General features: G+C 70.2%; 51 protein-coding genes, 1 tRNA gene and 1 riboswitch (2 of these 53 running past the window's edge). Of the genes, 25 read left to right on the plus strand and 27 right to left on the minus strand.

Going from position 1 to position 56,979, the window contains the following annotated elements:
* Nucleotides 1-490, plus strand: partial view of an ABC transporter permease gene (locus KCH48_RS22135; RefSeq protein WP_210576411.1) — the 3' portion only. 2,045 nt of this gene lie to the left of the window's left edge; 490 of the gene's 2,535 nt are visible here — the last part of the coding sequence; its start codon lies beyond the left edge, outside the window; the stop codon is at nt 488-490.
* A 73-nt stretch (nt 491-563) separates the two neighbouring features.
* Here KCH48_RS22135 and KCH48_RS22140 read toward each other — a convergent pair whose 3' ends face one another.
* On the minus strand, nt 564-1,853 hold the full coding sequence (locus tag KCH48_RS22140) for a cyclopropane-fatty-acyl-phospholipid synthase family protein (protein WP_210576412.1): 1,290 nt from the start codon (nt 1,851-1,853) through the stop codon (nt 564-566).
* A gap of 209 nt (nt 1,854-2,062) precedes the next feature.
* Nucleotides 2,063-3,436, minus strand: a complete 1,374-nt coding sequence (locus KCH48_RS22145) for an NAD(P)/FAD-dependent oxidoreductase (protein WP_210576413.1) — start codon at nt 3,434-3,436, stop codon at nt 2,063-2,065.
* Between the two features lie 522 nt (nt 3,437-3,958).
* Here KCH48_RS22145 and KCH48_RS22150 point away from each other — a divergent pair.
* The gene (locus tag KCH48_RS22150; RefSeq protein ID WP_210576414.1) at nt 3,959-4,171 is read left to right on the plus strand and encodes a hypothetical protein; all 213 of its coding nucleotides are present in this window, start codon (nt 3,959-3,961) and stop codon (nt 4,169-4,171) included.
* Nucleotides 4,172-4,245: 74 nt separating this feature from the next.
* Here KCH48_RS22150 and KCH48_RS22155 read toward each other — a convergent pair whose 3' ends face one another.
* The 9 genes from KCH48_RS22155 to KCH48_RS22195 all read right to left on the minus strand — a co-directional run bounded on the left by KCH48_RS22155 (nt 4,246) and on the right by KCH48_RS22195 (nt 13,207).
* Nucleotides 4,246-5,205, minus strand: a complete 960-nt coding sequence (locus tag KCH48_RS22155) for a Ppx/GppA phosphatase family protein (protein ID WP_210576415.1) — start codon at nt 5,203-5,205, stop codon at nt 4,246-4,248.
* Nucleotides 5,202-5,732 (minus strand): DUF501 domain-containing protein, encoded by a 531-nt coding sequence (locus tag KCH48_RS22160; protein WP_210576416.1) that lies wholly within the window; start codon nt 5,730-5,732, stop codon nt 5,202-5,204. Before KCH48_RS22160 ends, KCH48_RS22155 begins: the two co-directional genes overlap by 4 nt.
* 26 nt (nt 5,733-5,758) lie before the next feature.
* A complete protein-coding gene (locus tag KCH48_RS22165; protein ID WP_210576417.1) occupies nt 5,759-6,235 on the minus strand; it encodes a septum formation initiator family protein in 477 nt (158 codons plus the stop codon).
* A 92-nt stretch (nt 6,236-6,327) separates the two neighbouring features.
* Nucleotides 6,328-7,614, minus strand: a complete 1,287-nt coding sequence (gene eno, locus KCH48_RS22170; protein ID WP_210576418.1) for a phosphopyruvate hydratase — start codon at nt 7,612-7,614, stop codon at nt 6,328-6,330.
* Between the two features lie 211 nt (nt 7,615-7,825).
* Complete coding sequence (locus KCH48_RS22175) at nt 7,826-8,521, minus strand: transglycosylase family protein (protein ID WP_210576419.1); 696 nt, start codon at nt 8,519-8,521, stop codon at nt 7,826-7,828.
* A gap of 3 nt (nt 8,522-8,524) precedes the next feature.
* Nucleotides 8,525-8,707, minus strand: a riboswitch (cyclic di-AMP (ydaO/yuaA leader).
* A gap of 177 nt (nt 8,708-8,884) precedes the next feature.
* Entirely contained in the window at nt 8,885-9,850 is a 966-nt protein-coding gene (locus KCH48_RS22180; RefSeq protein WP_210576420.1) for a transglycosylase family protein, read from the minus strand.
* Nucleotides 9,851-10,253: 403 nt separating this feature from the next.
* Complete coding sequence (locus KCH48_RS22185; protein ID WP_210576421.1) at nt 10,254-11,516, minus strand: cytochrome P450; 1,263 nt, start codon at nt 11,514-11,516, stop codon at nt 10,254-10,256.
* Nucleotides 11,513-12,490, minus strand: a complete 978-nt coding sequence (locus tag KCH48_RS22190) for a nucleoside triphosphate pyrophosphohydrolase (protein WP_210576422.1) — start codon at nt 12,488-12,490, stop codon at nt 11,513-11,515. Before KCH48_RS22190 ends, KCH48_RS22185 begins: the two co-directional genes overlap by 4 nt.
* Before the next feature lie 69 nt (nt 12,491-12,559).
* Nucleotides 12,560-13,207, minus strand: coding sequence for a SurA N-terminal domain-containing protein (locus KCH48_RS22195; RefSeq protein WP_210576423.1), 648 nt, complete (start codon nt 13,205-13,207; stop codon nt 12,560-12,562).
* A gap of 236 nt (nt 13,208-13,443) precedes the next feature.
* Between KCH48_RS22195 and KCH48_RS22200 the strand changes: the two genes are divergently transcribed.
* The gene (locus KCH48_RS22200; protein WP_210576424.1) at nt 13,444-13,749 is read left to right on the plus strand and encodes a hypothetical protein; all 306 of its coding nucleotides are present in this window, start codon (nt 13,444-13,446) and stop codon (nt 13,747-13,749) included.
* A 13-nt stretch (nt 13,750-13,762) separates the two neighbouring features.
* Here KCH48_RS22200 and KCH48_RS22205 read toward each other — a convergent pair whose 3' ends face one another.
* From KCH48_RS22205 to KCH48_RS22220, 4 genes are all read right to left on the minus strand, one after another.
* Nucleotides 13,763-15,250: a serine/threonine-protein kinase gene (locus tag KCH48_RS22205; RefSeq protein WP_282615167.1), complete on the minus strand. Its 1,488-nt coding sequence runs from the start codon at nt 15,248-15,250 to the stop codon at nt 13,763-13,765.
* 38 nt (nt 15,251-15,288) lie between these two features.
* Nucleotides 15,289-15,939, minus strand: a complete 651-nt coding sequence (locus tag KCH48_RS22210) for a hypothetical protein (RefSeq protein ID WP_210576426.1) — start codon at nt 15,937-15,939, stop codon at nt 15,289-15,291.
* 207 nt (nt 15,940-16,146) lie between these two features.
* The gene (locus tag KCH48_RS22215) at nt 16,147-16,890 is read right to left on the minus strand and encodes an N-acetyltransferase (RefSeq protein ID WP_210576427.1); all 744 of its coding nucleotides are present in this window, start codon (nt 16,888-16,890) and stop codon (nt 16,147-16,149) included.
* A gap of 15 nt (nt 16,891-16,905) precedes the next feature.
* Nucleotides 16,906-17,631 (minus strand): HNH endonuclease family protein, encoded by a 726-nt coding sequence (locus tag KCH48_RS22220; RefSeq protein WP_210576569.1) that lies wholly within the window; start codon nt 17,629-17,631, stop codon nt 16,906-16,908.
* Between the two features lie 149 nt (nt 17,632-17,780).
* Here KCH48_RS22220 and KCH48_RS22225 point away from each other — a divergent pair, with 149 nt between their 5' ends.
* Entirely contained in the window at nt 17,781-17,966 is a 186-nt protein-coding gene (locus KCH48_RS22225; RefSeq protein ID WP_210576428.1) for an antitoxin, read from the plus strand.
* A gap of 121 nt (nt 17,967-18,087) precedes the next feature.
* Here KCH48_RS22225 and mfd read toward each other — a convergent pair whose 3' ends face one another.
* From mfd to KCH48_RS22240, 3 genes are all read right to left on the minus strand, one after another.
* Nucleotides 18,088-21,618: a transcription-repair coupling factor gene (mfd, locus tag KCH48_RS22230; RefSeq protein WP_210576429.1), complete on the minus strand. Its 3,531-nt coding sequence runs from the start codon at nt 21,616-21,618 to the stop codon at nt 18,088-18,090.
* Between the two features lie 428 nt (nt 21,619-22,046).
* Complete coding sequence (locus KCH48_RS22235) at nt 22,047-24,611, minus strand: ABC transporter permease (protein ID WP_210576430.1); 2,565 nt, start codon at nt 24,609-24,611, stop codon at nt 22,047-22,049.
* Complete coding sequence (locus KCH48_RS22240; protein ID WP_210576431.1) at nt 24,608-25,396, minus strand: ABC transporter ATP-binding protein; 789 nt, start codon at nt 25,394-25,396, stop codon at nt 24,608-24,610. Before KCH48_RS22240 ends, KCH48_RS22235 begins: the two co-directional genes overlap by 4 nt.
* A gap of 444 nt (nt 25,397-25,840) precedes the next feature.
* Here KCH48_RS22240 and KCH48_RS22245 point away from each other — a divergent pair, with 444 nt between their 5' ends.
* The 7 genes from KCH48_RS22245 (at nt 25,841) to KCH48_RS22275 (ending at nt 33,942) form a co-directional block, all read left to right on the plus strand.
* On the plus strand, nt 25,841-27,340 hold the full coding sequence (locus tag KCH48_RS22245) for an MFS transporter (protein ID WP_210576432.1): 1,500 nt from the start codon (nt 25,841-25,843) through the stop codon (nt 27,338-27,340).
* A complete protein-coding gene (locus KCH48_RS22250) occupies nt 27,337-27,834 on the plus strand; it encodes a GNAT family N-acetyltransferase (protein WP_210576433.1) in 498 nt (165 codons plus the stop codon). The genes KCH48_RS22245 and KCH48_RS22250 overlap by 4 nt, the downstream gene beginning before the upstream one ends.
* Nucleotides 27,835-28,105: 271 nt before the next feature.
* Nucleotides 28,106-28,945, plus strand: a complete 840-nt coding sequence (locus KCH48_RS22255; RefSeq protein WP_210576434.1) for a helix-turn-helix transcriptional regulator — start codon at nt 28,106-28,108, stop codon at nt 28,943-28,945.
* Nucleotides 28,917-29,132: a DUF397 domain-containing protein gene (locus tag KCH48_RS22260; protein ID WP_210576435.1), complete on the plus strand. Its 216-nt coding sequence runs from the start codon at nt 28,917-28,919 to the stop codon at nt 29,130-29,132. The genes KCH48_RS22255 and KCH48_RS22260 overlap by 29 nt, the downstream gene beginning before the upstream one ends.
* A 220-nt stretch (nt 29,133-29,352) precedes the next feature.
* Nucleotides 29,353-31,749: a hypothetical protein gene (locus KCH48_RS22265; protein ID WP_210576436.1), complete on the plus strand. Its 2,397-nt coding sequence runs from the start codon at nt 29,353-29,355 to the stop codon at nt 31,747-31,749.
* A 187-nt stretch (nt 31,750-31,936) separates the two neighbouring features.
* Nucleotides 31,937-32,338: a DUF485 domain-containing protein gene (locus KCH48_RS22270; RefSeq protein WP_210576437.1), complete on the plus strand. Its 402-nt coding sequence runs from the start codon at nt 31,937-31,939 to the stop codon at nt 32,336-32,338.
* Nucleotides 32,335-33,942: a cation acetate symporter gene (locus tag KCH48_RS22275; protein WP_210576438.1), complete on the plus strand. Its 1,608-nt coding sequence runs from the start codon at nt 32,335-32,337 to the stop codon at nt 33,940-33,942. The genes KCH48_RS22270 and KCH48_RS22275 overlap by 4 nt, the downstream gene beginning before the upstream one ends.
* A 22-nt stretch (nt 33,943-33,964) precedes the next feature.
* Here KCH48_RS22275 and KCH48_RS22280 read toward each other — a convergent pair whose 3' ends face one another.
* From KCH48_RS22280 to KCH48_RS22290, 3 genes are all read right to left on the minus strand, one after another.
* On the minus strand, nt 33,965-34,852 hold the full coding sequence (locus tag KCH48_RS22280; protein WP_210576439.1) for a cellulose-binding protein: 888 nt from the start codon (nt 34,850-34,852) through the stop codon (nt 33,965-33,967).
* A 209-nt stretch (nt 34,853-35,061) separates the two neighbouring features.
* Complete coding sequence (locus tag KCH48_RS22285) at nt 35,062-37,956, minus strand: SUKH-4 family immunity protein (protein ID WP_210576440.1); 2,895 nt, start codon at nt 37,954-37,956, stop codon at nt 35,062-35,064.
* Nucleotides 37,957-37,964: 8 nt separating this feature from the next.
* Nucleotides 37,965-38,948, minus strand: a complete 984-nt coding sequence (locus KCH48_RS22290) for an SMI1/KNR4 family protein (RefSeq protein ID WP_210576441.1) — start codon at nt 38,946-38,948, stop codon at nt 37,965-37,967.
* A 292-nt stretch (nt 38,949-39,240) separates the two neighbouring features.
* On the opposite strand from KCH48_RS22290, the gene KCH48_RS22295 reads away from it, so the two are divergent.
* Nucleotides 39,241-39,777 carry a YwqJ-related putative deaminase gene (locus KCH48_RS22295; RefSeq protein ID WP_210576442.1) on the plus strand — a complete coding sequence of 179 codons (537 nt, stop codon included), beginning with the start codon at nt 39,241-39,243 and terminating at the stop codon, nt 39,775-39,777.
* 34 nt (nt 39,778-39,811) lie between these two features.
* Complete coding sequence (locus KCH48_RS22300) at nt 39,812-40,306, plus strand: SUKH-3 domain-containing protein (protein ID WP_210576443.1); 495 nt, start codon at nt 39,812-39,814, stop codon at nt 40,304-40,306.
* Nucleotides 40,307-40,330: 24 nt separating this feature from the next.
* Here KCH48_RS22300 and KCH48_RS22305 read toward each other — a convergent pair whose 3' ends face one another.
* Complete coding sequence (locus tag KCH48_RS22305) at nt 40,331-41,632, minus strand: sensor histidine kinase (RefSeq protein ID WP_210576444.1); 1,302 nt, start codon at nt 41,630-41,632, stop codon at nt 40,331-40,333.
* A 241-nt stretch (nt 41,633-41,873) separates the two neighbouring features.
* Between KCH48_RS22305 and KCH48_RS22310 the strand changes: the two genes are divergently transcribed.
* The 7 genes from KCH48_RS22310 to KCH48_RS22340 all read left to right on the plus strand — a co-directional run bounded on the left by KCH48_RS22310 (nt 41,874) and on the right by KCH48_RS22340 (nt 47,515).
* Nucleotides 41,874-41,945, plus strand: a tRNA-Gln gene (locus KCH48_RS22310).
* Between the two features lie 116 nt (nt 41,946-42,061).
* On the plus strand, nt 42,062-43,510 hold the full coding sequence (gene glmU / locus KCH48_RS22315) for a bifunctional UDP-N-acetylglucosamine diphosphorylase/glucosamine-1-phosphate N-acetyltransferase GlmU (protein ID WP_210576445.1): 1,449 nt from the start codon (nt 42,062-42,064) through the stop codon (nt 43,508-43,510).
* A gap of 86 nt (nt 43,511-43,596) precedes the next feature.
* Nucleotides 43,597-44,577, plus strand: a complete 981-nt coding sequence (locus tag KCH48_RS22320; RefSeq protein WP_210576446.1) for a ribose-phosphate diphosphokinase — start codon at nt 43,597-43,599, stop codon at nt 44,575-44,577.
* A gap of 193 nt (nt 44,578-44,770) precedes the next feature.
* Nucleotides 44,771-45,364, plus strand: coding sequence for a 50S ribosomal protein L25/general stress protein Ctc (locus KCH48_RS22325; protein WP_210576447.1), 594 nt, complete (start codon nt 44,771-44,773; stop codon nt 45,362-45,364).
* 203 nt (nt 45,365-45,567) lie between these two features.
* Nucleotides 45,568-46,164, plus strand: coding sequence for an aminoacyl-tRNA hydrolase (gene pth, locus KCH48_RS22330; protein ID WP_210576448.1), 597 nt, complete (start codon nt 45,568-45,570; stop codon nt 46,162-46,164).
* A gap of 42 nt (nt 46,165-46,206) precedes the next feature.
* A complete protein-coding gene (locus tag KCH48_RS22335) occupies nt 46,207-46,707 on the plus strand; it encodes a hypothetical protein (protein ID WP_210576449.1) in 501 nt (166 codons plus the stop codon).
* Nucleotides 46,708-46,840: 133 nt separating this feature from the next.
* On the plus strand, nt 46,841-47,515 hold the full coding sequence (locus tag KCH48_RS22340; protein WP_210576450.1) for an LPXTG cell wall anchor domain-containing protein: 675 nt from the start codon (nt 46,841-46,843) through the stop codon (nt 47,513-47,515).
* Nucleotides 47,516-47,581: 66 nt separating this feature from the next.
* Here KCH48_RS22340 and ppc read toward each other — a convergent pair whose 3' ends face one another.
* Complete coding sequence (gene ppc, locus KCH48_RS22345; protein WP_210576451.1) at nt 47,582-50,311, minus strand: phosphoenolpyruvate carboxylase; 2,730 nt, start codon at nt 50,309-50,311, stop codon at nt 47,582-47,584.
* Between the two features lie 309 nt (nt 50,312-50,620).
* Here ppc and KCH48_RS22350 point away from each other — a divergent pair, with 309 nt between their 5' ends.
* Genes KCH48_RS22350 through KCH48_RS22360 form a run of 3 tightly spaced genes read left to right on the plus strand, consistent with a single transcriptional unit; the run spans nt 50,621 to nt 52,607 of the window.
* Entirely contained in the window at nt 50,621-51,631 is a 1,011-nt protein-coding gene (locus KCH48_RS22350) for an acyl-CoA desaturase (RefSeq protein WP_210576452.1), read from the plus strand.
* Nucleotides 51,628-52,302: a TetR/AcrR family transcriptional regulator gene (locus tag KCH48_RS22355; protein WP_210576453.1), complete on the plus strand. Its 675-nt coding sequence runs from the start codon at nt 51,628-51,630 to the stop codon at nt 52,300-52,302. The genes KCH48_RS22350 and KCH48_RS22355 overlap by 4 nt, the downstream gene beginning before the upstream one ends.
* Before the next feature lie 41 nt (nt 52,303-52,343).
* The gene (locus tag KCH48_RS22360) at nt 52,344-52,607 is read left to right on the plus strand and encodes a type II toxin-antitoxin system Phd/YefM family antitoxin (RefSeq protein WP_210576454.1); all 264 of its coding nucleotides are present in this window, start codon (nt 52,344-52,346) and stop codon (nt 52,605-52,607) included.
* On the opposite strand, the gene KCH48_RS22365 is transcribed toward KCH48_RS22360, so the two are convergent.
* Nucleotides 52,604-52,966 carry a glyoxalase gene (locus KCH48_RS22365; protein WP_210576455.1) on the minus strand — a complete coding sequence of 121 codons (363 nt, stop codon included), beginning with the start codon at nt 52,964-52,966 and terminating at the stop codon, nt 52,604-52,606. The genes KCH48_RS22360 and KCH48_RS22365 overlap by 4 nt on opposite strands.
* Complete coding sequence (locus tag KCH48_RS22370; RefSeq protein WP_210576456.1) at nt 52,966-53,775, minus strand: trans-aconitate 2-methyltransferase; 810 nt, start codon at nt 53,773-53,775, stop codon at nt 52,966-52,968. Before KCH48_RS22370 ends, KCH48_RS22365 begins: the two co-directional genes overlap by 1 nt.
* 125 nt (nt 53,776-53,900) lie before the next feature.
* On the opposite strand from KCH48_RS22370, the gene tamR reads away from it, so the two are divergent.
* On the plus strand, nt 53,901-54,398 hold the full coding sequence (tamR, locus tag KCH48_RS22375; protein ID WP_059196100.1) for a MarR family transcriptional regulator TamR: 498 nt from the start codon (nt 53,901-53,903) through the stop codon (nt 54,396-54,398).
* 94 nt (nt 54,399-54,492) lie between these two features.
* On the opposite strand, the gene KCH48_RS22380 is transcribed toward tamR, so the two are convergent.
* Nucleotides 54,493-55,263, minus strand: a complete 771-nt coding sequence (locus KCH48_RS22380) for a response regulator transcription factor (RefSeq protein WP_210576457.1) — start codon at nt 55,261-55,263, stop codon at nt 54,493-54,495.
* A gap of 231 nt (nt 55,264-55,494) precedes the next feature.
* On the opposite strand from KCH48_RS22380, the gene KCH48_RS22385 reads away from it, so the two are divergent.
* Nucleotides 55,495-55,950 carry an N-acetyltransferase gene (locus KCH48_RS22385; protein ID WP_210576570.1) on the plus strand — a complete coding sequence of 152 codons (456 nt, stop codon included), beginning with the start codon at nt 55,495-55,497 and terminating at the stop codon, nt 55,948-55,950.
* On the opposite strand, the gene galK is transcribed toward KCH48_RS22385, so the two are convergent.
* Nucleotides 55,943-56,979: the 3' portion of a galactokinase gene (galK, locus tag KCH48_RS22390; RefSeq protein WP_210576458.1), read on the minus strand. 127 nt of this gene lie beyond the right edge of the window; 1,037 of the gene's 1,164 nt are visible here — the last part of the coding sequence; its start codon lies beyond the right edge, outside the window; the stop codon is at nt 55,943-55,945. The genes KCH48_RS22385 and galK overlap by 8 nt on opposite strands.

The following is a 56,979-nucleotide window of genomic DNA, read 5'->3' on the forward strand; positions in this document are numbered from 1 at the left end:
GGTCCTCATCGACGCGCTGGGCGACAACCCCGCGATCACGGTCATGGACAAGCAGGACATCCGCAACGAGTTCGGCGGCGCCATCAACACGATGCTGAACATCATGTACGGCCTGCTCGCGATGGCCCTGATCATCGCCGTGCTGGGCGTCGTCAACACCCTCGCGATGTCGGTCTTCGAACGGCAGCAGGAGATCGGCATGCTGCGGGCGATCGGTCTCGACCGGCGCCGGGTGAAGCGGATGGTCCGCCTTGAGGCCGTGGTCATCTCGGTGTTCGGCGCGGTGGTCGGCATCGGTCTCGGCTCGTTCCTCGGCTGGGCGATCGGCGAGACCATCAAGAGCGAGATCCCGGGCTACGCGCTGGTCCTGCCCTGGGACCGGATCGGGATCTTCCTGGTGCTGGCCGCACTGGTGGGCGTCCTGGCCGCGCTGTGGCCGGCCCGCAACGCCGCGAGGCTCAACATGCTCAACGCGATCAAGACGGAATAGCCGTACTCGGACTGTCAGAACACCCCCAGGCACATGGGCCCCGTTCCCGGGAGGGAGCGGGGCCCTTGGTGTTTCAGGCCCAGTTGCGGGAGCGCAACGGCATCCCCGAGTCACCCGACGTGGGTGTGCGGACGGCCAGCACCTGGTTGACGCCGATGCGGTTGTGCTCGAAGGCGAGCGCGCAGGCCGCCATGTAGAGAAGCCAGACGCGGGCGCGGCCGGGACTGGTGAGCCGTACGGCATGGGCCCAGTCGGCCTGCAGATTGGCGACCCAGCGGCGCAAGGTGAGCGCGTAGTGCTCGCGGATCGCCTCGACGTCCCGCACCTCGAACCGCGCACGCTCCAACTGGGTCACCGTGGCGCCGACGGGGGCGAGTTCGCCGTCGGGGAAGACGTAGGAGTCGATGAAATCGTCCACGCTGTACGTCGACTCGTCGCGCTGCGGGCGGCGGGCGATCTGGTGGTTGAGCAGCCGTCCGCCGGGCTTGAGCAAGGCGTACAGGGTACGGGCGTACTCCAGATAGCGGGCGGAGCCGACGTGTTCGGCCATGCCGATGGAGGAGATCGCGTCGTACGGCCCGTCGGCGACGTCCCGGTAGTCCTGCACCCGGATCTCCACCTTGTCCGTCAGCCCCTCACCCGCGACGCGCTTACGGGCGTACGCGGCCTGCTCGTGGGACAGGGTGATGCCGACGACGCTCACGCCGTGCTCGCGGGCGGCGTGGATGGCCATGGAGCCCCAGCCGCAGCCGACGTCGAGCAGCCGCTGACCGGGCGTCAGGGCGAGCTTGCGGCAGACGAGTTCGAGCTTGTCGCGCTGGGCGTCCTCCAGCGTCCCGGCGTCCTCCCAGTAGGCGCACGAGTAGACCATGGACGGGCCGAGGACGATCTCGTAGAAGTCGTTGCCGACGTCGTAGTGGTGGCTGATGGCGCGTCTGTCGCTGCGCTTGGTGTGGAGGTGGGCGCGCCCGCGGCGGACCTCCTCGCGGGGCGGGGCGGGCGGCAGCGCGGGCCCGCCGAGCTTCACCAGTCCGCGTACGGCGGCCCGCACCTCGGGGTCGCGCAGCGCCTGGACGAGGGTCCGGTCGTCCTCCCCGCGCTCCCAGATGAACCCGGACATCAGATCGAGGGCGGTGTAGAGGTCGCCGTCGATGTCCAGGTCACCGGCGACCCAGGCGCGGGCGAGGCCCAGTTCGCCCGGCTTCCACAGCAGCCGGCGCACGGCACGGCGATTGCGTACGACGAGGGTCGGCGCACCCGGCGGCCCCGCCTGCGAACCGTCCCAGGCGCGGATGCGCACCGGGAGCGGTACCCCCAGCAACTGTTCGACGAGGCTCTTCAGCCGCTGTGCGGCGTCTGGCATGGCGCACACCTCCGTGACGGGGATCCCGGAATGTCCCCACACCACGTAAACAAAAACAGGGGGACTGCGCAGTCCCCCAAGAGCGTTACAGCTCGGCAAAATACATGCAGCGACCACATACTCAGCCCGTCCGGCGTGTGAACGCCGAAGGGCCTCCCGCACCACGGATGGCGGGAGGCCCTTCGGTTTCGTTCAGCGACCGGAGCCGGTCAGGATGCCTTGGCCTTCTCCTGCTTGGGCGCCGCAGGCACCGGCTTCGCCGCCTCGTAGAACTCCTCGCGCGGGTGCTCCATCGCGCCGAGCGAGACGACCTCGCGCTTGAGGAACATGCCGAGGGTCCAGTCGGCGAAGACACGGACCTTGCGGTTCCAGGTCGGCATGGCCAGACCGTGGTAGCCGCGGTGCATGTACCAGGCGAGCCGGCCCTTGAGCTTGATCTTCATCTTGCCCATGACGATCATCGCGACGCCCTTGTGGAGGCCGAGGCCTGCCACCGCGCCCTTGTTGGCGTGGGCGTAATCCTTCTGCGGGAAGCCCCGCATACCGGAGATCACGTTGTCGCCGAGCACCCTGGCCTGGCGCAGCGCGTGCTGGGCGTTCGGCGGGCACCAGGCGTTGGGGTTGCCGGCCTTGCGGCCGACGAGGTCCGGGACCTGGGCGTTGTCGCCGGCGGCCCAGATGTAGTCGGTGCCCGCGACCTGGAGGGTCGGCTCGCAGTCGACGTGACCGCGGGGGCCGAGCGGCAGGCCGTAGCGGGACAGGACCGGGTTGGGCTTGACGCCGGCGGTCCACACGATGGTGCTGGAGTCGACCTCGAGGCCGTTCTTCAGCACCACATGGCCGTCGATGCAGGAGTCCATGGAGGTGGAGAGGTAGACCTCGACCCCGCGGGCCTCCAGGTGCTCCTTGCCGTACTGGCCGAGCTTGGGGCCGACCTCGGGAAGGATCTTGTCGGCGGCGTCGACGAGGATGAACCGCATGTCCTCGCGCGAGACGTTGGCGTAGTACTTGGCCGCGTCGCGGGCCATGTCCTCGACCTCGCCGATGGTCTCCGCGCCCGCGAAGCCACCGCCGATGAAGACGAAGGTGAGCGCCTTGCGGCGGATCTCCTCGTCGGTGGTGGAGGCGGCCTTGTCGAGCTGCTCCAGCACGTGGTTGCGCAGGCCGATGGCCTCCTCGATGCCCTTCATACCGATGCCCTGCTCGGCGAGGCCGGGGATCGGGAAGGTGCGGGAGACCGCGCCGAGCGCGACGACCAGGTAGTCGAAGGGCAGCTCGTACGCCTCGCCGACCAGCGGGGCGACGGTGGCGACCTTGCGGTCCTGGTCGATGGTGGTGACCCGGCCGGTGAGGACCTCCGCCTTGGGCAGCACGCGTCGCAGCGGGACGACGACGTGGCGAGGGGAGATGTTGCCGGCGGCGGTTTCGGGGAGGAAGGGCTGGTAGGTCATGTACGACCGGGGGTCGACGACCGTGACGGTCGCCTCGCCGTAGCGCATCTTCTTCTGAATGCGCCGAGCTGCGTACAGGCCTACGTACCCACCGCCTACTACGAGGATCCTGGGACGCTCCGTGGTGCTCATGCCATCGAGTATCCACCTGCCCCAGGGGGGTGGCTCGTGCGCCCCTTCACAAGCTCCTTCAGGGGGTGTGTTATTCTGCGCGGCCCGCGTGACACAGGTCATGCCGGCCAGGGGGAACCACCGTACCGGTCGACCCGTTGTCAATGCCGCGTGAGCTGCCTCTCTGTTCCGCCGGGCCCTGCGTGAGCCCCTCGAAACACCCTCCGCGACACCCTCGCGCAACGTCTCCGTCACGCACTCCTGAACACGTCCGCAGGCCCTTCCACCCCCCGGAAGGACCAACCGGAGTCGGTTCGTCGCTCAACAGGGCAGAATTCCTTGTGAAGAACTTCACGAACTTTTTCGGCGGGGTGTCGCGGAGTGGCGCGTCATGCCCCCTCGGATGCGCTCATACGTTATCCGGCCTGCTCAGCCGTTGGCTACCGATGAGTAATGAACGAGAGCTAGGCCACCGGTGCGTGTCGTTCACCCGTCAGCCACGCTCCGCGCGATATTGGACAGAAGTGTGCATAGCGTGCCCGCATGAGCACTTCACTGCTGGCCACGAAGGCCATCTCGCGAATAGGCGCTGTCAGCGCGGTCCTGGGTATCGCTCTCGCGATGGGCGCGGTGACGACCGCGTCCGCCGCCGCGACACCCGCCACTCACGCCGCCGTAAAGGCCACTCCGGCCAAGGGTGGCGGCCATGGCGACGATGGGGGGTGCAGCGGCCTCATCGTCCTGCTCTGCAACTGACGGAAACTGACGGACTGCCCGCACGGGCTGCGGCGAAGGCCCCGGTTCCTCTCTATGAGGAGCCGGGGTCTTCTCTATGAGGAGCCAGGGCCTTCTGCCACCTTGAACGCGATGCCGTCAAGGATGTCGTGCTCGCTCACGACGACCTCCTCGGCGCCGATCCGCTCCATGATCGAGAGCAGTACGAGAGCGCCCGCACCGATCACGTCCACGCGCCCCGGATGCATCGAGGGGATGGCCGCGCGCTCGGCGTGGGTGGAGTGCAGCAGCCGTTCGGTGATCTCCCGGACCCTGTCGTGCGAGACCCGGGAGTGGTGGATGGCAAAGGGGTCGTACTCGGGCAGGTCCTGCGCGATGGCGGAGACCGTGGTGACCGATCCAGCCAGTCCGACCAGCGTGCGCGCCTCGCGCAGCGGAACCGTCTCCTCGGCGAGGTCGAGGGCGGCGTCGATGTCGGCGCGCATGGCGGCGATCTGCTGCTCGCTGGGCGGGTCGGACACGACACCGTCGCGTACGAGGTGCCGCTCCGTCATCCGCACACAGCCGACGTCCACGGAGCGCGCGGCACGCACATGCTCCTCCCCCACCACGAACTCGGTGGAGCCGCCCCCGATGTCCACCACGAGGTACGGCTTGTCGAGGTGATCGCTCCCCGCCAGCTCCTTCGTCGCCCCCGTGAACGAGAACTCCGCCTCCAGGTCACCGGAGATCACCTCGGGCTCCACACCGAGAATGTCCAGCACCCCCCGCACGAACTCGTCCCGGTTCTCGGCGTCCCGGGAAGCCGAGGTGGCCACGAACCGCAGCCGCTCCGCCCCGTGCTCCTTGATGATCGCCGCGTACTCCCGGCACGCCGCGAACGTCCGCTCCAACGCCTCGGGCGCAAGCCGCCCGGTCCGGTCCACCCCCTGCCCGAGCCGCACGATCGTCATACGCCGGTCCAGATCGACGAGTTGACCGCTCTGAGGGTCCACGTCGGCCACGAGAAGCCGGATGGAGTTGGTGCCGCAGTCGATGGCGGCGACGCGGGTCACTGCTCGTCCTCCTTCGGCGCCGTCACACACGCTCCCTTGCGCCACCACTCCGGCAGCATCGCGAGCGCCTCGTCGCCGAGCGGATTGACACCGGGTCCCGCGGCCAGCGAGTGCGCGACCAGCACATGCAGACACTTCACCCGGTCCGGCATCCCGCCCGCGCTCGGAAAGCCCGTCAGCTCATCGATCTCGTCCCGGCGCCGGATGTAGTCCTCGTGCGCGGAGCGGTACGCGGCGGCCAGCTCCGGCTCGGTCTCCAGACGCGCCGTCATCTCCTTCATGACGCCGTTCGCCTCGAGCGTGCCGATCGCCGACGCGGCTTTGGGACACGTCAGGTAGTACAACGTCGGGAAGGGCGTCCCGTCGGGCAGTCGCGGCGCCGTCTCCACGACGTCCGGCTGCCCGCACGGGCACCGGTGCGCGATGGCACGCAGCCCGCGCGGCGGACGCCCGAGCTGCTGCTTGAAGGCCTCGACATCCGCGTCGGTGGGCTCGGTGCGCTCAGTGGAGGGCGGGGGCGTTTCCATGCTCGTACGACATTCTCTCTGTCAGTTCACTGGGCGGAGGCGTCGGACTTGTCGACCCCGTCCCAGACGTTCAGGTACCAGGGGCGGTCCGCCGCCCCGGTGTCGGCGCGCGACTGCTTCGCCGCGTGCGGGTCGACCACGATGAACCCGGTCTCCCCCGGCATCACATAGTGCAGCCGCTGCCGGATCTGCTGCTGGGCGTACGCGTCGTCCTGCCAGCGCGCCTTGAGGTCCCGCAGCTGCTCGACCCGCTGCTGGGCCTGCTGCTTCTGCCGCTGCAGGTCGGCGATCTCGGCGCGCTGGGAGACGTACTGCCTTATCGGATAGGCGAGGGCCACGACCAGCGAGCACAGGACGAGTGCCAGCAGCGCCGCGCGGCCGGTCAGCCGGGAGCGGCGGGCCTGGCGTTTGGTCTGGGACCGGTAGACACGGGCCGCCGTCTGCTCGCCGAGCAGCCGGATCCTGGTCGCGGTGGAGAATCGGTCCCGGTCCTTGACCGCCATGACCCGCCTCCCCTTCATACGTGCGTACGTCCCCGCACACGGTACGGGACCGAGTACGGGGACGTACGTACGACGCTGCTCTAAGGCCTGTGTCAGTCCTTGAAGCGCGGGAAGGCGCTACGACCGGCGTACACCGCCGCGTCGTCGAGGATCTCCTCGATGCGCAGCAGCTGGTTGTACTTGGCGACGCGGTCCGAGCGGGCCGGGGCGCCGGTCTTGATCTGACCGCAGTTCACGGCGACGGCGAGGTCGGCGATGGTGACGTCCTCGGTCTCGCCGGAGCGGTGGGACATCATGCACTTGAAGCCGTTGCGCTGGGCCATCTCGACGGCGTCCAGGGTCTCGGTCAGCGAGCCGATCTGGTTGACCTTGACCAGCAGGGCGTTGGCGGAGCCCTCCTCGATGCCGCGGGCCAGGCGCTCCGGGTTGGTGACGAAGAGATCGTCGCCGACGATCTGGACCTTGTCGCCCAGCTTCTCGGTGATGACGTTCCAGCCGGCCCAGTCGTCCTCGTACAGCGGGTCCTCGATGGACACGAGCGGGTACGCGGAGACGAGCTCCTCGTAGTACTCGGTCATCTCGGCGGCCGAGCGGGACTTGCCCTCGAACTCGTAGACGCCGTCCTTGTAGAACTCGGACGCGGCGACGTCGAGCGCGAGCGCGATCTGCTCGCCGGGGACGTAACCGGCCTGCTTGACGGCCTCGATGATGAGGTCGAGCGCGGCGCGGTTGGACTCCAGGTTCGGGGCGAAGCCGCCCTCGTCGCCGAGGCCGGTGGACAGGCCCTTGGTCTTCAGCACCTTCTTGAGCGTGTGGTAGACCTCGGCGCCCCAGCGCAGGGCCTCGGAGAAGGTCTCCGCGCCGATCGGGGCGATCATGAACTCCTGGATGTCCACGTTGGAGTCGGCGTGCGAGCCGCCGTTCAGGATGTTCATCATCGGCACCGGCAGCAGGTGCGCGTTCGGGCCGCCCAGGTAGCGGAAGAGCGGGAGGTCGCTGGCCTCGGAGGCGGCGTGGGCGACGGCGAGCGAGACACCGAGGATGGCGTTGGCGCCGAGCGAGCCCTTGTTGTCGGTGGCGTCCAGGTCGAACATCGCCTGGTCGATCAGGCGCTGCTCGGTGGCGTCGTACCCGACCAGCTCCGGGCCGATCTGCTCGATGACGGCGAGGACGGCCTTCTCGACACCCTTGCCCATGTAGCGGTTGGGGTCGCCGTCACGCAGCTCGATGGCCTCGAAGGCGCCGGTGGACGCACCGGACGGAACGGCGGCACGACCCGTGCTGCCGTCGTCGAGGCCGACCTCGACCTCGACCGTGGGGTTGCCTCGGGAGTCCAGGATTTCCCGGGCTACGACGACGTCGATGGACGGCACGAGCATCTCCTTCGTGGATGTGACGCGGATTGGCAGGACCGCAGCGGCTCTGCGGGATGAGCCTAACCGGCTCCGGGCGATCGGCCACCGGGTCACCCACCCGATGGGCAGAACCGAGAGCAAATTGTTTCTGAACGGAACAAAGAGTGGGGCAGAAAAAAGCCCCGCCCCGGTGCGTACGGGGGATGACGCACCGGGGCGGGGAGCTAAGGCCGGATCACTTGAGGTGCAGCTGCTGACCCGGGTAGATGAGGTCGGCGTCCGAGACGATGTCCTTGTTCAGCTGGAACACCTTCGCCCAGCCGCCCTTGACGTCGTGCTCCTCGGCGATGGTACTGAGGGTGTCGCCCTTGACGACCTTGTACTCGCCGTCACCCTTCTTGACCTTCTTGCCGGTCGGGGTCGTGACGGTCTTCTTGGTGCTCTGCTCGGGCGCGGGGCGCTCGGCGGAGCGGGAGGCCGACTGCTCCTCGCTGGAGCGCGTGGTGCTCTCGCTGCTCTGGTTCGACGAGGAACCGCTCGACGAGGAGCCGTTGTACGAGGCGCTCGACAGGCCGGTGCCGCAGTTCGGCCAGGCACCCTTGCCCTGGCCCGCGAGGACCTTCTCGGCTATCTCGATCTGCTGGCCCTTGGAGGCCTGGTTCGCGGTGGAGGCGTACTGCGTGCCGCCGTACGCGGCCCAGGTGGAGGCGGAGAACTGCAGACCGCCGTAGTAGCCGTTGCCGGTGTTGATGGACCAGTTGCCGCCGGACTCGCACTGGGCGACGGCGTCCCACTCGGAGGCGGTGGCGGCGGAGGCGTTGCCGGCCGCCATCAGCGGGGCGGCGACGGCGGCACCGGTGACACCGGCGATGGCGATGGCGCGAGTGGCCTTGGACGGACGGCGGTGCTTGCCCTTGCCGGAAAACAGCATGGTTGATCCCCTCACCGACGCCTGCGAGGTGAGCTGTCGGGTTCGGGCCGGTTGAGTTGCCCGGCCATGTCTCGTACGAGGCTCTCGTCCCGTACGGGGCACGGCTTCACCCCAAGCCGCTCGGTCAACTGACCGGCGCGGCGCTTACCTTGGGTCCCCCGCTCCTGCCTACGGCGCTGTTAAGCGACGACTGTTCCCGTGCGGCCACTGGCAGGATTCGGCGTTGTGGCAGCCGGGGCTCGTGTTGGCGAGCGGTGATGACCGTAGACACGCGATCCGCGGAATTTCAAAGACGATCAGGGCTTCTGAGACTCATCCCACACTTTCACCGAACCGGACATTCAGCGTGAAACCATGCCTCAACTACCGTTGGTTTTCGACCGTTTCGACACCGACTTCGAGGGTCTGACCGGGGATGATGAGGTCCGGGTCGGTACCGACGGTTCCCTTGTTCTCGGCGTAGAGCGCACGCCATCCGCCGCTCACCTCAAGGGAGTCGGCGATGGTCGCGAGAGTGTCCCCGGCGCGGACGCTGTAACCCTCACCCTCGTCCGCACTGGCACCCCGATGCTTACCGGTTCCGGCGCCGGTGCCGGGGCCGGTGTCCGTAAGGTACGAAGAACCGCCGCTTGGGACTGAATTGTCCGCATCGCCACCGTCGCTGGAACCCGCGGAGGGACTCGCGGAGTCCTGTGAGGCACTCGGGCTGGATTCGACGAACGTGTCCGACTTGGCCGAGTTGTCCGCCGCATCCGACGGCTCGTCGGAGGGAGACGGGGAGGACGAGGAAGGGGAAGCCGAGGGGGACGACTCTGAAGACTCTGAAGACGAGGACGACTCAGGCGAGTCGAACAAACCGGGTGAGTCGGAGGAGTCGGAGGAAGTGTCGGGCGACGCGGACGGTTCGGCCGATGCCTCGCCCGGCAGGCCCGTGTCGACGTTCGCCGAGCGGGAGTCCTCGCCGAGACCGTGGAGCAGTCCGCATGTGGGCCACGCGCCGGCGCCCTGGTCCGCGAGGATCTTCTCGGCGACGGCTATCTGCTGGGAACGGCTGGCCTGGTCGGGGCTCGGGGCGTAGTCCAGGCCGCCGTACCGCTCCCAGTCCTCCTGGGTCAACTGCAGCCCGCCCAAGAACCCGTTGCCGCTGTCGGCGCTCCAGGCGCCGCCGCTCTCGCACTCCGCGACCTTGTCCCAGGTGCTGCCGTCGGCCGCGCTCGCGCCGCTCGCACCGAGGAGGGGGATGGCGATGGCGGAGCCGGTCACTCCGGCCGCGACGAGCAGGGCCGGGGCCTGACGGGGGCGACGGTGACGACCGTTCCCGGAGAGCATGCGGGTGCCTTTCGCGAGACAGCAGGGACCGGCGCGGCGGGTGAGGCTGGGGGGCCGCGCTGATCCGTGAACGTATAGGCAGGCCCTCACTTGTCACAAGTTAATGCCGCGTAGATCACGTGAAGATCACAGACATGAGTGCGTGTCAGCTTTGCGCAGGTGAGGCGAGTTGGCCAGGTGGCGCGAACTCGACGGCGAGTCATCAGTTGGGCGGCGTGTACGCGACCGGCAGGCCACCAGCCCGGCGGCGCGACCGCGACCGCCCCGGCATCAGCCCGGCGGCGAGCGCGACCAGTTGGCCATCAGCGCGGCGGCGCGAACGCGACCAGTTGGCCATCAGCCCGGCGCCGCGAACCCAACCCGCAGACCACCAGCCCGGCGGCGTGAACTCGACCGGCAGATATCAGCCCGGCGGCGTGAACTCCACCGGCAGGGTGCGTAGGCCGCGCATGATGAGGCCGCCGCGCCATCTCAGGTCGGTGGGGTCCGCCGCGAGTCGTAGGTCGGGGAGGCGGGTGAGGAGGGTGGCGAGGGCTGTCTGGCCCTCCAGGCGGGCGAGGGGGGCGCCGAGGCAGTAGTGGATGCCGTGGCCGTATCCGAGGTGCTGGTTGTCACGGCGGCCGAGGTCGAGGACGTCGGGGTCGGTGAACCGCTCCGGGTCCCGGTCGGCCGCGGCGAGGACGACGAGGACGGGGTCGCCGGGCGCGATCGCCTGCCCGCCGAGAGTGAGCGGCTCGGTGGCGAACCGCCAGGTGGCGAGCTCCACGGGGCCGTCGTAGCGCAGGAGTTCCTCGACGCCGGTTTCCAGGAGGGCGGTGTCGTGGGCGGCGAGGGACCTCTCGAGGCGGGCTCGCTGCTCGGGGTGAGTGAGGAGCGCGTACGTGCCGTTGCCGATGAGATTGACGGTCGTCTCGAAGCCGGCGAACAGAAGGATGAAGGCCATCGCCGCGGCCTCGTTCTCGGAGAGGTGCTCGCCGTGGTCGGAGGCGCGGATGAGACCGGAGATGAGGTCCTCGCCGGGCGTGGGTTCGGCGGGGAGGGCCTCGCGCTTGCGGTGGATGAGGTCGGCCAGATAGCCCCGCATCTTCTTCACCGACCGCGCGACCCCGCCCCGGGGCCCGCCCTGATGACGGATCATCATGCCCGCCCAGTCCCGGAAGTCGTCCTGGTCCTCACGGGGGACGCCGAGCAGATCGCAGATCGCATAGATGGGGAGCGGGAACGCGAACTCGTGGATGAGGTCGGCGGATCCCTTCTCGGCGAACCCGTCGATGAGGTCGTCGGCGAGTTCCTGGACGCGGGGCGCGAACTCGGCGACGCGGCGCGGGGTGAACGCCTTGGAGACCAGCCTGCGCAGCCTGGTGTGGTCCGGCGGATCGATGTTCAGCAGATGCGTCATCAACTCGGCCTTGCGCTCACCGGGGATGCCGGTCTTGCCCTTGGCGTGCGAAGGCTCGTCATGGTGCGCCGGGTTCTTGGAGAGCCGCCCGTCGGCGAGTGCCTGCTTGGCGTCGGCGTACCGGGTGACCAGCCACGCCTCCACACCGCTGGGCAGCCGCGTCCGGTGGACCGGGGCGTGCTCGCGGAGCCAGGCGTAGGCGGGGTAGGGGTCGCTCGCGAACTCCCAGGTGAACAGCTCGGGGGCGGGAGCGGGGTGCGCGCTCATACCCCCTCCGTCTCCCGGATCGCGTCCCGGTAAGCCCGGGCCGCCGCTCGCAGCGCGGCCTCCGGGTCGACCCCGTCGGCCTCGGCGCGGGACGCGAGCGCCAGCAGGTCGTAGCCGACGCCCTCGGCCTTCGGCAGCGGCACGTCCAGTCCCGCCGTGCGCACGCGCGACGCCAGCTTCGCCGCGAGGGCGAGGCCGGGCTGGCCGAGGGGGACGCCGTCGGTCACCGACGTCCGCTGCTTCTCGGCCGCCTTGGTGCGCAGCCAGTGCTCCTTGACCTCTTCGGGGGTCGTCGCCGTCTCGTCGCCGAACACGTGCGGGTGGCGGTGGATGAGCTTGGTGACGATGCCGCCCGCCACGTCGTCGATGGAGTAGGGGGAGCCGGTGTCCTCCTCGGCGATGCGGGCGTGGAAGACGACCTGGAGCAGGACGTCCCCCAGCTCCTCGCGGAGTTCATCGGCGTCGCCGTCCTCGATCGCCTCGACGAGTTCGTACGCCTCCTCGATCGCGTATTTCGCCAGGCCCTTGTGGGTCTGCTGCGACGACCAGGGGCACTCGTTGCGGATCCGGTCCATGACCTGGACGAGGTCCAGGAGACGGGCGCCCGGCAGGTCGTACGAGGCGGGCAGCAGCTCCAGGTCGGGCATGTGGAAGCGGCCCGATCCCGCGAGCCGTGCGAGGCCGTCCGTCAGGGCCGGTTCGCCCTCGCCCGTGGCGACGACCACCACCGTCCGCCCGCCGGCGCAGATGTCGACCAGTTCCTCGGCGGTCGGGGACGCCTCGTCCACCGATATGCCTGCCTCCCGCAGATACGGCAGCTGCGGGTGCGCGCCGTCCGCGCACAGCACCCGGTCGGCGCCGTGCAGTGTCTGCCACGCGGACCAGGACAGCAGTCCGGGCGCGACGCGGTGGCTGGTGGTGAGCAGGATGATGCGGCCGGGGGCCTGTTCTGCTTCTGCGCTGGTTGCGTTCACTCCCCGAACGTAACGCACCCCGCTGACGGCGCCCCGAGTTATCCACAGGGGGCGGTTGCCGCCGTTCCGTTACGCCGTTTCCCGCGTCCCCGTCGCCGTGACCTCCCGGACCCACGGGGTCTTCGCGTCGACGCGGCTGCTCTTCTCGACGTCCCAGGCGCCGTAGCGCGGGTTGAGGTCGACGTTCAGTTTGTCGGAGGCCTCGGACAGAGCCTGCCAGAAGGCGGGCTGGCCGGTGTCCGTGCCGAGCCTCTCGGCGAGTTTCTGGGCCTCCAGCTGGAGGCGGAGGTTCTCGTCGAGGCGCTCCGGGGGGACGCCGTACTGCTGGAGCCAGGTCGTCTCCAGCCCCTTGGCGCCGCCGGCTTGCTCCTCCAGGGAGGCCCGCATCTCCTGGATCTCCTTGCGGGAGACGGTCACGCCCGCGTCCTGGGCGGCGCGGTGCAGCACCTGGTCGAGCACCATGCCGTGCAGGGTGTCGCGGGTGAGGCTGCCGGTCTTGGCGATGGCCTGCTCGTACTGCGCCTCGTCCGCGACGACCGCGCGCTGGGCCTCGCGTACCTCGCTGACCCTGTTCTCCAGCTGGGAGACGGTGATCCGCTGTCCACCGACGACGGCTGCCGCGCCGGGGTGCGCGTCGTTTCCGCACGCGGTGAGAAGGGGGGCCGCTGCGACGATCGCGGCGGAGAGGAGGAGCGCGGTACGACGGCGGCGGTGCAAGGAAGCCTCCCGAGGAGATTGTGCGGCGGTGCACAAAGTCTTGCGGTGATCGATGTTAGGCAGTGGCCAAGCTCTGGCCAACCCATTCGACCAACGATTCATCAGGACTTCGGGCACCTGGGATCCCGTCGAGTCGCACGTACGGCCCTCGATGAAGGGCCGGGTCTGCCGGACCCGCCTAGCGTCAAGGTGAAAGCCGGCGCCGACCGCGCCGTGCTCCGAGGCAGAGGAGTCCCATGTCCGTCGTCCTGAATCTGCGCTGGCCGGAGATCACCCCCGAGGTGTACGAGGCCTCTCGCTCCGAGGTCCGCTGGGAGGAGGAGCCCCCGGACGGCCTGGAGCTGCATGTGTCGTGGTATGCCGCGGACGGCTTCCACGTGCTCGACGTGTGGCGTACGGAGGACCACTTCGAGCGGTTCGTCGAGGAGCGGCTCGCGCCCGTGATCAAGGGCAAGCTGGGCGTCGAGGGCGACCCCGTCTACGAGTTCACCCCCATGCACCGGCGGTTCGTGGCCCCCGGGGTCGCCGGAGCGTCCTCGTAGAACACGGCTCGGGCTAGCCGCGCACCTGCCCCAGCCACTGCAGTGTCCGGCGGATGTCCGTGGCGAGTGGGTGGCCGGGGCCGTGCAGGCGCTCCACGTCGAGTACCAGGCGGGCGAGGGTGTCGTGGGCGGCGCCGCGGTCGCCGAGGGCGAGGAGGAGGTGGCCGATGCGGCGGCGCACGTCGTGGGAGAGGTGGGGGTCGCCGGCGACGTACTGGTTCTCGTAGTACGGCAGGAGCGTGCGGTACTCCGCGAGTGCCGCCGCCGGTTCGCCGAGCTGTTCGAGGCACTGGGCGGCCTCGTAGCGGAAGCGCAGGGACTGGGGGTCGGCCTGGCCGGCCTCGGCGGCGCGTTCGTCGGCGAGGCGGCGGAGTTCGGGCAGCGCGCGCCGGTACTGGCCGTCGTCCATGAGCGTGGCCGCGTACTGCTTGCGCAGGGTGCGTACGACCGGGGAGTTCTCGCCGTGCTGTTCGGCGGCGACGGGCAGGATCGCGCCGAGGATGTCGACGGCCTGGGTGATGCGGCCCTCGCCGAGGAGGCGCTTGACCTCGTCCACGGCGCGGGCGACGTCCGGTTTCTCGGCGACGGGCGGGACGACGGGGGCGGGCTGCGGCGCGGGGGTGCGGGCGCGGTCCGGCCAGGGGGCGTGCGGGCGCAGGAAGGGGCGTCTGGGGTCGAGGGGCGCCGCGGTGGGTGTCCCGCGCCCGGGCAGGAGCGGCGCGAGGTGCTCGTACACCTCCTGCGCGGAGGCGGGCCGGTGCTGCGGGTCCTTGGCGAGCAGTCCCAGGACGAGCGTTTCGAGCGACTCGGGGACTTCGGGGCGGATGCGGCGCACGGGCACCGGGGGCTCGTACAGGTGCCGGTGCAGCACGCCGAGCGCTGTCGAGCCCGCGAACGGGACGTCGCCGCTGAGGAGTTCGTGCAGCACGACGCCGAGTGCGTACAGGTCGGTGTACGGGCCGACCGCGCCGCCCATCGCCTGCTCGGGGGCCATGTAGGCGGGCGAGCCGATGGGGGTGCCGGTGTGGGTGAGGCGGGTGGTGTCGGTGTCCATGACGTGGGCGACGCCGAGGTCGAGGACGGTGATCGTGCCGTCCTGCTTCACCATCACGTTGCGCGGCTTGAGGTCGCGGTGGACGATCGGCACCGCGTGCACGGCGCTCAGGACGGCGCACAGCTGCGCGGCGACCGCGGCCGCCCACTGCCAGGGGTACGGGTTGCGCCCGGCGAGATGACCGGCGAGGTCGACGCCGTCGACGTACTGCATGACGAGGAACAGCTCCTCGCCCGCGGTGCCCGCGTCATGCACCGTCACCAGGCCGGGGTGGTCGACCTGTGCGGTCACCCGGCACTCGCGCTCGAAGCGGCGGTGCAGTTCGTCGGCCTCGTGGCCGGCGACCTTGTCGGGGCGCAGCAGCTTCACCGCCACGCGCCGGTCGAGTCGCTGGTCGTAGGCCGTCCAGACCTGGCCCATGCCGCCCTGCCCGACGAGGGTGGACAGGGCGTACCGGCCGGCGACGACGCGTCCTGCCCCCACGGTCACCTTCCGCTCTCGTGGTTGCCGTCGTGCTTGCGCAGATAGTCACTGAGCTCGTCGAGCTCGGCGCGCACCTGGTCGATCCGGGCCGGGGCGGGGCGCTGCGGCGGGGTGGGTATCGGCGTCCGGTCCGCGGGGGCCGGGGGCATCGGGGGCGGGAAGTGCGGGGCGGCCGGGGTCTGCGGCGCGGTGGTGGTGGTGTACGGCGTCGACTGCTGCGGGTAGCCCTGCCCCGGTATCGGCGTCTGCCCCGGCATCGGCGTCTGCCCCGGTATCGGCGTCTGCCCCGCGCCGTACGCACCGGCGCCCTGGCGGAGCCGCTGGAAGTGGCGTATCTCGGCCACGAGGTAGTACGGGACGCTCGCCATCAGCGAACCCACCAGCAGGAAGAACCCGAGGTAGCCGGCCAGGCCGGTGATCTCGGCGGGCTCGGAGTCGAGCAGCCCGATCGCGACGATGTCGACGGCGATCAGAGCCCCGAGCAGGATCCAGTCGCGCATCTTGCGGGTGACGACCGCCAGGCGCAGCAGCATCGGCCAGGCGAGGAAGCCGATGCTGATGATCGAGAGGGTCACGAACACCACACGCAGCAGTACCAGCCGCAGCGTCGGGGGCGGCTGCTTCACCGGCTGCGGGTAGCCGTGGCCATGCATGACTGCTCCTGGTGCCTGAAGTGGGGCGTACGGAACCCTCGGCGTCGTCCCACGCGGGCGCGACGCCGGTGGCGCGATTGTTCGGTCCGAGCGTATAGGCCGACACCGACAACCGGTCCGGGTTGTATCGAACCGTTGTCGTACCGACCAGTCCCTACGCCCGCCCGGGCGCCGGTCCCCACGCCCTCCCAGGCGAGAGCCGCACCCTCACACTGCGTGCCGCATCCACACGTTGGGCTCGACATACACGGCGTACCCCTGCTCCGGTTCGCACCGCACCGGCACCAGGGCGCCCGGCACCTCGATGTCGCCGGCGGTGTCGAAGGGCAGGCCCGTCCAGCCGCGCCACTGCTCCAGCGAGCCGGTGACGGTCATGGAAGCCGGGGCGATGGAGTCGATGACGGCGCCTGCGCGGGCGTGGACGCGCAGCCAGGGGTCGTGCGGGAGCCCGTCGGGGCGCACGCGGTGGGCGTACTCCTCGATGGGCGTGCGCACTTCGAGGTGCTTGGCGCTGGGCCGGACCGGGGCGACGACCTCGCCGAAGCCGTGCGCCCGGGCGTTCTCGCGCATCGCCGACAGCATGCGGCCGGACAGTCCGCGCCCCTGGGCGTGCGGGGCGACGGTGACGGAGATGGCGCTGACCGTGTCGGGCCGCACCCCACGGCGCAGATCGCTGAAGGCCCACACGAGCACCTCGTCCCACCCGCGCGCGGGCAGTTGCCCCCGCCCTTCGGCGGCGAGGGCGAAGGGCACGCTCTTGGCGTGCGCCACGATCTCGCCCGTCTCGTCCTCGGCGAACAGCACGAACTCCGGGAGTTCGGCGGCGATCCGCGGATAGTGCGCGTCGCCCACGGCGTCGTTGATGACGAACTCCGCCCAGCTGTTGGGCATTTCGACGATCCGCTCACGCGCCTCGGGCCTCTCGGCCAGGCTCCATATCTTCAGCTCCATGCGGTCACCGTAGGTTCAGCCTCCGCACTGGCGCAGCATCATTTCCTTGTCGGGTGCCGTCACCGGCAGCTCGTATTTGACGGAGACCTGGGCGAAGCGGACCACGTAGGAGCAGCGGATCCGTTTGTTCGGCGGGAGCCAGGACGCGGGTCCTGAGTCGCCTTTGGAGCTGTTGGCGCGGCCCTGGGCCGGGATCAGGTTGAGCGGGTCGTTCGCCAGTTGCTCGCGTTTGTCCTCGGACCAGCGTGCGGCGCCCATCTGCCAGCTGTAGGACAGCGGCACCATGTGGTCGATCTGCACCTCGGTGGCCTTCTGCTTGCGCCACTCGATGGTCGTCCCGGTGTACGGGTCGCGCAGCGTCATGGAGATGACGACACAGTCCGAGCCGGAGCGGAAACGGATGTCCTCGCCGTCCCGTTGGAGGAGGTCGTTGCGGGTGTCGCAGCCGTTGCGGGCCAGCGGTACACCGTCCGCCGTGTCCATCCAGGCGTAGCCGAACTCGTCGCGGCCGTAACCCGTCTTCGGGCCGCGCCCCTTGGTCGCCACCTTCTCGATCAGCGCCCGCGCCTCGGCCCGGTCGGCGTCCGAGGTGAGGGGCGCGAGGCCCGGTTTCGTCCCGTCCGGGTTGTCGAACGGGCTGGTGCCGGAGCCGGAGGGTCCGTCGGAGCTGGAGGGCTCGCTGTCGGCCTCGGGCAGATCGACGTTCTCGCAGCCCGCGAGCAGTAGTGCCGTGCCGAGCATGACGGCGGCGGCGGCCGCCCCACCCCTGAGTTGTTTCACGTTGGCCCACGGTAGCGGCCCAGAGGTCCAGACCATAGAGGCCTTTAAGGGGCATTCGCCTCAAGTCGGGCGTATGGTCGGTTCTGAGTCACCTCCGGAAGGAGATCTGGATGGGCATCTTCGACAAGTTCAAGAGCAACAAGGCGGCGCAGGAGAAGGCCAAGGGCGCCTCCGACACCGCGGAACAGAAGATCAACGAGAAGACGGGCAACAAGTACGAGAGCCAGGTCGACCAGGCGCAGCAGAGGGCCGAGGGCGCCATGGGCATGGATCGCGACAGGCCCGAACAGCCGTAGCCACCAGACTCACGGAGGACAACGGAGGACAGCAGACCAGGCCGTCCGCGGACACCCACGTCCCGCGGACGGCTTCACACACTCCGGCGGCCTTACGACCCGCGAATCACCCCCCGCGGCCCTACGACCCCAGGATCGACGCCAGGAACTCCCCGACCCAGCCGAGCAACTCCCGCCCGACCAGCGGCTTCCCGCCCACCTTCGCGGTCTTCGGACGCGGCACCAGCAGCTGGTGGGCGGCGGGCTTGATGACCGTCCCCGGGTACAGCCGCTTGACGCGCAGTTCCTGCGACTCGCGCAACTCCACCGGCGCGAAGCGGATGTTGTTGCCCTGGAGGACGATCTCGCCGACGCCGCACGCGCGCGCGAGCATCCGGAGTCCGGCCACCAGCAGCAGGTTCTCCACCGGCTCCGGCAACTTGCCGTAGCGGTCGACGAGTTCCTCGCGTACGGACTTGATGTCCTCCTCCGTGTTGGCGGAGGCGATGGACCGGTAGGCCTGCAGCCTGAGGCGCTCGCCCGGCGCGTAGTCGTGCGGGACGTGCGCGTCCACCGGCAGCTCGATCTTGACCTCCAGCGGCGGCTCCTCCTCGACACCGCCCTCCAGGGAGGCCCGGTAGTCCGCCACCGCCTCGCCGACCATCCGGACGTACAGGTCGAAGCCGACGCCCGCGATATGCCCCGACTGCTCGCCGCCCAGGAGGTTTCCGGCGCCGCGGATCTCCAGGTCCTTCATGGCGACGTACATGCCCGCGCCCATCTCGGTGTGCTGGGCGATGGTCGCGAGCCGCTCGTGGGCCGTCTCGGTCAGCGGCTTCTCCGGCGGGTACAGGAAGTACGCGTAGCCACGCTCACGTCCACGGCCCACACGCCCGCGCAGCTGGTGCAGCTGGGACAGGCCGAAGTTGTCGCCGCGCTCCACGATGAGCGTGTTGGCATTGGAGATGTCGATGCCGGACTCCACGATCGTCGTCGACACCAGCACGTCGTACCGCTTCTCCCAGAAGTCGACGACGACCTGCTCCAGCGCCTGCTCCGACATCTGGCCGTGGGCCGTCGCGATGCGCGCCTCGGGCACGATCTCGCGCAGCCGCGCCGCCGCCCGGTCGATGGACTCGACGCGGTTGTGGATGTAGAAGACCTGGCCCTCGCGCAGGAGTTCACGGCGGATGGCCGCGCCGATCTGCTTCTCCTCGTACGGCCCGACGAAGGTCAGCACCGGGTGGCGCTCCTCCGGCGGTGTGGTGATCGTCGACATCTCGCGGATGCCGGTGACCGCCATCTCCAGGGTGCGCGGGATGGGGGTCGCGGACATCGTCAGGACGTCGACGTTCGCGCGCAGCTTCTTCAGCTGCTCCTTGTGCTCGACGCCGAAGCGCTGTTCCTCGTCGACGATGACCAGGCCGAGGTCCTTGAACTTGGTCTCGGAGGAGAACAGCCGGTGCGTGCCGATGACGACGTCCACCGAGCCCTCGCGCAGGCCCTCCAGGGTGGCCTTCGCCTCCGTGTCCGTCTGGAAGCGGCTCAACGCCCGGACGTTGACCGGGAATTGCGAGTACCGCTCGCTGAATGTGCCGAAGTGCTGCTGAACCAGCAGGGTCGTCGGGACGAGCACGGCGACCTGCTTGCCGTCCTGGACGGCCTTGAAGGCGGCGCGGACCGCGATCTCCGTCTTGCCGTAGCCGACGTCGCCGCAGACCAGGCGGTCCATGGGGACCGACTTCTCCATGTCCTCCTTGACCTCGGCGATGGTGGTGAGCTGGTCGGGCGTCTCCACGTACGGGAAGGCGTCCTCCAGCTCCCGCTGCCACGGGGTGTCCGCGCCGAAGGTGTATCCGGGCGCCGCCATGCGCGCGCTGTACAGCTTGATCAGGTCCGCGGCGATCTCCTTGACCGCCTTCTTCGCGCGGGCCTTCGTCTTCGTCCAGTCGGCGCCACCCAACCGGTGCAGGGTCGGGGCCTCACCGCCGACGTACTTGGTGATCTGCTCCAGCTGGTCGGTGGGGATGTAGAGCCGGTCGCCGGGCTGGCCGCGCTTGGCGGGGGCGTACTCCACGACCAGGTACTCGCGGGTCGCGCCCTGCACCGTGCGCTGCACCATCTCGATGTACCGGCCGACACCGTGCTGCTCGTGCACGATGTAGTCGCCCGCCTCCAGGGTCAGCGGGTCGATGGTCTTGCGGCGCCGCGCGGGCATCCGGGCGCCGTCCTTGCCGGCCGCCTTCTGCCCGGAGAGGTCGGTCTCGGTGAGGACCGCGAGCTTCAGCGCCGTATCGACGAAGCCGTAGTCGATCGAGCCGCACGCCACGTGCACGACGGACGGGGAGATCTCGCCGAGGTCCGCGTCGAGCCGCGCGGCGATGCCCTCGCCGCCGAGCACCTCCACGGTCCTGGCCGCCGGGCCGTGCGCCTCCGTCACGTACACCGCGCGCCAGCCGTCGGCGAGCCAGCCCTTGGTGTCGGCGAGCGCCCGCGCGGTGTCCCCGCGGTACGACTCCGGCGCGTGCATGCCGAGCTTGAGCGTGTCCGCGTCGAGCTCCTCGTCCGCCGCGAACGGCGACACCGACCACCACATCATGTCCAGCTCGCGCGCCCGGTCCCGGACGTCGGCGATGGACCACAGGGAGGCCGCGTCGACGTCGATCGGCGCGTCGCCGCCGCCCGCGGTGGCCGCCCAGGAGGCCTGCAGGAACTCCTGCGACGTCGCCACGAGATCCGAGGCACGCGTGCGTACCCGCTCCGGATCGCATACGACGGCCATGGCGCCCTTCGGCAGTACGTCGATCAGCAGCTCCATGTCGTCGACGAGGACCGGCGCGAGGGACTCCATGCCCTCCACCGCGATCCCCTCGGCGATCTTGCCGAGCAGCTCACCCAGCTCCGGGTGGGCCTCGGCGAGGGCACGCGCGCGTGCCCTCACGTCGTCCGTGAGCAGCAGCTCGCGGCAGGGCGGCGCCCACAGGCCGTGCTCGGCGACCTCCAGGGAGCGCTGGTCGGCGACCTTGAAGTAGCGGATCTCCTCGATGTCGTCGCCCCAGAACTCCACCCGCAGGGGGTGTTCCTCGGTGGGCGGGAAGACGTCCAGGATGCCGCCTCGTACGGCGAACTCACCGCGCTTCTCGACGAGCTCCACGCGCGCGTACGCGGCGGCGGCGAGGGCCTCCACGACGGTGTTCAGGTCGGCGCTCTCGCCGGTGCGCAGGGCGACGGGTTCCAGGTCGCCGAGGCCCTTGACCTGAGGCTGGAGCACGGAACGCACCGGCGCCACGACCACGGAGACCGGGCCCGTCTCCGGGTCGTCGGCCCTGGGGTGGGCCAGGCGGCGCAGGACGGCGAGGCGGCGGCCGACGGTGTCGCTGCGGGGGCTGAGGCGCTCGTGCGGGAGGGTTTCCCACGACGGGTACTCCGCAATGCCCTCCGGGGGGAGCAGGGAGCGGAGGGCTGCCGCCAGGTCCTCCGCCTCGCGGCCGGTCGCGGTCACCGCGAGGACGGGGCGGCCGGACTCGCGGGCCAGCGCGGCGACGGCGAAGGGGCGGGCCGCTGGGGGGCCGACCAGGTCGATGTGCATGCGGTTGCCGTCTGCGGCCGCCTTGGTCGCTTCCGCGAGGGCGGTGTCCTTGACGACGGCATCGAGCAGACCGTGCAGGCTCATGTGGAGGGGGCTTCCGTCCGGGGGGTGGGCAACACGAAGGGCCCGACTCGTCACACGGGCCGGGGGTCTCCAGCGTACGTCGGCGTCGGCGCGGGTGTCGGGGGCTGTGGATAACCCCGGTTTTCTTCGCCCCCGCCGCCCCTACCCGTCCCATCCCTGGGGGCTGCGCCCCCAGACCCCCGCTTCGGCCTGAACGGCCTCGTCCTCAAACGCCGGACGGGCTATGAACAGCCCCTCCGGCGTTTGAGGAGCGGGGGTCCAGGGGGCGGAGCCCCCTGGCGGGGTTGAAGGGGCGGAGCCCCTGGAGGATGGGACGGGTAGGGGCGGCGGGGGCGAGATCCGCGCCGGCATGCACGAACCCGGTGCCGGAGAGTCCCCCAAGACTCCCCGGCACCGGGCCCTTCCCCCGCAACCCCCGTATGCGGTGGCTATTCGGTCGCGATGGCGTTCAGGACGTTCATGCGGCCTGCCCGGAACGCCGGGATGAGGGCGGCGAAGAGGCCGACGAAGGCCGAGCCGATGAACACGCCGCCGATCGTCACCCAGGGGATCTCCAGGACGTTGAGGCCCTCCAGGGCGAGGAGCTTCTGGGCGGTGGCGCCCCAGCCCATGCCCAGGCCGAGCCCCAGCAGCGCGCCGAACAGGGCGATGACCACCGACTCCATGCGGATCATCCGGCGCAGCTGGCGCCGCGAGAGGCCGATCGCCCGCATCAGGCCGATCTCCCGCGTCCGTTCCACCACCGAGAGGGCCAGGGTGTTCACGACACCCAGCACCGCCACGATGATCGCCAGGGCGAGCAGGCCGTAGACCATGTTCAGGAGCTGACCGACCTGGTCCTTCAGTTCCTGCTTGTAGTCGGTCTGGTCGCGGACCTGGTACTGCGGGTACGGCTCCAGCGCCGTCTTCAGAGCGGCGTACGCCTGGTCCTGCTGCCCGTCCTTGGCCTTGGCGAACATGATCTCGTTCGGCGGGATCTTGTCGGCGGGCACGTACTTCCGCATCGTCTCGATGCTGGTGTAGAGCGCGCCCTGGTCGATGGCGGTGTCGTCGTCGGTGATGGCGGCGACCTTGAGCTTCGCCGTCTCGCCGCCCTTGAAGGCGACGGTGATGGTGTCACCGACGCGGACGCCGTGCTTCTTGGCGTAGTCGGTGCCGACCGACATGGCGTCCTTGCCGTACGCGGCCGGCAGGCTGCCCGCCGTGGTGGCGCGGCGCAGGTCCTCCGCGTACGTCGGGTCGGCGGCGGTGAGGCTGGTGTCGTCCGTCTTGCCGTCCGGGGAGGTCAGCTTGGCTTCGACGTCCTTGTAGGAGGTGACGTGGGCCAGGCCCGGGCTCTGCTCCATCGCCTTCTGGGCCTGCGGCACGATCCGCTGGTTGCCCTGGACGATGAAGTCCGCGCCGACCGACTTGTCGAGCTCGCTGGTGGCCGAGGCGACCATCGAGGAGCCGACGACCGACAGACAGGCGACGAGTGCGAGGCCGATCATCAGGGCCGCGGCGGTGGCGCCGGTGCGGCGCGGGTTGCGCAGCGCGTTGCGCTCGGCCATGCGGCCGACGGGACCGAAGGCCCGCAGCAGCACCGCGCTGATCACCCGGACGACCGCGCCCGCCAGCAGCGGGCCGATGACGACGAAGCCGATGAGGGAGAGGACGATCCCCGCGCCCAGCATCAGCGCGCCCTCGCTCGCCTTGTCCGCGCTCGCCGCGGTGAAGAGGGCGAACCCGCCGGCACCCGTGAGCACCGTGCCGATCACGCCGCGGATCCAGCCCGCCTTGACGTCGGCCGGCGTACCGGCGTCGCGCAGTGCGGCCATCGGGGAGACCTTGCCGGCGCGGCGGGCCGGCAGATAGGCGGCGAGGACGGTGACGACGACACCGAGGATCACTCCGGCGACCGGGGTGCTGACCTTGATGGTGAGGTCGTCGGTGGAGAGGTTCATCCCGGCCATCGACATGAGCTTCATCAGGCCGATCGCGATACCGACCCCGGCGGCGACGCCGAGGAGGGAGCCCACGACACCCAGGAACAGCGCCTCGACCAGCACGGAGCGGTTGACCTGCCTGCGGGACGAACCGATCGCCCGCATCAGGCCGATCTCGCGGGTGCGCTGGGCGACCAGCATCGAGAAGGTGTTGATGATCAGGAAGATGCCGACGAGGAAGGCGATCCCGGCGAAGCCGAGCATGGCGTACTTGATGACGTCCATGAACTCGCCGACGTCCTTGCGGTTCTCGTCCGAGGTCTCCTGCTGCGTCTGGATCTTGAATGTGCCGTCCAGGGCCTGCGCGACGTTCTGCTTGAGCTGCGTGTCGGAGACGCCCGCCGCGGCGGTGACGTTGAACTGCGTGAACCGCCCGGTGGAGCCGAGGAGTTCGCGCTGGGCGGTGTCGGTGTCGAAGTAGACGACGGAGGCGCCGGGGTTGGTCACCTTGAAGGTGGCGATGCCGACGATCTTCGCGGTGAAGTCACCGGTCTGCGCGATGGTGCGCAGTTCGTCGCCCAGCTTCAGGTCGTGCTTGTCGGCGGTGTCGGCGTCGACCATCACCTCGGTCGGCCCGCGCGGGGCGTGTCCGGAGGTGATCTCCATGGAACGCAGGTCGTTCTTGGTCCAGTTGCCGGCGATGGTGGGCGCGCCGGTCGTCGACCCCATGTTCTTGTTGTCGCTGTTGACGACGGTCACGTTCATCGAACTGACCGCGCCCTCGGCCGACTTGACGCCCTCGGCCTGCTGGGCCCGCGCCAGCAGCGAGGCGGGCAGCGACTCCGGGACGCCGTTCTGCGGGGCCTCGTCGGTCTTGGCCTCCTTCGGGGAGACCGTCACGTCGGAGGACGTCGTCGCGAAGAGCTTGTCGAACGTCGTGTTCATGGTGTCGGTGAACACGAGCGTGCCGCACACGAACGCCACCGACAGCAGCACCGCGACCGCGGAGAGGGCCATGCGGCCCTTGTGCGCGAAGAAGTTGCGCATCGAGGTCTTCAGGACGGTCATGACGTACGTCCCCGGGCGTCGAAGTCCTTCATCCGGTCGAGGACGGCCTCGGCGGTCGGCTTGTACATCTCGTCGACGATGCGCCCGTCGGCGAGGTACAGCACGCGGTCGGAGTACGAGGCGGCCACCGGGTCGTGGGTGACGATCACGATGGTCTGCCCCAGCTCGTCCACGGACCGCCGCAGGAACCCGAGCACCTCGGCGCCGGCCCGCGAGTCCAGGTTCCCGGTCGGCTCGTCACCGAAGATGATCTCCGGCCGGGCGGCCAACGCGCGGGCCACGGCGACACGTTGCTGCTGCCCGCCGGACAGCTGCGTCGGCCGGTGCTTGAGCCGGTCACTCAGCCCCACGGTGTCGACGACCCGCCCCAGCCACGCCTTGTCGGGCTTCCGCCCGGCGATGTCCATGGGCAGCGTGATGTTCTCTATCGCGTTGAGCGTCGGCAGCAGGTTGAACGCCTGGAAGATGAACCCGATCCGGTCCCGGCGCAGCTGCGTGAGCTTCTTGTCCTTCAGCCCGGTGATCTCGGTGTCGTCGAGGTGGATCTGCCCGGACGTCACAGTGTCGAGCCCGGCGAGGCAGTGCATCAGGGTGGACTTGCCGGACCCCGAAGGGCCCATGATCGCGGTGAACTGCCCGCGAGCGATGTCCACGTCCACGTGGTCCAGGGCGACGACGCGGGTCTCACCGGACCCGTACGCCTTGACGACCTGCCGCGCCCGCGCGGCAACGGCCGTACGCCCTCCAGTACCCCCGTGCCTGGGAATGGTCACAGCCGATGTCACGGTATGTCTCCTATGTCGGTCAGCAGATGAAACGTGTTGGTTCAGCGGAACCGTGCGTTGGTGCGGTGGTGCGCTCGTGCGTGAGATTCGGTACTCGGTACGCCCATGAGTCTGGTCGCGGCAGGGGGTCCTGCGCGCTGGTGCCCGACCCCGTCTTTTCCTGGGGAAAACCCCACCCCCGCGGGTTCGGTACGGCGCCCCCCTCGGCGTAAAGCCAGGTTAAGGACGACCCCGTACCCGTCACGTCCTCCAGGGGTACGAACCCTCCCCGAGCCCTAGTACGGAGGGACCCCTAGGGGCAGTCCACCCATCGGTGGAGCGCGCCTCAGGGTTCTCTCCACCCTCGGACGCACTCAGCCTCCACCCTCCCGCGACGTGAGGCTCAAGTGCGATGCTGGCGCGCGGAAGATAGATGCAAGGGGAATGCATGGGGAAGGAAGCCCGGTGGGCAGTACGAGACCCGCGATAGGCGACACCGCACAGCGCACCGGAACCGAGAAGCGGGGAGCCGTCGTAGCGGCCCTCATGCTCGCGATGGCGCTGGCGGCCCTGGACTCCACCATCATCTCCACGGCCGTACCGCAGATCGTCGGCGACCTCGGCGGCTTCTCCGTCTTCTCCTGGCTCTTCTCCGGCTACCTCCTGGCCGTGACCGTCACCCTCCCCCTCTACGGCAAGCTCTCCGACACCTTCGGCCGCAAACCGGTACTGATCGCGGGCGCGGTGCTGTTCCTGCTGGGCTCGCTGCTGTGCGCGGTGGCCTGGAACATGGGGGCGCTGATCGCGTTCCGGATCGTGCAGGGCCTGGGCGGCGGGGCCCTCCAGGGCACGGTCCAGACGCTGGCAGCCGACATGTACCCACTGAAGGAACGCCCGAAAATCCAGTCCAAGCTGTCGACGGTGTGGGCGGTGTCGGCGGTCGCCGGACCGGGTATCGGCGGGATCCTGGCGGCGTACGCGGACTGGCGCTGGATCTTCCTGATCAACCTGCCGATCGGCGCGGTCGCACTGTGGCTGATCGTCCGGTACCTCCACGAACCCGAACGCGAACGCGCCGCACGCGCGCGTGTCGACTGGGCCGGCGCACTCGCGGTGTTCGCCTGCGGCGGCGTACTGCTGACGGCACTGGTGCAGGGCGGCGTGGCGTGGCCCTGGCTGTCCGCACCATCCCTGGCGTTGTTCGGTACGGGACTCGCGCTCGTCGCGGTCGTGGTGATCGTCGAGCGGAGAGCCCGCGATCCGATCATCCCCGGGTGGGTATGGCGGCGCCGCACGATCGCGGCGGTGAACCTGGCACTGGGCGCCCTCGGCCTGCTGATGGTGGCACCGACGGTGTTCCTGCCGACGTACGCCCAATCAGTCCTCGGCCTGGCCCCGGTGGCCGCCGGCTTCGTCCTGTCCGTCTGGACCCTGAGCTGGCCGATCTCGGCGGCATGCAGCCAGCACGTGTACCGGCGCATCGGCTTCCGCAACACGGCGATGCTGGGAGCGGGATCGGCGTCTTTGCTCCTGCTGGCGTTCCCCTTCCTCCCCTACCCGGGCCAGGCCTGGCAACCGGCCCTGCTGATGCTGCTGTTGGGCGCGGCCCTCGGCCTCTTCCAACTCCCGCTGCTCGTAGGCGTGCAATCGACGGTCGGCTGGGAGGAACGCGGCACGACGACCGCCTCGGTCCTCTTCTGCCGCCAAACCGGCCAGACGATCGGCGCGGCGGTCTTCGGCGCGGTGGCCAACAGCGTGCTGGCCGCACGGCTGGGCGGCGCGAGCGACCTGGACTCGGTGACACGGGCGCTGGACGCGGGCGCCGCGTCGGAATCGGTACGGCGGGCGATCGCGGACGCGGTGCACGCGGTGTACTTGGGGGCGGCGGGGGCGGCGGCGCTGGCGTTCGTGGTGCTGTTGTTGATGGCGCCGAGGCGGTTTCCGGTACTCAAGGAGGAAAGGTGAGGCCCACCGTGAGGCTGGAACGGCTGCGCGCTGACCACGCGCGCGTGCTGCTCGCTTTCGAGCGGGAGAACAGGGAGTACTTCGCCCGCTCGATACCGGATCGCGGGGACGCGTACTTCGCCGACTTCGCCGCCGTGCACGAGGCGCGGCTCGCCGAACAGGACGCCGGGGTCTGCCACTTCCACGTCATCGTCGATGACGAAGGGCGTCTGATCGGGCGCGTCAATCTGATCGACGTCGAGGACGGCTCGGCGGAACTCGGCTACCGCGTCGGCGAACACGCGGCAGGCAAGGGCGTCGCCACGGAGGCGGTCGCCGAGATGTGCCGGGTTGCCGGTACGACGTACGGCCTGACATCCCTGATCGCCGTCACCACCCTGGACAACCGAGCCTCCCGGGCCGTCCTGGAACGGAACGCCTTCACCGCCGTAGAAGACATCACCATCGACGACCGCCCCGGCATCCGCTATCGCCGCTCACATCTCGGGCACTGACAGGGCGGGAAGCGGCCGGCGAGGTCAATTGGGGCGTCCTTCCGAGACGGCTGGTACGTCACTTCCGGCCCCCAGGTCCGCCCACCATCCCGGGACACCCGCAGAGTCATCGACGCCCCGATGAGCCCCTTCTCCTTCTCCTCATCCCACTGCTCCATGCCAACGCCCTTCACTTTGCGTGTTGTTACATGCACAGAGTGACGTCACCGTGGGTACGCTCGGAAGGTAGCTGAGCGTGACAACGAGGTCCGCACGGAGGGGTTGTGAACAGGTGGCGATCGAGGACAATCCGCGGTCGAGGGAGCAGTACGGCGCGGAGCTGAAGCGGAGGCGTGAGGCGGCGGGGCTGACGCAGGAGGAGCTGAGCCAGCGTGCGGTGATGTCGCGCACGCACATCGCGCATATCGAGGCGGGGCGGCGAAGGCCGGATGTGGAGGATGCGCGGCGACTCGATCAAGTGCTGGGGGCGGATGGGTTCTTCGAGAACTTCCTGCCCATCCTGGACGGTCGCAAGGTAGCGGAACACTTCGAAGAGGCCTTGGAGTTCGAGGGCAAGGCAACTGAGATCCGGGAGTACGCCCCCAAGTTGGTGCCGGGCATCCTTCAGACTCCGGCGTATGCACGCGAGGTACTCAGCTCGGGTGCATCGCCCAAGAGCACCGAGGAACGTGACGAGCTCCTCGTCACACGTCTCGAACGGGCCCGCATCCTCGAGGACTTCCACTCGCCGAAGGTGTGGATGCTGCTCGACGAGGCGGTTCTACTGCGACCCGTCGGCAGCCCGGCTGTGATGTGCGAACAGCTCCGTCACATCGTGACTCTTGGCGAGAGTCACCGCATCCGGGTCCACGTCCTCCCTTTCTCGGTCGGCTACCACGCCCTGCTGGAGGGCTTCGTCTCCCTCATGTGGTTCGAGGACCTCCCACCCATCGCCTATGTGGAAGGCTTGAAGTCGGGCCGGGTATGGGAACTCCCGTCCGTGGTCCGCCAATGCCAGGTGGCCTACGATCATGCGCTGGGCGACGCGTTGTCGCACCGCCAGTCCCTGGCGCTGATCAGGTCGGTCGCGGAGGATTATGCGAATGAAGCGCAACGAGCACAGCATCCCTGACGCCTCTGTCCTGACCTCGTGGCGCAAGTCGACCTACAGCGGCGGCAGCAGCGGCGACTGCCTCGAAGTGAACGACACCGCTCGCCCCGCCCACGTCCCCGTCCGCGACAGCAAGAACCCGACCGGCCTGGCTCTCCTCTTCTCGGCCCCCGCCTGGTCGGCATTCGTGACGTCCCTCGCCAAGTGACCGTTGGGCCGCCCGCTTCTTGGCCAGTGTCGTGCTTCCGCGAGCCGAGTAAAGGGCGCTCCAACGGCCACGTACTGACAAAGGCTCAGGCTCACGTCCCCCGATCGGCAACCGCACAATTCCCCTAGGGAAGTCACCCCCCACCCCGGACCCCACCTTCAGGGTCCCGCCGTCCTCCCGAACGACGCCCCGCGCCACCCCGTCCGCGTCTGCTGGAGGCATGGACTTCAACAGGCGTACGGCACTTGCGGCGGGGCTCGGAGTCGTCGCGGCGGGTGTTCCCTCCGCGCAAGCAGCTCCAGGCACCGCCATGGCCACGGCCACGGCCACGACCACGACCACGACCACTGTCACTGTGCCGGGAGAATCCCCGGTGCGCACGAACATCCCCATCGCACGGGACCGGCGTGCATCCGGCGGGCGTTACCTCGCCCTGCTCACAACCGAGGAACCTCCCTCCGCACACGGCTGGTTCGCCACGTACCGCCTCAAGGCCCCCCACGCCGGCGTCTACGCCCTCACCGCCGTCGCCACCGCCCCCTTAGAGACCCCGCACACCGAGGCCGTCGCCTCGTATCTCCAACTGGGCATCAACAACGGCCCCTTCGTCGACCTCGCCCGCTCCCAGCCGCACTGGTACGACGACTCGAAGCCCGCCTGGGGTGACCTCTCCATACTCGACCTCGGCCGTGTTGAACTCCGGCGCGGCGACAACACATTGACCGTCCGCGTCCACGCCGAACCCGCCGTCCTCGACACCACCACCGCCTACGCCCTCTCCCTCGACCACCTCACCCTCCGCCTCCTCCACCGCCACCCCGCCCTGCACCAACTCACCGTCCCCCGCCACCGCGACGGCGAGATCGCCCGACTCCACCTGACCCTCGACGGGCACGCGACCCGCCCGTACGCCGTCCACTACACCGTCACTGATTACGACGGCCACCGCGTCGCCGACGGAGACGCCGCCATCCCCGTCGGCCGGACCACCGTGACCGTCGCCCTGCCGCACGGCCTCCCACCCGGCCACTACCGCGTCCACGCCGACAACGTCACCGGCGCCTTCGCCCGTCTCCCCGCCCGCCCCGCGCCCACCGGCACCGTCAGCCGCTTCGGTGTCAATATCTGGCACTCCTCTCTGATACCTCCGTCCCGCCTTCCCGAATTCGCCGCCGCCGTGAGGGACATGGGCGCCGGGTGGGTCCGCGACGGACAGTCCTGGCCCGTCGCCGAGCCTGCCCCGGGGACGTACGACACCGCCCACCACGACCGCGCGATCCGCACCCTGCGCGCCCATGACCTCGCCGTCCTCGACGCCCTCTCCCCCGCCCCCGAGTGGGCGATGACCGACGCCTCACTGCCGCTGCCCGCCGACCTCCGGCATGCCTATCGCTACGCCCGCCGCCTCGCGCAAGCCGGGCCCGAGGCGCTCCAGCTCTCCAACGAACCCGACGTCGACACCACCCGCAGCACCGGTGACGCCCATGCCGCGTTCGTGAAGGCGGCGGCGCTCGGCGTCAAGGACGCGTCCGACGCGCCGCCGCTCGTCGTTCTGCCGGGTATCGCGCAGGCCGGCCCCTTCCAGGATCTGATGCTGGCGAACGACGTCGTCCGGTACGCCGATGTCTGGGCCTTCCACGGCTACCCCGACCCCACCGCGCCGGGCGAGCCGGAGTTCCCCGGCGCGGCGGACGAGCAGCACGCGCTCGCCCGGCGGCACGGGGCGGACGTACCGCTGTGGATGACGGAGTGCGGGGCGTTCCAGATGACGCCCCGCGATCTGACGTCCGCGCAGGAGGTCGTACAGGCGCGGTACCTGGTGAAGTCGATGGTGGAGGGGCTGGCCGCGGGGAACGCCAAGCAGTTCTGGTTCGCCGGGCCGCCGCTGCACGACGACGGCGTGTACTTCGGGCTGCTCGACCGGGAGTTCGCCCCGCTGCCCGCGTACAGCGCCTTCGCCGCGCTGACTTCGCTGCTGGGGGCGGCACGGTTCGTGACGGCCCGGCAACTGGCGGACGGGGTCCGGGCCTTCGTCTTCGACAGCGGGCGTGGGGAGCTGGTGACGGTCGCATGGTCCACGAAGCGGGGCTTGCGGCGGCTCGACCTGCCGGGTGTGGCGTACGACATCATGGGGCGCCGGATCTCCGGGACCGTGACCGCCTCGCCCGATCCCGTCTACGTCGTTTCGCGTGCGCACTTCGAACCTTGCGGCGCACCTCAGGGCCGCCGCCGCCTCCCCTCCCCCGCCGAGCACATCGTCCTCAGCCAGCGCTACTCCGCCCGCAACGGCGCCCCCGGCAAGGACAACGGGGACGCGCCGCCGCCGTACGGGTATCGGCTGGGTCGGCGTACGCGCATGGTCGTCGACGTCTACAACTTCGGTGCGGCGGCTCGGTGGGTGACGGTCACGGGGCGTGGGGACGGTGGCTGGTCGGTGCGGGCGGGCAGTGGCTCGGGCCGGGTGCGGGTGCCCGGACGGGGGAGGGTCGCGGTTCGCTTCACTCTCGTCGCCGGGAGTTCCGTGCGGCGGCGTGTCGATCACCGGGTGACCTTCCGGGCGCGGCTCGACGATCAGGCCGACATACCCGTTTCCGTAGCGCTCGTTCACGTCAAGTAATCGTAAAAAGTCTGAGTTAATGCGGGTAACAGCCCAGGTCAGCGAAGGAAGCGCGTACCGACCAATCAGTTTGGTGAAACCCTCGACCATCCCGGATACCAGCGAGTAGCGTGCGCACTCCGCCCGCCCCCCACACCTCCCTGCGGTCCGTCCCCCAGCGGGCCCGAACCACGCAAGGAACACCGGGATGTCCTACGACCCCTACGCCTACCCCTGGGCGCCACCACCCCCACCCGAACCGCCCGCCGCCCGGCGGGTGCCGGACCGGCCGCCGTTGGGGCACCACCGGGATCTGCGGATCCTGCGCACCGCTTACCGCTGGCAGCGGCGGGTGGCCACGCTCGCCGCGCTGGGCTACTTCACGCTGTTCCTGATCCTGTCGGCGTTCGCGCCGGGGTTCATGACGAGCACCGTCACCGACGGACTGCCCGCCGGCCTGCTGCTCGCGCTGCTTCAGCTGCCGGTCACCTGGCTGGCGATCGCGCTGTACGAGTACACGGCCCGCCGCCGTGTCGACCCGCTCGCCGACCGCATCCGCAAGGAGGCCGCGCTGGACGCCAAGCGGGAGGGGAAGGAGGGGGAGCGATGAGTACCGACTTCGGCAACAGTTCCATGTCGCTCGTGGCGTTCTCCACCGTGGTCACCATCACGCTGCTGCTGTGTGTGATGACCGGACCCGACCGGGACGACCTCGACGAGTTCTACACCGGCTACAACTCCCTGTCCCCCATGCGCAACGGGCTGGCGATCGCCGGGGACTACGTCTCCGCGGCGACCGTGCTGGGCACCGGCGGGGTGATCGCGCTGTACGGCTACGACGGCATCGTGCTGGCGCTGAGCACCGCGCTGTCGCTGATGCTGCTGATGTTCCTGCTGGCCGAACCGCTGCGCAACGCGGGCCGGTTCACCATGGGGGACGCGCTGGCCCGCCGTATGCCGGGGCGGCGCGTGCGCATGACGGCGTGCGCGGTAACCATCGCGGCGCTGCTGCCGCTGATGCTGGTGCAGCTGGCGGGGACCGGGCAGCTGATGGCGTACATCCTGGGGTTCTCGGGCTCGGCCCTGAAGACCGGCTGCATCATCGGGCTGGGCGCGCTGATGATCAGTTACGCGGCGATCGGCGGGATGAAGGGCACGGCTCTCATCCAGATCCTGAAGATCGTGATGCTGCTCGGTTCGGGTGGCGTGGTCGCCGTACTGGTGCTGAACCGGTTCGACTGGGACCCGGGCGCGCTGTTCGACGCGGCGGCGGCGCAGAGCGGGGTGGGGCCGGCGTTCCTGGAGTCGGGGCTGCAGTTCTCCGGCGGGCCGCATCCCCGACTGGACATGCTGACCGCCCAGTTCGCGGTGGTGCTGGGCGGGGCGTGTCTGCCGCACGTCACGATGCGTATGTACACCGCGTCCAGCGCGCCTCAGGTGCGGCGCTCGATGTCCTGGGCGGTGTCGTCGGTGGTGCTGTTCGTGCTGGTCATCACGGTCGTCGGGTTCGGCGCGACGGCGCTGATCGGGCGCGAGGCGATCGTGCAGGCCGATCCGCAGGGCAACTCGGCGTATCTGCTGGGCTCGCGGGCGGTGTTCGGGGCGGACCTGTCCACGGTGGAGACCTTCCTGTTCACGGCGGTCACCACGGCGATCTTCCTCACCGTGCTCGCCTCCGTCGCCGGCATGATCCTCGCCTGCGCCAACTCCCTGGCCCACGACGTCTTCGCGGCCCGCGTCCAGGAACTGTCGCCACGCCGCGAGATGCTGCTGGCCCGCCTCTCCGCGCTGGCGGTCGGCGTCCCGGCGATCCTGCTCGCCACGCTGGTCCAGCACCGCAGCCTGCAACCCCTGGTGACCCTCTCCTTCTGCCTCGCCGCCTCCGCCATCGCCCCCGCCCTCGTCTACAGCCTCTTCTGGCGCCGGTACACGCGGGCCGGTCTGCTGTCGACTCTGATCGGCGGCTCGGTGGTCGTGCTGCTGCTGATGCCGGGCACGAACCTGGTCTCCGGGTCACCGTTCTCGGCGTTCCCGGAGGCCGACTTCAACTGGTTCCCGTTCACCACAACCGGCCTGGTGTCCATCCCGGCCGGCTTCGCCTTCGGATGGCTGGGGACGATGATCTCCGGGCGGCGGAAGGCGGAGGAACAGCGGCGGCAGTACGAGGCGGTGGAGGGGTCGATTCTGGCGGGGGCGGTGCGTAGGGGCGAGTGAGAGCAAGGGATCGGCGCTGCTCTCACTCCGCCGTCGCACGCGCCTTCAACGCGGTCAGGCTGCTGCGTACGCGGTCGATGTGGGCGCGGACCTGGTCCCACCGCTCCCCGTGCTCACGCAGCACGCGCTCGGTCTCGCGGGCGATCTGTTCCCGGCGCGACCGTGCCTCGGCGAGCACCTCGGCAGCCCGCGCGTCCGCCTCTTCCTGGAGCCGGTCCACCGAGCCCTCGGCGTCGGCGTAGGCCTGCTTGGCGTCGGCGAGCGCGGCCTCGGCACGCGCGGCACGCTCGGCGCACGCCGCGTCCAGCGCGGCAATGGCTTCGTCCTCCTCGCGCTCCGCCTCCGCCCACCGCTGGGCGTGCTCCTTCGCCTGGTCGGCCAGCATCGCGGAGACACGCTGCCGCATCTCCCGCAGCGCGGCGAGGGACTCGGTACGGCTGTCCTTCACCTCGCGCCGGGCCGCGATACGGATCTCGTCGGCCTCGGCGCGCGCGACGACAAAGGCCTGGCGGGCGAGTTCCAGGGCATCGGCGCGTACGACGTCCGCGTCCGCCTGCGCCGCGGCCTGCGCGCTGGTCGCGTACACGTGCGCCTCTTTCGCACAGCGCTGCGCCTCCTGCCGCGCGGCCTCCCGTACGGCGGCGGCCTCCTCCTCCGCGAGCCGGAACACACGCTGCGCGCGCTCCCCGAGCGCCTCGTACGTCTGCGGGACGAGCTGCGCCACGGTCTCGCGCAGCCGTACGAGCTCCGCCTCCATGTCCTTGGCGAGCACGGTCAGACGCGCCGCGCGCTCCCAGGCGGCGTCCCGGTCCTGGGAGAGCGCTTCGACATACGCGTCGGCCGCTGCGGGACGGTAGCCGCGCCCCCGTACGGCCACGAAGCCATGTGGCGACACCGCTGCGCTGCTCATCCTGGGGCTCCTCTCCATCAGACGTGACGTCATCAGACGTGGCATCAAATACAACTGATTTTGCGCACATCCTGATGGATCAGACGGAAGTGTTCATAACGCGACACTCCGCGCAGAGGTCACGGCCGCAAGACAGAGCGCGGGGGCCGGTGGTGACCGGCCCCCGCGGAGGATCTTCGTACGACGTCAGCCGCGACGTCAGCCGCGCGTCAGAGCAACCCGTCCCACATCTCCTCCAGCAGCACCGACCACCAGCTCTCCGGCGAACCCAGCGCCGCCGGGTCGAGCGAGGCCAGCTGCGCCTGGAAGTCGACCGTCCAGCGGCCGGCCTGCTCCTGGTTCAGTCCGAACCGCAGCCGCCACATCCGGCCGAGCAGCGCCAGGCACCGCTGGAACTCGGGCAGGCCCGTGTTCACGAACTGCGGCGGTACGGACGTACCGCCCGGGCCCGCCTCCACGGGGACGGCCACGATGTTCGCCGTCCCGTACTGCACGCAGATCGCCTTGCCGAAGTCGCTGCCCATGACGAGGTACGAGCCCGCGTCCGGCGCCGGCTGCACCCCGCGCTCGGCCGCCAGCTCCGCCAGCGTCGGCACCGGCCGCCCCGGCTGGGCCTGCGCCCAGAAGAACGGGCCCATGTCCATCGGCAGCCCCGCCATCACCAGCGAGTGCGCCACGACCGGCGGGACGCCCTGCCGGGACACCGCGGCCTCCTCGAACCGGAAGATCCCCGGCCCGAACGCGCCCGCCAGCTCCTGTGCGATCCCCTCCGGGGGAATCGGCGGCGCCGACTGCACCTGCGGAAGCGGCGCCCGTACGGGGGCGGGGCGCGCGGGTCCGTCGGCGACCTGGTGCAACTCGCCCTGGTGAGCGAGGAGTTGCTGCATGCCCTGCTGCCGGCTCGCGTGATCCGTGCCGTACGGGGCGATGCTCGTGATCCGCGCCTGCGGCCACTGCTCCCGGATCATCCGCGCACAGTACGCACCCGGCAGCTCACACGACTCCAGCTCCGTGTGCAGCTCCAGCACCTTGTCCGGCGGGATGTTCATCGCCCGCAGCTCATGGAAGATCTGCCACTCCGGGTGCGGCGTCCCCGGCGCCGAACGCCGGATCAGCTGCTGCTCGGACCCGTCCTGCGCGCGGTAGCGGAGCACGGCTTGGTAACCGGGGCCGACGGTGGGCTGGGCGGCGGGGGGTTGGGGGTAGCCGTAGGCCGGGGGGTGCTGGGCGGGGGGTGGGGACTGGGCTGGGGTGGGGTGGCCTGGGGTGGGTTGGCCGGGCATGGGGTGGCCTGGGGTGGGTTGGCCGGGCATGGGGTGGCCGGGCGTGGGGTGACTCGGCGCCGGGGGGCCGGGCGCGGTCTGTCCGGGCGCGGTCTGTCCGGGCGCGGTCTGTCCGGGCATGGGGTGACCCGGCCCGGGGAGCGTGGGGGGTGGCACAGGGCCGGGGGGCATGGCGCCGGGGGGTACGTGGCCTGGGGGGACCTGTCCTGGAGGGGCCTGGCCTGGAGGTACCTGCCCTTGAGGGACCTGGCCCGGAGGCACTGCACCAGGAGGTGTCTGACCCGTGCCGGGGGCGCCCGGAACGCCGGGTGCGCCGGGGGCCGGCGGTGGGCCCGGGACCTGTGGCGGTGGCGGAGGCGGGCCGGGGGCGCCCGCAGGGGGCGCGGACAGCACGGTCTCCGCGTGGTGTACGGCGCCCTGGCCGCCGGAAGAGCCTGGCATGCCCGGGGCACCCGGAGGCTGCGGAGCGCCAGGCGCACCCGGCCCCATCCGGCCAGGGTCGGAAAGCACCGTGGCGGCATGGTGAACGCCGCCCGGAGGAGTACCACCGGAAGCACCCGGCGTCTGCGGGCCGCCCGGTCCCTCGGAACCGTCGGGGCCGAGTGCCGACACAAGCTGGGTCGGCACATAGCCGCCCGCCGGCGTACCCGGCGTACCGGGCCCGGACGGCGGGGGAGGCGGAGGAGGCGGCGGTCCACCCGCCCGCGCACCCGGCGTCCCCGGCGCACCCGGCGGAGGAGGCGGCGGCACTGCCCCGCCCCGCGCGGCACGCGGCGGCCCAGCCTTGCTCGTCGCCGCGTCGGCGATGTCCTCGGCGTTCGGCGCGAGCGGCCGTCCCGGCGCCCCCGGAGACGGCGTACCGGCATCAGCACCACCCGGCCCCTGGGGATACCCGTACGACGGCGCACCAGGCCCACCCGGCGCACCCGATCCCTGCGGATAGCCGTACGACGGCGCGGGCGGCGGCATGCTCTCCCGCGGCGCACCGGGCGCACCCGGCGCACCAGTGTCATCGATCGCCGGCTCCTGCGCCGTCGGCGGAAGCTGGCTGCCCCCCGACATCAACGCCGTCTTGGCGTCCGGCGGCGTAGGCGGCGACGTCTCGTCGTCGGCCCCGCTCAGCGGCGGCGCGAACACCGTCTCGGGCAGCGGCACCGAACGGTCGTCCCCGGCATCCGCGTTGGTGTCCGTCCCGGCCCAGGGAGTCGCCCCAGCAGGCACACCGGCACCACCGGGACCACTGGACGCCCCCGCACGCACCCCCGCGCCCCCACCGGTCTCCGACGCACGGACTCCGGCACCATCCGAGGCACCACCATCCGCAGCCGCCGACGCAGCCGGAGCCTGATCCGCCCGCGCACCCGCTCCCGCACCCGAACCCGCAGTCGACGACCCGGCTCCCGCACCCGAAGCAGCCGCAGACGCCCCCCGCCGATCCGCGATCCCCAGCTGATCCGCCGCCTCCTGCAACCACTCCGGCGGCGTCAGCAAGAACGACGTCTGGTTCAGATCCACCCGCGCCGGAGCGGCCGGCGCCGGTGCCGGCTCGGCGGTGCCGTCCGGGCCGCCGTACTCCTCCTCGTACCGGCGAATCACCTCACCCACCGGCAGGGACGGCCACAGCGTGGCCTCGCCGCTGTCCCGGGCGATCACCAGCCGCTGCCTGCCGCCGTCCGAACTGGGCCCGTCGGCGCGGTCCTCCGCCCACACCACGAACCCGAGCTCGAACTCCCGTACCCGCACCTCACGATGCTGGTACGACGGCACATCACCGTTGATCCACTCTTCCGCGCGCTCCTGCGCCTGCGCGAACGTCACCATCGGTCAGCTCACTCCCCGGACACCGGAACGGACCGCGCGAACCCGCCGTCCACCATCAGATTCGCCACCGTCTCCAGCTCCGGCGGCGATCCCGCCAGCCGGGACAGGAACGCGTCGAAGTCCTCGCCGCACGGCAACAGCAACCGCTCCACCCGCTCCGCGGGCGCCCACGAGGGATCGACGTCGCGTGCGTCGTCGTACGAGCAGAACCACACCGAACCGATCCGCTCGCCCTTCACCTTCACGGCCAGCAGACCGCCCTGCACGAACCCGACGCCCAGGTAATCCTTGGTCAGGTGGTCGCGCAGGCACTTGTTGACGTAGACCAGGTCATTGACGGCCGCCTCTTCCCGCACCGTGAAGAACGGCTGGTCGATCAGCAGGCCCAACTCCGCGTCCAGCGCGGTGCCCACCGGGGCACACCCGCCGGCCGCCTTGAGGAACGACCGATACGCGCCCGGCAGCCGGTACCCGAGCTCCTCCTCGACGCCCAGCACCTGCGTCTCCGTCACCGCCAACGCCGACTTGGGCAGACCGAAATGCGCCGGACGCGTCTCCTGCAACGGCCGCGTGCCCCGCTTGTGCTGGTCCACCGCCGCCGTCGCCACACCACCGTGATGCCGCAGCAACGCCTTCACCTCGACCGGAACCAGCTCCAGCCGCCGCGACCCGGCCATGTGATGCCACGTCCACCCGTGCGGCGTCGCCACCGAGGGAATCGTGTCCCACAACTCGTGCCCCGACGCCGCCAGCGCCGCGTTCGCCGACACATAGTCCGTCAACCGCAACTCGTCGACGCCGAAGCCCTCCGGCGGATCGGCGATCTCCGCAGCCGCACGCGCATAGGGCGAGAAGACGGGGTAGCCGCGCTCGTCCACCCGTACTCCTCTGGGGTGACGGGCCGCCCGGACCGGGTCCGGGAAATGCACGACCTGCCCGGCATAGGCCGCGTTCGGCGGCGCGGCTTGCTGCCCGAGCCGACCTGTCGTCATGGCGGTTGCCCCCTGCGGCACTCTGTACGACCCCGCGACGGACACCATCGATCCGCCACGGTCCGTATTCGACTGTCTCCAACGCGTTGACCGCGCGCATCGCGGTGCCGACAGCCTATGCGGTACGCCCAACCCGGTCACCGCCACCGGGTCCCCACCCCTTCGGTTCCGTGACCAGCCGTCACCCCGTCGTGACAGCGTGCCCAATCCCGGGCGTGTCGCACCGCCCCAGCTTCCGCACCAGCCACGCCATTTGGCACTCTGTGTGATCCGGGGGGATGCACGGGAGGGGATGACGATCATGAACGCGACGCAAACGGGACCGCACCCAGGGCCGCACACGGGCGCGAGCGGCGACCCCAGAATCGGCTGGAGCAGCGCCGAGAGCCGCCATGTCCCCGCGCTCCTCCATCGCCGCGACGGCATACTCCCCACCGTCGCCGCCGCCCTCTCCGTCCGCGGCGCCACCCTCACCGGCACCGCCGCCCGCGGCGACCAGGCCCCCGCGCTGCACCCACTCGTCCAGGACTTCCTCGACACCCTCACCAGCGCCCAGCGCGACCGCTTCACCGGCCGCTGCGCCGAGACCATCCTCATCTCCAGACACATCGCCACCGCCGACGCCGCACGCAGCAAACGCGCCGCACGCAAGCCCATGACCAACGGTGAGGCCCGCAAAGCCCTCAAACAGGCCAAACTCACCGCCCGCCGCATCCGCGAGGACGGCGACCCCCTGCACGGCAGCTTCGCCGCGCCCTGCCGCGCCTGCACCGCCCTCAGCGCCCACTTCGGCGTCCGCATCGTCGACCCCACGGCGACCGACGACTGACTCCCGTCCCCGACACCCGCGAATCTGAGGGCAGATGCACGCCGACCGCTCCTCCACCACCCGCTTCCCCGTACCCGTCGACGCCGCCCTGCGTGCCGCCGGCTGGCAGCCCGGACGCTGGGACATCAAGCAGGCCGAGTACTGGGCGGACGCACTCCGCGAACACACCTCACCCGCGGGCCATCGCCACGCCGTCTTCCCCGCCGCCGTCGAAGCGTGGGCCGAGTTCGGCGGACTGCACATCACGCCCGGAGCCCCCGGCCGTCAGATCGCCCCCGCGACCCTCCACGTCGACCCGCTGCACGGCCTCCACATGGCCCGCACCCTCGGCGACCTCGGCCGCGCCCTCGACACCGACGTCAGCCCTCTCGGCGCCGAGACCGACACCCAGTCCATCCTCGCCATCGACACCGAAGGCCGCGTCTACGCCCTCGACCACACCGGCGACTGGTACCTCGGCCCCGACATCGACCAGGCCCTCGCCGCCCTCGTCGCAGGCATCACCCCCGCACGCCTCACCGCAGAGTGACGCGACCAGGCAGCTGCCGTACGCCTACGACGCCGGAATCACCGCCGACACCCGGAAACCCCCCGCGTCCGTCGGTCCCGAGACGAACACCCCACCCAGCGCGGACACGCGCTCCTTCATGCCCACCAGGCCGTTCCCCCCGGACGGCAAGCGCGCCGACGACGCGGCCTCCGGTGGCGGTTCGTTCTCCACCTGCATCGCGATTTCCGACACCCGGTGCGCAAGGCGCACATGGGTCTTCGCCCCCGCCGCATGTTTGTGGACGTTCGTCAGCGCCTCCTGCACCACCCGGTAAGCGGTCTGCTCGACCTCCGGCGCATACGGCCGCGACTCCCCCTCCACCGAGAAATCCACGGCCATCCCCGCAGCCGCCGACTGCCCGATCAGTTCGTCCAGTTCGGACAGACAGGGCCCCTCGCCCGTGCCGTCCTCGTCGGCGGCCCGCGACGCCGCGGCGGCCGCGGCCGCCCCCACCGCCGCCAACACACGCTCACGCTGCCGCAGCCCGTCCCCGCTGCGCAGCACCCCGAGCATCTCCCGCAACTCGGTCAACGCCTGCCGTCCCATGTCGCCTACGAGCGCGGCATTCCGCACAGCCTTCTCGGGGTCCTTACGAGCCACCGCCTGCAGCGCGGCGGCATGCACGACCATCAGGCTCACCCGGTGCGCGACGACGTCATGCATCTCCCGAGCGATCCGGGTCCGTTCCTCGTTCCTGGCCCACTCGGCCCGCTCCTCGGCCCGCTCGGCAAGCAGTTGGAGCTCCCGCTCCAGCGAGTCCGCCCGCTCCCGCAAGCTCTCCATCAGCCGGCGCCGTGCCCCTACATACAGCCCCAGCAGCAAGGGCGGCGCGGTCACCCCGAGAGACGCGCTGATCGAAGCGAACGGGACGAACCAGTCCCCCAGCGACACATCCCCCGACGCCATGTCCTGCCGCACCCGCACGAACGTCACGATCAACGTGCCCACCAGCGACATCCCCGCCAGCGACGCGATGATCCGCCGCGGCAGCTCGGACGCGGCCAGCGTGTAGAGACCGACGATGGCCATCAGGAAGCCCATCTGGGCGGGTGTGATGGCGATGGAGACGAGGACGACGGCTATCGGCCACTTCCGCCGAATCACCAGCACCGACCCGGCCAGCACCCCGAACACCACTCCCGCGGTCACCGGAATCCCGGCATCCTGCGCGAACGGAACCCCCTCCGCCGCACATTCCATGGCGGATACGAACGCCAGGCTCCCGTCGAGCACGGCACTCCGCCACCTGGTCCACCACCAAGGCCCGGTCAGGGCCGGTGCGTGGTCTTCCCCCGTCGTGGTCATGCATCCAGCCTACGGGCGCAAGCCCCCCGTTTTCCGGTGAGTTTTCGCGACTGGCCTACACCACTCCCCGTAACCGAACAGAAGCGAAACCGCCCCATATATCTCGAACTGCTGAATCGCACATCGTTCACGCCGAACCGGCGGTGCGTGACGGGCACCGTCGCGTCAAAGGGTCTTGGTGCGGCATAGTAGGAGGCGCCGCTCGGCGACCCGGTGCAATGCCCGGCTCCGTCGAGTTTGTTCCCCCGTGGTGTAATTGGCAGCACTGTGGCTTTTGGTGCCATCTGTCCGGGTTCGAGTCCTGGCGGGGGAGCCCCTTCCCGGTTCGGGTCCTGACAGCTGTGTCAGGGCCCGCTCTCATGTCCGCCCTGATTCCCCCCGGTATCCTGCGGATGTCACTCCACCCCCTCCACAGCCGAAGGGCATCCCGTGAGCGCCATTCGCCCGGCAGCCGTCGTCGTTCTCGCAGCGGGTGAGGGCACCCGTATGAAGTCGGCCACACCCAAGGTCCTGCACGAGCTCTGCGGCCGCAGTCTCGTGGGCCATGTGCTCGCCGCAGCGCGGGAGTTGCGGCCCGAGAATCTGGTCGTCGTGGTGGGTCACGCGCGGGAGAAGGTCGGTGCGCACCTGGCGGAGATCGACCCGCATGTGCGGACGGCGGTGCAGGCGCAGCAGAACGGCACGGGGCACGCCGTACGGATGGCGCTGGAGGAGTTGGGCGGTTCCGTCGACGGCACGGTTGTCGTCGTGTGCGGGGACACTCCGCTGCTCACCGGGGAGACGCTGCGGGCGCTCGCCGCCACGCACTCCGGCGACGGCAACGCCGTCACCGTCCTCACCGCCGAGGTGCCGGACGCGACCGGGTACGGACGTATCGTGCGCGACGGTGCTTCCGGTGCCGTGACGGAGATCGTCGAGCACAAGGACGCGTCCGAGTCGCAGCGCGCGATCCGTGAGATCAACTCCGGTGTGTTCGCCTTCGACGGACAACTCCTCGCGGACGCCCTCGGCAAGGTCCGTACCGACAACAGCCAGGGCGAGGAATACCTCACCGACGTCCTCGGGATTCTGCGCGAGGCCGGTCACCGGGTCGGGGCTTCCGTCGCCGTCGACCACCGCGAGATCGTCGGGATCAACAACCGGGTCCAGCTCTCCGAGGCCCGCCGGATCCTCAACGACCGGCTGCTGACCCACGCGATGCTGGCCGGCGTCACCGTCATCGACCCCGCGACGACGTGGGTCGATGTGACGGTGACCTTCGAGCAGGATGCCGTCGTCCACCCCGGAACCCAGCTGCACGGCTCCACTCACCTCGGCGAGGGCTGCGAGGTCGGCCCCAACACCCGGCTCACGGACACGCGTGTCGGTGCCGGTGCGCGGATCGACAACACGGTCGCGAACGGGGCGGAGGTCGGGCCGCAGGCGTCCGTCGGGCCGTACGCCTATCTCCGGCCCGGCACGCGGCTGGGGCTGAAGTCGAAGGTCGGTACGTACGTCGAGACGAAGAACTCCCTGATCGGGGAGGGCACGAAGGTTCCGCACCTCTCCTACGTCGGAGACGCGACGATCGGTGAGTACACGAACATCGGGGCCGCGAGTGTCTTCGTGAACTACGACGGGAAGGACAAACACCACACGACGGTCGGCTCGCACTGCCGTACCGGTTCGGACAACATGTTTGTGGCTCCTGTCACGATCGGGGACGGCGCCTATACGGCCGCCGGGTCCGTGATCACGAAGGATGTGCCGCCCGGTTCGCTCGCCGTGGCCCGGGGCCAGCAGCGGAATATCGAGGGTTGGGTGGCTCGTAAGCGCCCTGGGAGCGCGGCGGCGAAGGCGGCCGAGGCGGCGGCGCGGGAGGGCGCTGACGAGGGCTGACCGGAAACCGGTGCGTCAAACTCGGCGTACCGTGATAAGTGCACATCCGCACACCCCAGCTGAGACACCTCTGAGGAGACAGTGCTGTGACCGGGATCAAGACGACCGGCGAGAAGAAGTTGATGTTCTTCTCCGGCCGCGCCCACCCCGAGCTTGCCCAGGAGGTCGCCCAGCAGTTGGGTGTCGGGGTTGTCCCGACGAAGGCCTTCGACTTCGCGAACGGTGAGATCTACGTCCGTTACGAGGAGTCGGCGCGTGGTGCGGACTGCTTTGTGATCCAGAGCCACACGGCTCCGATCAATCAGTGGATCATGGAGCAGCTGATCATGATCGACGCGCTGAAGCGTGCGTCGGCCCGCTCCATCACCGTCATCGTGCCCTTCTACGGTTACGCGCGGCAGGACAAGAAGCACCGCGGACGTGAACCGATTTCGGCGCGTCTGATCGCGGACATGATGAAGACGGCGGGTGCGGACCGGATCCTCACGGTCGATCTGCACACCGACCAGATCCAGGGCTTCTTCGACGGTCCCGTCGACCATCTCTTCGCGCTGCCGCTGCTCGCGGACTATGTGGGCCGCAAGGTCGACAAGGCCAAGCTGACCGTGGTCTCCCCGGACGCGGGGCGTGTGCGGGTCGCCGACCGCTGGTGCGACCGGCTCGGTGCGCCGCTCGCGATCGTGCACAAGCGGCGCGACAAGGACGTGGCGAACCAGGTGACCGTCCACGAGGTCGTGGGTGAGGTCAAGGGCCGCGTGTGTGTCCTGGTCGACGACATGATCGACACGGGCGGCACGATCTGCGGGGCGGCCGACGCCCTGTTCGCGCACGGCGCCGAGGACGTCATCGTGACGGCGACGCACGGTGTGCTGTCGGGTCCGGCGGCGGACCGGCTGAAGAACTCCCGGGTGAGCGAGTTCATCTTCACCAACACGCTGCCCACGCCGGCTGAACTGGGCAGCCACCTCGACAAGATCACGGTGCTGTCGATCGCGCCGACGATCGCGAGCGCGGTGCGTGAGGTGTTCGAGGACGGTTCGGTGACGAGCCTGTTCGACGAGCAGTAAGAGCCGAACAGTACGGCCTCCTCGAAGATCCTTTTGGGTACGGCCTCCCCTGCCGAGTAGACTGCTGAAGTTGCTCGGCGAGGGAGGCCGTACTCATCGCGGTACGGCTGTCCGTTATCGACGCGCTCTTCGTAGCAGGCCGTTCGTGGCCGGGTGACCCTGTCCGTTCTCACCCATACGAGGAGTGCACAGCATGTCCGAGGTAAAGATCTCCGCCGAGACCCGCACCGAATTCGGCAAGGGCGCTGCCCGCCGTATCCGTCGTGACTCGAAGGTTCCCGGTGTCCTGTACGGCCACGGCGGCGACCCGCTGCACCTGACCCTTCCGGGCCACGAGCTCCTGCTCGCGCTGCGTACGCCGAACGTCCTGATCGCCCTGGACATCGACGGCAAGACGAACGAGCTGGCGATCCCGAAGGCCGTGCAGCGTGACCCGCTGAAGGGCTTCCTGGAGCACGTCGACCTGCTGCTCGTGAAGCGGGGCGAGAAGGTCAACGTCGACATCTACGTGCACACCGAGGGTGAGCTGGCCCCCGGTGCCTACCTGCTCGAGCACGTCCTGAACGCGCTTCCGGTCGAGGCCGAGGCCACCCACATCCCCGAGTCCGTCACGGTGTCCATCGAGGGCCTGTCGGCCGGTGACTCCATCCTCGCCAAGGACATCCCCCTGCCGAGCGGCACCAAGCTGGCCGTCGACGACGACACGGTCGTCCTCCAGGTGCTGGCCGCACAGGCCGAGGAGGCCCCGGAGGGCGAAGAGGGCGGCGAAGAGTCCGCGGAGGCCTGACCGGCGGTTGAGCCGCGCGCTCGTGCCGCTGATTAAATGGCACCCGGCGCTGCAGGCTGTGCCCACCCTCCCCCACTCTCGGCTTCGCTCGAGCGGGGGGACCCCCATCGCCCCGCGGAACGACTGCCCACAGCAGTAAGTATCGGCTCCAGCCGCTGCTCCCTACCCCGGGAGCAGCGGCTGTTGCGCTAGGAGACCCAGACGTGGCTACCGATCCCAACGCCCCTTGGCTGATCGCCGGACTCGGCAATCCCGGGCCCGAGTACGCCATGAACCGGCACAACGTCGGGTTCATGGTGGCCGATCTGCTGGCTGAGCGGATCGGGGGGAAGTTCAAGCGGGCCGGGAAGGCGCAGGCGCAGGTGGTCGAGGGGCGGATCGGGCCACCGGGGCCGGGGAGTCGGCGGGTGGTGCTGGTGAAGCCGATGTCGTACATGAATCTGTCCGGCGGGCCCCTCAACGCACTGCGGGACTTCTACAAGATCCCGGTCGGCAACATCGTGGCCGTGCACGACGAACTCGACATCGACTACGGCACGTTGCGGCTGAAGCTCGGTGGCGGGGACAACGGGCACAACGGGCTGAAGTCGATGACGAAGGTGATGGGGCCGGACTACCACCGGGTGCGGTTCGGGATCGGGCGGCCGCCGGGGCGGATGCAGGTCGCGGACTTCGTGCTGAAGGACTTCTCGGCGGCGGAGCGCAAGGAGCTGGACTACCTCGTGGACCGGGCGGCGGACGCGGTGGAGTGTCTGGTGATCGAGGGGCTGGAGCGGGCGCAGAGCACGTACAACTCCTGACATTGCCCCCACGGGAGTTGACCGAGCGCGCGGGCATGGCCAATGATCCCCGCCATGCCTTCTGCCGTCATTTCCCACCGGAGCACGGAGACCGCGCTGCGGTTCGGCCGGCTCGCGGCGATGGGTACGGTCGCCGCGCTGATTCTGATCGCCGGTGTGTGGGCGTCGTGGGGGACGGCGCAGTACGTGATGCTGACGAAGGGCCGGGAGCGCGGCACGGTCGAGGTGACGCGGTGCGGTGCGGACACGTGTACCGGGCCGTACACGCCGGTCTCGCCGGGGTCGCAGCCCCGGGAGAGCGTGGTCATCGAGAAGACGGTCGCCGTGCGGAAGGGGCAGACGTACTCGGTCGTCATGAAGCCCGGCGGCAGTGACGTCGTGCGCTCCGGGCCCGGCGGTGTCCTGTACTCCTGGGCTCCGATGGGTGGTGCGCTGCTCCTCGCCTCGGTCGTGGTCGCGGGCGGACTGGGGCGAGTGCGGGCGGCGTGGGTCATGGCGGGGGGCGGGGCCGCGCTGCTCACGGCGGCTTTTTTGGTGATTTGAGCGGGCTGGGGCGGCTGCGTTCTGTGGGGAAACTGTTCGTTGTCTGTTCGTGATTGACCCAGGGTCAGTCGCGGCTGGAAGCTGAGCCGCCCCCTCCACATCTTCCCGCTCACTTCTCGAAGATGGACTGCCCATGCGTACCCTCACGGTCGTGGCCGCGGCCACCGCCTCGCTGCTGCTCGCCCCTTCGGCCCAGGCCACGGACACCTACACCGTCGAGCTGCGGCAGCAACTGCCGCGTACCGCCACCACCCAGGACGGCGGGGCCCCGCAGGAGGACGGCTGCCCCGGGATTCCCGAAGACATGGACGGCTGGCACTTCGTCCTGCCCGGCAACTCCAGCTCGTTCGTCAAGCTGACGGTGACCTTCCAGCCCGGTGGCGAACAGGTCGTCACCGGCTTCGGCCCGCCGTCCGACAAGCACGCCTACGTGGCGTCGAAGCCGGGTGCCCTGCTGACCTCCGCGGTCGCCGAGGTCGAGGGCGGCAGCCTGGAGCTGTTCAACCTGTCGCACACCTGCCCGGCGGACACGGCTCCCGAGCAGCCGGGCGACGACAAGCCGACCGATGAGCCGAGCGCCACGCCGTCGGCCTCCGCCACTCCGACGACCGAGGAACCGGCCGCGTCCTCCTCCCCCACGGAGACGGCCGCCGCGCCGTCCTCGTCCCCCTCCGCGCAGGGTGGCGGCAGTACGGGCGACCTCGCCGAGACCGGCAGCGGCGCTCCCGTCGGCCTGCTCTCCGGTGCCGCGGCGGCGCTGTTGGCGGCGGGCGGCTACCTACTGTTCCGGCGTCGCAAGTCCGTCTGACCTCCCTGTACGACGGTGCCCCCGGCCTCTCCGCGGAGGCCGGGGGCACCGTCGTACCAGGGATGATCAGCCCGTGTTGCGCAGTCCCGCCGCCACGCCGTTCACCGTGAGCAGCAGGGCCCGCGACAGCAGCGGATCCGGGTCCTCGCCGGCCGCCGCGGCGTCCCGCTGGCGCTTGAGCAGGGTGACCTGGAGGTAGGAGATGGGGTCCAGGTAGGCGTCGCGGATGGTGAAGGTCTGCTTCAGGACCGGGGTGGCGTCGAGGAGTTCCTGCTCACCGGTGATCTTCAGTACCTCGGCGACGGTCAGCGCGTGCTCGGCCTTGATGGTGTCGAAGACGTGCCCCAGGTCGTCGGGGACGAGGGTGTCGACGTAGTGGGCGGCGATCCGCAGGTCCGTCTTGGCGAGGGTCATCTCGACGTTGGAGATGAAGTTGCGGAAGAAGTGCCACTGCTCGTGCATCTCGGCGAGGACGGTGTCCAGGCCCGCCTCGCGCAGCGCCTTCAGGCCGGAGCCGACGCCGAACCAGCCCGGCACGATCTGCCGGGACTGGGTCCACCCGAACACCCACGGGATGGCGCGCAGGCCGTCGAGTCCGGCGCCGGAGTCGGGGCGGCGGGAGGGGCGGGAGCCGAGGTGGAGGTCGGCGAGCTGGTCGACGGGGGTGGCGGCGAAGAAGTACGCGGGCAGGTCCGGGTCCTCCACCAGCCTGCGGTAGGCGGCGTGCGCGGCGTCCGACACGACGTCCATCGCGGCGTCCCAGCGGGCCAGCGCCTCTTCCGGCTGGCGGGGTGCGGTGTGCAGGGCGGAGGCCTGGAGGGTGGCGGCGACGGTGAGTTCGAGGTTCTCGCGGGCCAGTGACGGCACGAGGTACTTGTCGGAGATGACCTCGCCCTGCTCGGTCACCTTGATCTCGCCCTCCAGGGTGCCCCAGGGCTGGGCGAGGATCGCGTCGTGGGAGGGGCCGCCGCCGCGGCCGACGGTGCCGCCGCGGCCGTGGAACAGCCTCAGACGCACGCCGTAGCGATGCGCCACGTCGCGCAGGCGGCGCTGGGCGCGGTGGATCTCCCACTGCGAGGTGGTGATGCCGCCGAACTTGGAGGAGTCGGAGTAGCCGAGCATGACCTCCTGCACGTCCCCGCGCAGGGCCACGAGCCTGCGGTACGACGGGTCGGAGAGCATGTCCTCCAGGATCGTGTCGGCTGCCTTGAGCTCGTCGGTGGTCTCGAGCAGCGGCACGATGCCGATCTTCGCCCAGCCGGCGTGCAGATCGATCAGGCCCGCCTCGCGCGCCAGCACGGCGGCGGCGAAGACGTCGTCGGCGCCCTGGCACATGGAGATGATGTACGACTCGACGACCTCGGGTCCGAAGACCTCCAGGGCCCGCTTGACGGTCTCGAACACACCGAGGGTCTTCGCGCCGGCCGCGTCGACGGGCGCGGGCGTGGGGCCCAGCGGCCTGCGGGAGCGGAGCTCCTTCGCGAGCAGCTTGAGCCGGTACTCGCGCGGCATGTCCTCGTACCGCCAGGACTCCTCGCCCAGGCGGTCGAAGAGCTGGCCGAGGGCGTGGTGGTGGGCGTCGGCGTGTTCGCGGACGTCCATGGTGGCGAGCTGGAGGCCGAAGGCGGCGAGCGTACGGATCGTACGGTTCATCCGGCCTTCCGCGAACAGTCCGCCGCGGTGCTCCCTGAGCGAGGTCTGGATCAGGGTCAGGTCGGCCAGCAGCTCGGAGGTGCCGAGGTAGTCGCGGCCCGGCTCGTGCGGGGTGCCGGTGGCCAGGCGCTGCTTGGTGTTCTCCAGCTTCTGCCGGACGCAGGTGGCCTTGAGCCGGTAGGGCTCCTCGGCGTTGAGCCGCTTGTAGCGGGGGCTGATCTCGGGCAGGCGCTCGAGGTCGGTCTGCAGTGACGTGAGCAGTTCTTCCGTCGCGCCGGTGTAGCGGATGGAGTTCGACAGGAAGCCGCGCAGCTCGTCGACCATCTCCAGGGCGTCGTTGATGCCGTGCTCGTGCTGGAGGATCAGCACCTCCCAGGTGACCTCGGGGGTCACATTGGGGTTGCCGTCGCGGTCGCCGCCGATCCAGGTGCCGAAGGTGAGCGGGCGCGTGTCGTCGGGGAGCTTCACGCCGACGCGCTCCAGCTCGGCGGTGAGGTCCTCGAGTACGTCACCGACGGCGCCGGCGTGCAGTTCGTCGAGGTAGTAGATCGCGTTGCGGGCCTCGTCCGCGGGCTCGGGGCGTACGACGCGCAGCTCGTCCGTCTGCCAGACGAGGTCGATGTTCTCGGCCAGCCGGGTGTCGTAGCGGCGGCGGTCGGCCTCGATGACCGGGGTCTCCAGGAGCGCGGCGATGCGCCGGAGCTTGTTGAGCACCGAGCGGCGCGCGGCCTCGGTCGGGTGGGCCGTGAACACGGGACGAACGTTGAGGTTCCTGACCGTCTGGCGCAGGTGCTCGGGGTCGGCGTCCTTCAGCCGGTCGGCCGTACGGGCGAGGAGTCCGCCCTCGGCGGCACGCTTGGCGCGCAGCTCCCGGCCGCGGTGGACCTGCTCGGTGACGTTGGCCAGGTGGAAGTAGGTGGAGAAGGCGCGGACCAGCTTGGCCGCGGTGTCCAGTTCCGTGCCGCGCAGCAGCTCGGCGGCGGCCTCGCCGTCCTCCCGGGTGAGGCGGCGGACCTTCTCGACGAGTTCCAGCAGCTCAGGGCCTTCCTGACGGACGAGGGTCTCGCCGAGGAGATCGCCCAGCCGCCTGATGTCGGCGCGCAGCTCACTGCTGGTCGTGGTCTGGTCGTCGGCACTGCTCACAGGTGCGGCTCCTTGCAGTGTTGAAGCTCGTCTGGAGGGAACCCGAAGGAACGGTCGCGCGGCGGGGGCCGCATACGGGCCGGGCATCCGGGAATTAATCAGAGCGGACCGCGCTGTCCGACCGACTCCTAAGGATAGGTGTCCGTGCGGACGCGCAGGCCCACGGGCTCTTGCCGACCGGCGACGCGCTGCCATACTTACGTCGCCGTAGGTTACGGAACCGTAGGGACTCCCGTCAGAGCCCTCGACGACCCTGGGTTCCCAGCCCGGGCACTAGCCTCAACCCACGAACCCCACAGGGGACGCCCCATGACCACGAGCTCCGATGTGATCGACGACGCCCCGAAGGCGCCCGACAACACCCCACTCCCCAAGGCCACGCTCGGCGGCGAGAAGAAGGGGCGCGTCGAGCAGCTCGCGCTCCTCCTCTTCATCGTCGTCCCCTTCCTCGCGCTCGCCGCGGCGGTGCCGCTGGCCTGGGGATGGGGAGTGAGCTGGCTCGACCTCGGTCTGCTGGTCTTCTTCTACTTCGTCGCCTGCCACGGCGTCACGATCGGCTACCACCGCTACTTCACCCACGGCTCCTTCAAGGCCAAACGTCCGCTGCGCATCGCGCTCGCCGTCGCCGGTTCGATGGCGGTGGAGGGCCCGCTGGTCCGCTGGGTCGCGGATCACCGCAAGCATCACAAGTTCTCCGACGCGGAGGGCGACCCGCACTCTCCGTGGCGTTACGGAGAGACGCTCCCGGCGCTGATCAAGGGGCTGTGGTGGGCGCACGTCGGCTGGATGTTCGACGAGGAGCGGACGCCGCAGGACAAGTACGCGCCGGATCTGATCAAGGACGACACGATCCGGACGATCTCCCGTCAGTTCCTCTACTGGACCGTGCTCTCCCTCGCCCTGCCCGCGCTGATCGGCGGGCTGGTGACGATGTCGTGGTGGGGCGCGTTCACGGGCTTCTTCTGGGGATCACTCGTTCGAGTGGCGCTGTTGCACCATGTGACCTGGTCGATCAACTCGATCTGCCACGCGGTCGGCAAGCGCCCCTTCAAGTCGCGTGACAAGTCCGGCAACGTGTGGTGGCTGGCGGTCCTGTCCTGCGGTGAGTCCTGGCACAACCTGCATCACGCCGATCCGACGTCCGCGCGGCACGGTGTGGAGCGCGGCCAGATCGACTCCTCGGCCCGGATCATCCGCTGGTGCGAGCAGTTCGGCTGGGCGTACGACGTGCGCTGGCCGTCACGCTCGCGTATCGATTCCCGCCGTAACACCGGGAACGACAGCTCTCAGCGGGGGAAGGCGCCCGCCGAGGCTGCATGATTGACGGCGTGGCGACCGATCCCAGCACCTCCAGCAATGAGAAGCCGCGGCGAGCGCGCCGAACCCGGATGACCGGAGCGGAGCGCCGCCAGCAGCTGCTGGAGATCGGTCGCACCCTCTTCGCGGAGAGGGGCTTCGAGGCCACGTCGGTGGAGGAGATCGCGGCGAAGGCCGGGGTGTCCAAGCCGGTGGTGTACGAGCACTTCGGCGGCAAGGAGGGCCTGTACGCGGTGGTGGTGGACCGCGAGATGCGGCGCCTGCTGGACATGGTGACGAGCTCCCTCACGGCGGGCCACCCCCGAGAACTCTGCGAGCAGGCAGCCTTCGCCCTGCTCGACTACATCGAGGAGTACACGGACGGCTTCCGCATCCTCGTCCGCGACTCCCCCATCCCCCAGTCCACGGGTTCCTTCGCCTCCCTCATCTCGGACATCGCCACCCAGGTGGAGGACATCCTCGGCCGCGAGTTCAAACGCCGCGGCTTCGACCCCAAGCTGGCCCCCCTCTACGCCCAGGCCCTCGTCGGCATGGTCGCCCTCACCGGCCAGTGGTGGCTCGACGTCCGCCGCCCGAAGAAGGCGGAGGTCGCGGCCCATCTGGTGAACCTGGCGTGGCACGGGCTGGACGGGCTGGAGGCGAAGCCTCGGCTGATAGGGCGCCGGAAGAGCTGAACCGACGGACCAGCAGGTGAGCCTTGTGGAACTCTGGGCGCATGACGGAGATGTCCATCAGCGAGGCCGCCCCCCAGCTCGACGACCTCGTCCGCCGCGTCGCATACCGCCGCGAGATCATCGCCCTCACCGACCATGGGCGCGTCGCCGCCCTCCTCGTATCACCGCAAGTGATCGAAGATCTCGAAGACACCCTGGCCATCGCCGACTACCAGCGACGGAAGGCTGAGGGCACGCTCGGAGAGGGCATCCCGCACGCGGAGGTCAGACGCCTGCTGGGGCTTGACCTGGACCCTACGTCCTAAGCCGACGGCTCCAGGAACTCCAGCCGGTTGCCGACGGGGTCCTCGGAGTAGAAGCGCTTGTGTCCCGGCAGGATCTCGTCCCAGACGACGCTCGCCCTGTGGGCCTCGAGCCGTGCGGCGTACGTTTCGATGCCGTTGACCCGCAGCCCTGGGTGGGCCTTCTTCGCGGGCCGGAAGTCATCCTGTATCCCCAGATGCAGCTGCACCGGTCCCGACTGGAACCAGCAGCCCCCGCGCGCGGCCAGCGCAGGCGGCTTGGGTATCTCGGTCAGGCCGAGGACATCGACGTAGTACGACCGCAGCCGCTCCTCCGAGCCTGGGGGCGCCGCGAGCTGGACATGGTCGACGGCGGTGATCATCACGCCTCCTTGACGGCGACGGCGAAGATGCGGCGGAACGGGAACGGCGTTCCATGTGGGCCGGGCGGATAGGCCTCGCGCAGGGCCGAGCGGTACTCGTCCATGAACGCGTCTCGTTCGTCGGGGTCGTCGGCGAGCGCGGTGAGGACGGGGCGTAGGCCTGTTCCCTTGACCCAGTCGAGTACCGGGTCCTCGCCGGTGAGCAGGTGGATGTACGTCGTCTCCCAGACGTCGGCCGTGCAGCCAAGCGCGGTCAGGTGTGCCAGGTAGGTCTCGGGGGCGAGGACCGCGTCGTCGTGGCGGAGGGTGGCGGCGAGGCGGTCGCGGAAGCGCGGGGAGTGGGCGAGTTCGCGCATCAGGCGGTGGCTGGGGGCGTCGAAGTTGCCGGGCACCTGGAAGGCGAAGGTGCCGCCGGGGGTGAGACCGGCGATCCACTCGGCGAAGCGGTCCGCGTGCCCGGGGACCCACTGCAGCGTGGCATTGCTGACGATCAGGTCGTACGGCCGTACGGGCTCCCACGTGCGGACGTCGGCGGGGGCGAAGTCGAGGTGGCCGCCGCCCGGGGTGGGTCCCGCGTGAGCCTCGGCCCGGGACAGCATCTCGGGCGAGTTGTCGTAGCCGGTGATGTGCGCGGTGGGCCAGCGGTCGGCGAGGAGGGTGGTGACATTGCCGGGGCCGCAGCCGAGGTCGGCGATACGGGGCGGGGTACCGGGCAGATCGGGAACGCGGGCCAGGAGGTCGGCGAAGGGGCGGGCGCGGTGGTCGGCGTGGCGCAGGTACTGGGCGGGGTCCCAGGTGGGGGCGGACATGGTGGGCCTCCGGGAGGGGAACGACCGTGGCTGACAGGTACCCAGCCTGCCCCGACCATTAGCTTGAGGTCAAGAAACTTGACGTCAAGAGACTTCACATCGACACAACCACTACACTGATCGTCATGGAGGACGAGGTCGATCGGCTGGTCGCAGCGTGGCGCCGGGAGCGCCCTGACCTCGACGTGGAACCGCTCGAGGTGCTCAGCCGGGTGAGCAGACTGGCCCGGCACCTGGACCGCGCACGTCGGCTGGCCTTCTCCGAACACAGCCTGGAGCCCTGGGAGTTCGACGTGCTGACGGCGCTGCGGCGGGCCGGGACGCCGTATCAGCTCTCGCCGGGGCAGTTGCTGACGCAGACGCTGGTCACTTCGGGGACGATGACGAACCGCATCGACCGGCTGGCCAAGAAGGGGCTGGTGGAGCGGCTGCCGGATCCTAGCGACCGGCGGGGTGTGCTGGTCCGGCTGACCGATGAGGGTCGCGATCGGGCCGATCAGGCACTTGCGGGGCTGCTTGATCAGGAGCGGGCGATTCTGGCGGAGCTGTCGCGGGCGCAGCGGGGGGAACTGGCGGGGTTGCTGCGGCAGTTGACGGCGCCGTTCGACAACATTCCCGGGTAGACATAGTTGTTCGGCTGCGGCGGCGTTGTGGCTTGTCGCGCCCACGCGGCGGAGCCGCAAATCGATACAGCCCCGCGCCCCTTCGGGGCGCCTGTCAGGCGCTGCTGCTTTCCTCCACCCCGATCCTTCCTACCGGGCCCAGGTCCGCCGGGCCCACCCCCGCCCTCCTCGCCAGTGCCACCGCGGCCAGGGTCGAGTGGACGCCCAGCTTGCCCAGGACGTTCTGCATGTGGGTTCGGACGGTGTGCGGGGAGAGGAACAGGCGCTCGGCGACTGCCTTGCGTCCCAGGCCGGCGACCATGCAGCGCAGTACCTCCCGCTCGCGCGGGGTGAGGGACTCCACCAGACGTTCGCTCTCGGTGCGGTGTTTGCGGGCGGCCGTCAGCTCGCGCAGGACGCCGGTGAGGAGGGCGGGCGGCAGATGGGTCTCGTCGCGCAGGACGCCCCGGATGACGGTGAGCAGCCGGGACAGTGAGCAGTCCTTGGCGACCCAGCCCGACGCCCCGGCCTGCAGGGCGAGCGCGGCGCGGCGTGGGTCGTCCTTCTCGGCGAGGACGACGATGCGTACGTGCGGCTGGGCGACGCGGACGCCGGCGACCAGGGAGATCCCGTCGACGAGCCCGTCCTCGTTCCCTTCCTGTACGGGTGCGGGACGCACGCCCGGCATGTTTCCGCCCAGATCGGCGTCGACGAGCAGCACGTCGAAGCGGCGCCCCTCGGCGACGGCACGCTCCAGACTGCGCATGGCGGCCGGGCCACTGCCCGCCGCGGACACGTCGACGTCCGGCTCGGCGGCCAGTGCGGCGGCGAGCGATTCGGCGAAGATGCGGTGGTCGTCGACGACTAGGACTCGGATACGAACCACTGAAAACCCCCACTGGTCCGGGAAAACGACGACCTGTGCGGGTACGACGCCCAGGAATGGTCGCAGTCGCACGGCCGCCGCCGTGCCAAGACTGCTACCCCCACTGCGGGCGTCGTACCCGACTTGTCTCGCCCCCTGATCAGCACCGGCCCCCACCGGTGCTGTTCATCAGAGTACGGGCGGGGGCCGACAGCGGAAGGTAATTTGCAGAACTGGTTGTCCAGCGCGTTTATGGTGAGCCGCATGTTTCGTATCGAGACAGAAGTCGACAAAGCGCGGCGCGACTTGCTTCGTTCCCGTCTCCGCGCCGCCAATACGGCGGCTTCACCGATCTTGCACGGGCTGCGCGGAACGCCTGGTGAACGGGAACTTCCGCTCCACGTCTGGGTGTTGGATCACCACGACCGGCTGGCGGGCGGCCTCGTCGGCCACACCTGGACCACCTGGCTGCACGTGACCTATCTATGGGTGGACGAGCGCCTTCGGGGCGCCGGGCTGGGCTCCCGGCTGTTGGCAGAAGCGGAGCATGTGGCGCGCACCGAGCGCGGCTGTCGGGGCGCGCGCCTGGAGACCTGGGACTTCCAGGCGCCGGATTTCTACCAGAAGCAGGGCTATGACGTGGTGTGCGTGATCCCCGACTATCCGCCGGGGATCACGGAGTACACGCTGACCAAGCGGCTCAGCTGAGCCGCCGCGCCCCCGCCGAAGGCACCGCCTCGAAGACGCGCGGTGCCGTGAAAGCGGCCGCCGCGAAGGCTTCCTGCACCGCCTTGGTGATGGTCTCGACGTCCGCCGTCTCGGCCAGCACGATCGCCGAGCCGCCGAAGCCGCCACCGGTCATGCGGGCGCCGATCGCCCCGGTGGCCAGGGCCGTGTCGACGACCAGGTCCAGTTCGGGGCAGGAGATACGGAAGTCGTCGCGCAGGGAGGCGTGGCCCTCCACGAGCACCGGGCCGATCGCGCGGGTCTCGCCGGCCTCCAGCAGGGCGACCGTCTGCTCCACCCGGTGGTTCTCGGTGACGATGTGGCGCACCAGCCGGCGCACCTCCTCCTCGTCGCCGAGCCGTGCGAGCGCCGCGTCCAGGCCGTCGTACGGTACGTCCCGCAGCGCTTCGACGCCCAGCAGCGCGGCGCCCTTCTCGCAGCCGGCGCGGCGCTTGCCGTACTCGCCGGTCGAGTGCTCGTGCTTGACCTGGGTGTCGACGACGAGCAGGCGCATGCCCTCGGCGGCCAGGTCGAAGGGGATCTGCTGCTGGGAGAGGTCGCGGGTGTCGAGGAACAGGGCGTGGCCCGCGGTGCAGCAGGCGGACGCGGTCTGGTCCATGATGCCGACGGGGGCGCCGACGTAGACGTTCTCGGCGCGCTGGCACAGGCGGGCCAGCTGCCAGCCCTTGAGGCCGAGTTCGTACAGGTCGTTCAGGGCCAGGGCGACCGCGACCTCCAGCGCCGCCGACGAGGACAGGCCCGCGCCGGACGGGACGGTCGAGGTCAGGTGGATGTCGGCGCCGGTGACCGGGTGGCCCGCGTCGCGCAGGGCCCAGGTGACGCCCGCCGGGTAGGCCGTCCAGTTCGTGTCCGACCCCGGGTTCAGTGCGTCGACGCGCAGTTCGACGACTGGGCCCTCGACGTCCTCCGAGTGCAGGCGCAGGACGCCGTCCTCGCGCCGGGACACCGCCACGACCGTGACGTGCGGAAGCGCGAACGGCATGACGAAGC

Source organism: Streptomyces sp. GESEQ-4 (genome assembly GCF_017948455.1).
Lineage (GTDB): Bacteria > Actinomycetota > Actinomycetes > Streptomycetales > Streptomycetaceae > Streptomyces.

Coding starts and splice junctions, on each gene's coding strand:
- KCH48_RS22140 (WP_210576412.1), bottom strand. CDS start 1,853: ATGCCAGACGCCGCACAGCGGCTGAAGAGCCTCGTCGAACAGTTGCTG.
- KCH48_RS22145 (WP_210576413.1), bottom strand. CDS start 3,436: ATGAGCACCACGGAGCGTCCCAGGATCCTCGTAGTAGGCGGTGGGTAC.
- KCH48_RS22150 (WP_210576414.1), top strand. CDS start 3,959: ATGAGCACTTCACTGCTGGCCACGAAGGCCATCTCGCGAATAGGCGCT.
- KCH48_RS22160 (WP_210576416.1), bottom strand. CDS start 5,732: ATGGAAACGCCCCCGCCCTCCACTGAGCGCACCGAGCCCACCGACGCG.
- KCH48_RS22165 (WP_210576417.1), bottom strand. CDS start 6,235: ATGGCGGTCAAGGACCGGGACCGATTCTCCACCGCGACCAGGATCCGG.
- eno (WP_210576418.1), bottom strand. CDS start 7,614: ATGCTCGTGCCGTCCATCGACGTCGTCGTAGCCCGGGAAATCCTGGAC.
- KCH48_RS22175 (WP_210576419.1), bottom strand. CDS start 8,521: ATGCTGTTTTCCGGCAAGGGCAAGCACCGCCGTCCGTCCAAGGCCACT.
- KCH48_RS22180 (WP_210576420.1), bottom strand. CDS start 9,850: ATGCTCTCCGGGAACGGTCGTCACCGTCGCCCCCGTCAGGCCCCGGCC.
- KCH48_RS22185 (WP_210576421.1), bottom strand. CDS start 11,516: ATGAGCGCGCACCCCGCTCCCGCCCCCGAGCTGTTCACCTGGGAGTTC.
- KCH48_RS22200 (WP_210576424.1), top strand. CDS start 13,444: ATGTCCGTCGTCCTGAATCTGCGCTGGCCGGAGATCACCCCCGAGGTG.
- KCH48_RS22210 (WP_210576426.1), bottom strand. CDS start 15,939: ATGCATGGCCACGGCTACCCGCAGCCGGTGAAGCAGCCGCCCCCGACG.
- KCH48_RS22215 (WP_210576427.1), bottom strand. CDS start 16,890: ATGGAGCTGAAGATATGGAGCCTGGCCGAGAGGCCCGAGGCGCGTGAG.
- KCH48_RS22220 (WP_210576569.1), bottom strand. CDS start 17,631: ATGCTCGGCACGGCACTACTGCTCGCGGGCTGCGAGAACGTCGATCTG.
- KCH48_RS22225 (WP_210576428.1), top strand. CDS start 17,781: ATGGGCATCTTCGACAAGTTCAAGAGCAACAAGGCGGCGCAGGAGAAG.
- mfd (WP_210576429.1), bottom strand. CDS start 21,618: ATGAGCCTGCACGGTCTGCTCGATGCCGTCGTCAAGGACACCGCCCTC.
- KCH48_RS22235 (WP_210576430.1), bottom strand. CDS start 24,611: ATGACCGTCCTGAAGACCTCGATGCGCAACTTCTTCGCGCACAAGGGC.
- KCH48_RS22260 (WP_210576435.1), top strand. CDS start 28,917: ATGAAGCGCAACGAGCACAGCATCCCTGACGCCTCTGTCCTGACCTCG.
- KCH48_RS22265 (WP_210576436.1), top strand. CDS start 29,353: ATGGACTTCAACAGGCGTACGGCACTTGCGGCGGGGCTCGGAGTCGTC.
- KCH48_RS22270 (WP_210576437.1), top strand. CDS start 31,937: ATGTCCTACGACCCCTACGCCTACCCCTGGGCGCCACCACCCCCACCC.
- KCH48_RS22275 (WP_210576438.1), top strand. CDS start 32,335: ATGAGTACCGACTTCGGCAACAGTTCCATGTCGCTCGTGGCGTTCTCC.
- KCH48_RS22280 (WP_210576439.1), bottom strand. CDS start 34,852: ATGAGCAGCGCAGCGGTGTCGCCACATGGCTTCGTGGCCGTACGGGGG.
- KCH48_RS22285 (WP_210576440.1), bottom strand. CDS start 37,956: ATGGTGACGTTCGCGCAGGCGCAGGAGCGCGCGGAAGAGTGGATCAAC.
- KCH48_RS22290 (WP_210576441.1), bottom strand. CDS start 38,948: ATGACGACAGGTCGGCTCGGGCAGCAAGCCGCGCCGCCGAACGCGGCC.
- KCH48_RS22295 (WP_210576442.1), top strand. CDS start 39,241: ATGACGATCATGAACGCGACGCAAACGGGACCGCACCCAGGGCCGCAC.
- KCH48_RS22300 (WP_210576443.1), top strand. CDS start 39,812: ATGCACGCCGACCGCTCCTCCACCACCCGCTTCCCCGTACCCGTCGAC.
- KCH48_RS22305 (WP_210576444.1), bottom strand. CDS start 41,632: ATGACCACGACGGGGGAAGACCACGCACCGGCCCTGACCGGGCCTTGG.
- KCH48_RS22325 (WP_210576447.1), top strand. CDS start 44,771: ATGTCCGAGGTAAAGATCTCCGCCGAGACCCGCACCGAATTCGGCAAG.
- KCH48_RS22335 (WP_210576449.1), top strand. CDS start 46,207: ATGATCCCCGCCATGCCTTCTGCCGTCATTTCCCACCGGAGCACGGAG.
- KCH48_RS22340 (WP_210576450.1), top strand. CDS start 46,841: ATGCGTACCCTCACGGTCGTGGCCGCGGCCACCGCCTCGCTGCTGCTC.
- KCH48_RS22350 (WP_210576452.1), top strand. CDS start 50,621: ATGACCACGAGCTCCGATGTGATCGACGACGCCCCGAAGGCGCCCGAC.
- KCH48_RS22355 (WP_210576453.1), top strand. CDS start 51,628: ATGATTGACGGCGTGGCGACCGATCCCAGCACCTCCAGCAATGAGAAG.
- KCH48_RS22360 (WP_210576454.1), top strand. CDS start 52,344: ATGACGGAGATGTCCATCAGCGAGGCCGCCCCCCAGCTCGACGACCTC.
- KCH48_RS22365 (WP_210576455.1), bottom strand. CDS start 52,966: ATGATCACCGCCGTCGACCATGTCCAGCTCGCGGCGCCCCCAGGCTCG.
- KCH48_RS22370 (WP_210576456.1), bottom strand. CDS start 53,775: ATGTCCGCCCCCACCTGGGACCCCGCCCAGTACCTGCGCCACGCCGAC.
- tamR (WP_059196100.1), top strand. CDS start 53,901: ATGGAGGACGAGGTCGATCGGCTGGTCGCAGCGTGGCGCCGGGAGCGC.
- KCH48_RS22385 (WP_210576570.1), top strand. CDS start 55,495: ATGGTGAGCCGCATGTTTCGTATCGAGACAGAAGTCGACAAAGCGCGG.